Origin of the sequence: Roseobacter sp. TSBP12 (assembly GCF_009129705.1) — a bacterium.
Classification (GTDB): domain Bacteria; phylum Pseudomonadota; class Alphaproteobacteria; order Rhodobacterales; family Rhodobacteraceae; genus Celeribacter; species Celeribacter baekdonensis_A.
The window spans coordinates 56,324-100,867 of the sequence record NZ_PYIB01000061.1; the positions used below are offsets into that span (position 1 = coordinate 56,324).

The 44,544-nt window shown below is 58.2% G+C and carries 46 protein-coding genes and 2 pseudogenes (1 of these 48 running past the window's edge); 25 read left to right on the plus strand and 23 right to left on the minus strand.

The genetic code is table 11. The features are described from left to right. From C8029_RS18150 to C8029_RS18160, 3 genes are all read left to right on the plus strand, one after another. A protein-coding gene (locus C8029_RS18150) for a penicillin acylase family protein (RefSeq protein WP_193217688.1) crosses the window boundary here: on the plus strand, positions 1 to 1,420 show its 3' portion. It extends 1,052 nt beyond the left edge of the window; the window shows 1,420 of its 2,472 coding nt (coding positions 1,053-2,472); its start codon lies beyond the left edge, outside the window; it ends in the stop codon at positions 1,418 to 1,420. A gap of 152 nt (positions 1,421 to 1,572) precedes the next feature. After that, the gene (locus C8029_RS18155; RefSeq protein ID WP_009571234.1) at positions 1,573 to 1,887 is read left to right on the plus strand and encodes a DMT family transporter; all 315 of its coding nucleotides are present in this window, start codon (positions 1,573 to 1,575) and stop codon (positions 1,885 to 1,887) included. 38 nt (positions 1,888 to 1,925) lie between these two features. Next, positions 1,926 to 2,486, plus strand: a complete 561-nt coding sequence (locus tag C8029_RS18160; protein WP_009571235.1) for a sugar O-acetyltransferase — start codon at positions 1,926 to 1,928, stop codon at positions 2,484 to 2,486. Between the two features lie 120 nt (positions 2,487 to 2,606). Here C8029_RS18160 and C8029_RS18165 read toward each other — a convergent pair whose 3' ends face one another. The 10 genes and pseudogenes from C8029_RS18165 to dusB all read right to left on the minus strand — a co-directional run bounded on the left by C8029_RS18165 (position 2,607) and on the right by dusB (position 15,169). Continuing rightward, a complete protein-coding gene (locus C8029_RS18165) occupies positions 2,607 to 2,933 on the minus strand; it encodes a hypothetical protein (protein WP_009571236.1) in 327 nt (108 codons plus the stop codon). Position 2,934: 1 nt separating this feature from the next. Further along, positions 2,935 to 4,233 (minus strand): GTPase HflX, encoded by a 1,299-nt coding sequence (gene hflX / locus C8029_RS18170; RefSeq protein ID WP_009571237.1) that lies wholly within the window; start codon positions 4,231 to 4,233, stop codon positions 2,935 to 2,937. Positions 4,234 to 4,451: 218 nt separating this feature from the next. After that, a complete protein-coding gene (hfq, locus tag C8029_RS18175) occupies positions 4,452 to 4,685 on the minus strand; it encodes an RNA chaperone Hfq (RefSeq protein WP_009571238.1) in 234 nt (77 codons plus the stop codon). 159 nt (positions 4,686 to 4,844) lie between these two features. Next, on the minus strand, positions 4,845 to 6,392 hold the full coding sequence (locus tag C8029_RS18180; RefSeq protein WP_009571239.1) for a TrkH family potassium uptake protein: 1,548 nt from the start codon (positions 6,390 to 6,392) through the stop codon (positions 4,845 to 4,847). Beyond that, entirely contained in the window at positions 6,392 to 7,768 is a 1,377-nt protein-coding gene (gene trkA, locus C8029_RS18185) for a Trk system potassium transporter TrkA (RefSeq protein WP_009571240.1), read from the minus strand. Before trkA ends, C8029_RS18180 begins: the two co-directional genes overlap by 1 nt. A gap of 87 nt (positions 7,769 to 7,855) precedes the next feature. After that, on the minus strand, positions 7,856 to 9,259 hold the full coding sequence (gene ntrX, locus C8029_RS18190; RefSeq protein ID WP_152003448.1) for a nitrogen assimilation response regulator NtrX: 1,404 nt from the start codon (positions 9,257 to 9,259) through the stop codon (positions 7,856 to 7,858). A gap of 23 nt (positions 9,260 to 9,282) precedes the next feature. After that, complete coding sequence (locus C8029_RS18195; protein WP_009571242.1) at positions 9,283 to 11,505, minus strand: sensor histidine kinase NtrY-like; 2,223 nt, start codon at positions 11,503 to 11,505, stop codon at positions 9,283 to 9,285. A 177-nt stretch (positions 11,506 to 11,682) separates the two neighbouring features. Further along, a complete protein-coding gene (locus tag C8029_RS18200) occupies positions 11,683 to 13,059 on the minus strand; it encodes a response regulator (RefSeq protein ID WP_009571243.1) in 1,377 nt (458 codons plus the stop codon). A gap of 105 nt (positions 13,060 to 13,164) precedes the next feature. After that, positions 13,165 to 14,247 (minus strand): two-component system sensor histidine kinase NtrB, encoded by a 1,083-nt coding sequence (locus C8029_RS18205; RefSeq protein WP_009571244.1) that lies wholly within the window; start codon positions 14,245 to 14,247, stop codon positions 13,165 to 13,167. Then, positions 14,244 to 15,169, minus strand: a pseudogene (gene dusB, locus C8029_RS18210) (tRNA dihydrouridine synthase DusB). Before dusB ends, C8029_RS18205 begins: the two are co-directional and overlap by 4 nt. Positions 15,170 to 15,390: 221 nt before the next feature. Here dusB and C8029_RS18215 point away from each other — a divergent pair. The 4 genes from C8029_RS18215 (at position 15,391) to C8029_RS18230 (ending at position 18,939) form a co-directional block, all read left to right on the plus strand. Continuing rightward, entirely contained in the window at positions 15,391 to 16,584 is a 1,194-nt protein-coding gene (locus C8029_RS18215; RefSeq protein WP_152003449.1) for a bifunctional 2-C-methyl-D-erythritol 4-phosphate cytidylyltransferase/2-C-methyl-D-erythritol 2,4-cyclodiphosphate synthase, read from the plus strand. Positions 16,585 to 16,599: 15 nt separating this feature from the next. Then, a complete protein-coding gene (locus C8029_RS18220; protein ID WP_009571247.1) occupies positions 16,600 to 17,097 on the plus strand; it encodes a phosphatidylglycerophosphatase A family protein in 498 nt (165 codons plus the stop codon). Next, entirely contained in the window at positions 17,097 to 17,630 is a 534-nt protein-coding gene (locus C8029_RS18225; protein WP_152003450.1) for a CinA family protein, read from the plus strand. Before C8029_RS18220 ends, C8029_RS18225 begins: the two co-directional genes overlap by 1 nt. A 130-nt stretch (positions 17,631 to 17,760) precedes the next feature. After that, positions 17,761 to 18,939, plus strand: a complete 1,179-nt coding sequence (locus C8029_RS18230) for an ammonium transporter (protein WP_152003451.1) — start codon at positions 17,761 to 17,763, stop codon at positions 18,937 to 18,939. A gap of 67 nt (positions 18,940 to 19,006) precedes the next feature. Here C8029_RS18230 and C8029_RS18235 read toward each other — a convergent pair whose 3' ends face one another. After that, complete coding sequence (locus C8029_RS18235) at positions 19,007 to 19,453, minus strand: type II toxin-antitoxin system RatA family toxin (protein ID WP_152003452.1); 447 nt, start codon at positions 19,451 to 19,453, stop codon at positions 19,007 to 19,009. 67 nt (positions 19,454 to 19,520) lie between these two features. Here C8029_RS18235 and hpt point away from each other — a divergent pair, with 67 nt between their 5' ends. Further along, positions 19,521 to 20,084 carry a hypoxanthine phosphoribosyltransferase gene (gene hpt, locus C8029_RS18240; RefSeq protein WP_009571251.1) on the plus strand — a complete coding sequence of 188 codons (564 nt, stop codon included), beginning with the start codon at positions 19,521 to 19,523 and terminating at the stop codon, positions 20,082 to 20,084. Further along, positions 20,081 to 20,272: a hypothetical protein gene (locus C8029_RS18245; RefSeq protein WP_009571252.1), complete on the plus strand. Its 192-nt coding sequence runs from the start codon at positions 20,081 to 20,083 to the stop codon at positions 20,270 to 20,272. The genes hpt and C8029_RS18245 overlap by 4 nt, the downstream gene beginning before the upstream one ends. Positions 20,273 to 20,309: 37 nt before the next feature. Here C8029_RS18245 and C8029_RS18250 read toward each other — a convergent pair whose 3' ends face one another. The 3 genes from C8029_RS18250 to lipA all read right to left on the minus strand — a co-directional run bounded on the left by C8029_RS18250 (position 20,310) and on the right by lipA (position 23,533). Next, positions 20,310 to 21,185, minus strand: a complete 876-nt coding sequence (locus C8029_RS18250; RefSeq protein ID WP_193217684.1) for a LysR family transcriptional regulator — start codon at positions 21,183 to 21,185, stop codon at positions 20,310 to 20,312. Positions 21,186 to 21,336: 151 nt separating this feature from the next. Next, positions 21,337 to 22,539 carry a THUMP domain-containing class I SAM-dependent RNA methyltransferase gene (locus tag C8029_RS18255; protein ID WP_152003454.1) on the minus strand — a complete coding sequence of 401 codons (1,203 nt, stop codon included), beginning with the start codon at positions 22,537 to 22,539 and terminating at the stop codon, positions 21,337 to 21,339. Further along, a complete protein-coding gene (gene lipA, locus C8029_RS18260; RefSeq protein WP_152003455.1) occupies positions 22,478 to 23,533 on the minus strand; it encodes a lipoyl synthase in 1,056 nt (351 codons plus the stop codon). The genes C8029_RS18255 and lipA overlap by 62 nt, the downstream gene beginning before the upstream one ends. Before the next feature lie 86 nt (positions 23,534 to 23,619). Between lipA and C8029_RS18265 the strand changes: the two genes are divergently transcribed. Further along, entirely contained in the window at positions 23,620 to 24,168 is a 549-nt protein-coding gene (locus C8029_RS18265; protein ID WP_009571256.1) for a peroxiredoxin, read from the plus strand. 214 nt (positions 24,169 to 24,382) lie between these two features. Continuing rightward, a complete protein-coding gene (locus tag C8029_RS18270) occupies positions 24,383 to 24,967 on the plus strand; it encodes a DUF4453 domain-containing protein (protein WP_009571257.1) in 585 nt (194 codons plus the stop codon). Here C8029_RS18270 and C8029_RS18275 read toward each other — a convergent pair. Both C8029_RS18275 and C8029_RS23035 read right to left on the minus strand, forming a co-directional pair. Next, positions 24,964 to 25,602, minus strand: a complete 639-nt coding sequence (locus C8029_RS18275) for a hydrogen peroxide-inducible genes activator (RefSeq protein WP_353617616.1) — start codon at positions 25,600 to 25,602, stop codon at positions 24,964 to 24,966. The genes C8029_RS18270 and C8029_RS18275 overlap by 4 nt on opposite strands. Then, positions 25,599 to 25,889, minus strand: a complete 291-nt coding sequence (locus C8029_RS23035) for a LysR family transcriptional regulator (protein ID WP_353617617.1) — start codon at positions 25,887 to 25,889, stop codon at positions 25,599 to 25,601. The genes C8029_RS18275 and C8029_RS23035 overlap by 4 nt, the downstream gene beginning before the upstream one ends. 118 nt (positions 25,890 to 26,007) lie before the next feature. Between C8029_RS23035 and C8029_RS18280 the strand changes: the two genes are divergently transcribed. Next, positions 26,008 to 27,459, plus strand: a complete 1,452-nt coding sequence (locus tag C8029_RS18280) for a catalase (RefSeq protein WP_152003456.1) — start codon at positions 26,008 to 26,010, stop codon at positions 27,457 to 27,459. A 185-nt stretch (positions 27,460 to 27,644) separates the two neighbouring features. Next, a pseudogene (locus C8029_RS18285) lies at positions 27,645 to 27,968 on the plus strand (SpoIIAA family protein); the annotation flags it as partial. A gap of 93 nt (positions 27,969 to 28,061) precedes the next feature. On the opposite strand, the gene C8029_RS18290 reads toward C8029_RS18285, so the two are convergent. Further along, on the minus strand, positions 28,062 to 29,225 hold the full coding sequence (locus tag C8029_RS18290; RefSeq protein ID WP_009571261.1) for a DUF6456 domain-containing protein: 1,164 nt from the start codon (positions 29,223 to 29,225) through the stop codon (positions 28,062 to 28,064). Positions 29,226 to 29,580: 355 nt separating this feature from the next. Between C8029_RS18290 and C8029_RS18295 the strand changes: the two genes are divergently transcribed. From C8029_RS18295 to C8029_RS18350, 12 genes are all read left to right on the plus strand, one after another. Next, a complete protein-coding gene (locus tag C8029_RS18295; RefSeq protein WP_040402041.1) occupies positions 29,581 to 29,874 on the plus strand; it encodes a DUF6477 family protein in 294 nt (97 codons plus the stop codon). Positions 29,875 to 30,097: 223 nt separating this feature from the next. Then, on the plus strand, positions 30,098 to 31,669 hold the full coding sequence (guaA, locus tag C8029_RS18300; RefSeq protein WP_009571263.1) for a glutamine-hydrolyzing GMP synthase: 1,572 nt from the start codon (positions 30,098 to 30,100) through the stop codon (positions 31,667 to 31,669). Between the two features lie 113 nt (positions 31,670 to 31,782). Further along, the gene (locus tag C8029_RS18305; protein ID WP_040402042.1) at positions 31,783 to 32,061 is read left to right on the plus strand and encodes a putative quinol monooxygenase; all 279 of its coding nucleotides are present in this window, start codon (positions 31,783 to 31,785) and stop codon (positions 32,059 to 32,061) included. After that, positions 32,058 to 32,954 (plus strand): DMT family transporter, encoded by an 897-nt coding sequence (locus C8029_RS18310; RefSeq protein WP_009571265.1) that lies wholly within the window; start codon positions 32,058 to 32,060, stop codon positions 32,952 to 32,954. The genes C8029_RS18305 and C8029_RS18310 overlap by 4 nt, the downstream gene beginning before the upstream one ends. Positions 32,955 to 33,194: 240 nt before the next feature. After that, positions 33,195 to 34,319, plus strand: coding sequence for an OmpP1/FadL family transporter (locus tag C8029_RS18315; protein ID WP_009571266.1), 1,125 nt, complete (start codon positions 33,195 to 33,197; stop codon positions 34,317 to 34,319). 200 nt (positions 34,320 to 34,519) lie between these two features. After that, complete coding sequence (locus tag C8029_RS18320) at positions 34,520 to 35,443, plus strand: DMT family transporter (RefSeq protein WP_009571267.1); 924 nt, start codon at positions 34,520 to 34,522, stop codon at positions 35,441 to 35,443. A gap of 75 nt (positions 35,444 to 35,518) precedes the next feature. Then, on the plus strand, positions 35,519 to 36,385 hold the full coding sequence (locus C8029_RS18325) for a hypothetical protein (RefSeq protein ID WP_009571268.1): 867 nt from the start codon (positions 35,519 to 35,521) through the stop codon (positions 36,383 to 36,385). Positions 36,386 to 36,421: 36 nt separating this feature from the next. Further along, the gene (locus C8029_RS18330; RefSeq protein WP_009571269.1) at positions 36,422 to 37,345 is read left to right on the plus strand and encodes a homoserine O-succinyltransferase; all 924 of its coding nucleotides are present in this window, start codon (positions 36,422 to 36,424) and stop codon (positions 37,343 to 37,345) included. A gap of 78 nt (positions 37,346 to 37,423) precedes the next feature. Then, the gene (locus C8029_RS18335) at positions 37,424 to 38,041 is read left to right on the plus strand and encodes an alpha/beta fold hydrolase (RefSeq protein WP_152003458.1); all 618 of its coding nucleotides are present in this window, start codon (positions 37,424 to 37,426) and stop codon (positions 38,039 to 38,041) included. 23 nt (positions 38,042 to 38,064) lie between these two features. Further along, positions 38,065 to 38,286, plus strand: coding sequence for an alpha/beta fold hydrolase (locus tag C8029_RS18340; protein ID WP_152003459.1), 222 nt, complete (start codon positions 38,065 to 38,067; stop codon positions 38,284 to 38,286). 72 nt (positions 38,287 to 38,358) lie between these two features. Then, the gene (gene ppk2 / locus C8029_RS18345) at positions 38,359 to 39,246 is read left to right on the plus strand and encodes a polyphosphate kinase 2 (RefSeq protein WP_152003460.1); all 888 of its coding nucleotides are present in this window, start codon (positions 38,359 to 38,361) and stop codon (positions 39,244 to 39,246) included. Positions 39,247 to 39,256: 10 nt separating this feature from the next. Next, complete coding sequence (locus C8029_RS18350) at positions 39,257 to 39,877, plus strand: TetR/AcrR family transcriptional regulator (RefSeq protein ID WP_009571272.1); 621 nt, start codon at positions 39,257 to 39,259, stop codon at positions 39,875 to 39,877. A gap of 119 nt (positions 39,878 to 39,996) precedes the next feature. On the opposite strand, the gene C8029_RS18355 is transcribed toward C8029_RS18350, so the two are convergent. From C8029_RS18355 to rplM, 6 genes are all read right to left on the minus strand, one after another. Next, positions 39,997 to 41,103 (minus strand): ABC transporter ATP-binding protein, encoded by a 1,107-nt coding sequence (locus tag C8029_RS18355; protein WP_009571273.1) that lies wholly within the window; start codon positions 41,101 to 41,103, stop codon positions 39,997 to 39,999. Further along, on the minus strand, positions 41,103 to 41,903 hold the full coding sequence (locus tag C8029_RS18360) for an ABC transporter permease (RefSeq protein WP_009571274.1): 801 nt from the start codon (positions 41,901 to 41,903) through the stop codon (positions 41,103 to 41,105). Before C8029_RS18360 ends, C8029_RS18355 begins: the two co-directional genes overlap by 1 nt. Further along, positions 41,903 to 42,808 carry an ABC transporter permease gene (locus tag C8029_RS18365; RefSeq protein ID WP_009571275.1) on the minus strand — a complete coding sequence of 302 codons (906 nt, stop codon included), beginning with the start codon at positions 42,806 to 42,808 and terminating at the stop codon, positions 41,903 to 41,905. The genes C8029_RS18360 and C8029_RS18365 overlap by 1 nt, the downstream gene beginning before the upstream one ends. A 67-nt stretch (positions 42,809 to 42,875) precedes the next feature. Further along, positions 42,876 to 43,022 (minus strand): hypothetical protein, encoded by a 147-nt coding sequence (locus tag C8029_RS22120; RefSeq protein ID WP_193217685.1) that lies wholly within the window; start codon positions 43,020 to 43,022, stop codon positions 42,876 to 42,878. Between the two features lie 149 nt (positions 43,023 to 43,171). Then, a complete protein-coding gene (gene rpsI / locus C8029_RS18370; protein WP_009571277.1) occupies positions 43,172 to 43,651 on the minus strand; it encodes a 30S ribosomal protein S9 in 480 nt (159 codons plus the stop codon). A 2-nt stretch (positions 43,652 to 43,653) separates the two neighbouring features. Next, on the minus strand, positions 43,654 to 44,118 hold the full coding sequence (rplM, locus tag C8029_RS18375) for a 50S ribosomal protein L13 (protein ID WP_009571278.1): 465 nt from the start codon (positions 44,116 to 44,118) through the stop codon (positions 43,654 to 43,656). Positions 44,119 to 44,544 lie beyond the last annotated feature (426 nt).

Below are 44,544 nucleotides of genomic sequence, written 5' to 3' on the forward strand. Positions count from 1 at the left end.
CCCGGCTGGGTTCAAACCGCTGCGCACACGGGCCTCGATCATTCAGATCAAAGATGCGGCCCCGGTGACCTTGACGCTGCAATGGTCCGAAAACGGGCCGATCTTGCCAAAAAGCGCCTTTGACGTCGGCACGATCACGCCGCCGGGTCATGTCATGTCGGTGGCCTGGACCGCGCTGGTGTCCGATGATCGCTCAATGTCGGCGGTGGTGGCGCTGAACCACGCCCATACGATGACCTCCGCTTTGGCGGCCGGGCGCGATTTTGCCGCCCCCGCGCTCAATCTGGCGCTCAGTGACCCGGATCGGGTGGCGATGAAAGTCATAGGGCGCGCACCTTTGCGGGACGCCGCGCATCAATCCATGGGCCGCATTCCCTCCCCCGGCTGGATCGCAACCAACCGTTGGCAGGGCTGGCGCAGCTATGACGATCTGCCAGAGTTCGACGCGGGGCCGGATGAGATCATCGGCAACACCAACAACAAAACCGTCGATGCGCCCTTCCCCGATCACCTGTCATATCACTGGGGGGACAGTCAACGCATTCAGCGGTGGCAACGGCTGATGCAATCGCGTGAGGTCCACACCCGCGAGAGCTTTATCGAGGTGCAAAACGATGTGGTGTCGCCCTCTGCGCGGGCTTTGTTACCGCTCGTTGGTGCCGATCTTTGGTTCACCGGCGAGGCCGCCCCTGAGGGCACGGTTGAGCGTCAACGCCAACGTGCGCTTGCCCTTTTGGCGGAATGGAACGGCGAGATGAACGAACATCTGCCCGAACCTTTGATCTATTACGCCTGGATGCGGGCGCTGCAAGATCGCCTGATCCGCGACGAAATCGGCCCCTTGTCGCATGAGTTCACCCATGTCGAGCCGCTGTTTATCGAACGGGTCTACCGCAACATCGGCGGGGCCTCCGTGTGGTGTGACGTATTGCAATCCGCCCCGGTCGAGACCTGTACCGACATTGCCCGGCTTGCCTTGGACGATGCACTTTTATGGATTGGCGAGCAATATTCGACCAATCTCGAAAGCCTGCGCTGGGGGGATGCGCATATAGCCCAGCACAACCACCCGGTTTTGGGCAATGTCCCGTTCCTCAAATGGGTGGTGAACATCCGGCAATCGACTTCGGGCGGCGACAATACCTTGATGCGTGGCGTGACCTCTGGCGAGGGTGATGATCCCTTTGCCAACGTGCACGGCGCGGCCTATCGCGGCGTCTATGACTTTGCCGATCCCGACAGTTCGGTGTTTATCACCGCCACCGGGCAATCAGGTCATCCGCTGTCACGTCATTACGATGATCTGGGTGAGCTGTGGCGGCGCGGTGAATATGTGCCAATGAGTTTGGACCCCGATCTGGCGCGCGCGGCAGGTGTGGGCGTGACGCATTTGACCCCGGCGGATGCGCAAGATCAGTGAGAGCTGCAAAGAGGATCAGCCCGACACCTGGGCTGATCCAGTGGCGTAGTCCGCATTTATTTCTCAACCGGAAATATTTTTAACCAACACCTTGCCAGAGGCGCCGCGCTGCCGCATCCTTGCCGAAACACACGCGCACAAAGGATCATCATATGGCTTGGGTCTATCTGACCATCGCTGGGCTGCTCGAAGTGGCCTGGGCCTTCACCATGAAACAATCCGACGGCTTCACCCGCCCGTTGGACACCGCGCTGACGGCCGTCTTTGCGCTCAGTTCCTTTGCCCTTTTGGCCATGGCGATGCGCAGCCTGCCTTTGGGCACGGCCTATATGATCTGGACCGGGATCGGCGCAGTCGGGGCGTTTATTGTGGGCATTGTGGTGCTGGGCGAGGCCGCCACCCTGCCGCGTTTGATCGCGGCGGGCTTGATTTTGGCCGGGATTGTGACCATGAAACTCTCACATTGAGCCGCGCAGCCCGCGGTGATTTCATCCGGTGAGTGGCAATGGACGAGTTTGAAAAGATGCAGGCCGGGGAGTGGTATTGTTGCCTTGATCCGGCGCTGGATACACGGCGATTGCGGGTCTTTGACGCGGTCCACGCCCATAACGCCACGCGTCCCAGCGCGCGCGGCAACATCGCGCCTGAGCTGCGCGCGGTTTTAGGCACAGCCCCGGACACGGCCCGGATCGAAGGCCAGTTTCGTTGCGTCTATGGCGTCAACATCCATCTGGGCGATGCGGCGTTTTTGAACGTCGGATGCGTGATTTTGGACAGTGGCCGAGTGGAGATTGGCGCGCGGTCGATGTTGGGTCCGCATGTGCAAATCTACTGTGCCGATCATCACCGCGACCCAAAGCTGCGGAGTGAATTGATCGAACGCGCCCTGCCCGTCCGCATTGGACAAGATGTCTGGATCGGTGGCGGCGCGATCATTTTGCCCGGCGTGACGATTGGCGATGGCGCGATTGTCGGCGCGGGCAGCGTGGTGACCAAAGATGTGGCCCCCGGCGTGACCGTGGTCGGCAATCCGGCGCGGGTGGTGACGCCGTCCAGAGAAAGCTGACTTAAAGCGTTTCGGGATTAACTTGAATAACGAGTTTGTCCCGAAACGCCCGCATCCTAAGTTAGGCTCCGCGCGTTCGGATTTAAGTCGTATCTCACCTTAAATCCGAAACGCTTTAGGTCAGGCGTCCATCTTGCCCGGCTTGACCTTGCCCGCAAAGACGATGAACGCCGCACCATTTTTCAGCGCCTTCTCAGCCGCAGCCTTTTGATCGGGGTCTTTCAGCAAGGCGGGGTTGGCGGAGACGGCTTTGCAATTTTTGACATGCACTTTGTCCCAACCTTGCGCACGCAGGTTGAACACGGCGTGTTCCAAAGCGACGCCATGCGCCGGGGCGACAACAAAGCCGATGATCGGTCTGCGCAGGCCGGGGCGTTTGGCGATCTTCGGTCCTGCCGTCGCTTCCAGCAACAGCATATAGAGTTTTGCCGTCCGTTTTTCCGCCATCTTACATCTCCCGAAATTGCTTTTCTTGCCGCGGGGTCCAGAGCACCGTCATCTGATACCCCTCCTCGGTCGCCGTTTCCTGTTCCACCACACCCTCGGCGAACAACCAAGCGCGTTGTTTGCCCTGTGCATAGGGCAACAGGAGGTCGCGACTGATTTTTTCCTCTTCGAAATATTTCGAAATGGCGGCCAAAAGATCGGCCACGCCTTCGCCGGTCACTGCGGAAATGGCGAATTTATCATCCTCAGATTGCGCGCGCTCAAGCCGGGCCTGACGCGCCTCATCATCCAACAAATCAATTTTGTTCCAGACCTCAAACATCGGCGCATCTTCTTTGATGCCCAGATCAGAGAGGATTTTACGCACATCCGCCGCTTGTTCGTCGCTTTTCTCATGGGAAATATCGCGCACATGCAAAATCAGATCGGCGTCCAGCACCTCCTCCAACGTCGCGCGGAAGGCGGCGACAAGTTGGGTCGGCAGGCTGGAGATAAAACCCACCGTATCCGAGAGAATGATCTCGCGGTCGGTGCCACCCTGCGGCGCTTCCAAGACCACGGAGCGCATGGTCGGATCGAGCGTGGCGAACAACATGTCTTTGACGAACACATCGGCACCGGTCACCTTGTTGAAAAACGTCGATTTCCCGGCGTTGGTGTAGCCCACCAGCGCCACGATTGGGAACGGCACCTTGGCGCGCGCGGCGCGGTGCAATTCGCGGGTTTTGACGACTTTCTCAAGCTGGCGTTTGAGCCGCAACAGGTGGTCGTCAATGGCGCGACGGTCGGCCTCGATCTGGGTCTCGCCGGGACCGCCGACAAAGCCCAAACCACCGCGTTGCCGCTCAAGGTGGGTCCAGGCCCGCACCAGGCGGGTGCGTTGATAGGTGAGGGCTGCCATTTCGACCTGCAACACCCCCTCGCGGGTGCGGGCGCGATCGGAAAAAATCTCTAAAATAAGCCCCGTGCGGTCGAGAAGTTTGACCTTCCACTCTTTCTCAAGATTGCGCTGTTGCACCGGGCTGACACGCCCGTCGATCAACACCAAATCGACCTCGGCCGCGTTCAACCGCTCTTTGAGTTCGGCGATTTTGCCCGAGCCAAACAGTTGCCCCGGCTGCATTTTCGGCAGGCGCACGATCTCTGAGCCAACCACCTCAAGTTCGGGCAAAGCATCGGCCAAGGCCACGGCCTCTTCAAGCCCCGCGACCGGATCGCGGCGGTTGCGATCTGATGTAATATCCGGGTGGATGACCCATGCGCGGGTCTTCAACACCTCATGTTCGTGCAGTTCGGACAATCGTATTCCTTAGGGTTGCGGGTGATCTCAGGCGATTTTCGCCGCTGATTTCACCCAATCTCTACTCTGCCGCAGGTAGCGATTTGCACGCCAATTTACAAGGGCACGCAAAAAGGCACAGAGCCAAACGACCCGTGCCAAAGCCGAGATGTCATCGGCTCATTGCGCCTTCACAAGACAGGACAGGGGCGAGACGCAGGGCCGCACCCCCGTGCCGCTTACTCTTCGCCGTCGTAGAGATTGATCGGTTGCGCCGGCATTATGGTCGAGATCGCATGTTTATACACAAGCTGGCTTTGACCATCGCGACGCAGAAGGACGCAGAAATTGTCAAACCATGTGATCACGCCCTGAAGCTTGACGCCGTTGATCAAAAAAATCGTTACGGGAACTTTGGTTTTGCGGACATGATTGAGAAATGCGTCCTGGAGATTCTGTTTGTCACCGGCCATGATACTTTGCCTTTATTCTTGCGCTTATGATGCGAGCTGTCCCTCGGGCGACAGCACTTGGCGACACGTTCGCAGGAGTTCTTAAGGAATGTCAAGATAACGGCATGATTTTTGGCCAGATGCCGGGAAAGGCGGCACAATTTTGCGTCACTGCGGCCACTAACGCCGCCAGAATTCCGGGTTCAACAGGGCAATAATCGCCAACATCTCAAGCCGTCCCAAAACCATGGTTCCGGCCAGGATCACCTTTTGCGGGTCTGACAATGAGGCGTAGCTCATCGAGGCTTCGCCTGCGACCTTGATCAAAGGTCCGGTGGTGGTCAGCGCCGAAATGGTAAACACCGCCGCCTCTTCGAATTCCACGCCAAACAGCGCCAGCAACATCATCACGAAGGCGATGGTAAAGGCGAAAACCATGAAATAGACCCATGCGACATAGGCACCTTCGCGGCGGATGCGCCGCGCATTGGCCCCCGCGCCGCCGACCGAATGCGGCGAGATCAGTTTTTCGATCTCGCGTTCGCCGTGGCGCACCAAAGCGTAAAGCCGGATCAGCTTCACCCCGCCCGCCGTGGTCGCCACGCCGCCGCCAAAGATCGCCAACCCCATCAACAACACGCCCGGCGCTTGCAAGCCGGACCACAGCCGTGCCTCGGCCCAGCCCGAGCTTTCGAATCCTGCGGTTGAGAGAAAGGACAGCACCATGAACAAGCTGCCCCAGAGCGAGGACAGAGCGCGCCAGAACGTCCAATCGCCGGACACCTCCAAAACGCTGACCCAATGGCGCAGAAACAGGAAAATCGGCACGGTGATCATCAGGGCCAGTGCGATTTTCATTTCCGGGTCGCGCCACAGCGGCGGCGCATCGGGGCGCGGATGATCGGCGGTGAAGGTTTTGCGCGACAGCGCCAAAAACAAGAAGGCAAAGACCAAAAGCTCGCCCATAAACCCGGCGCCGCCACTCTCCAACCCGCCCACGGGCGAGATACCAGAGGTGGCCATGACCGACATCGCATGGCAGAGCGCGACATAGGCCGAGGAGCCGACCATCGAGAGTGCGAACCACAGCGCCAAGGTCAGGCCCAGATAGATCGGGAACAATTTGGCGGTGAAGCGCGCCAGGCGTTCGGGGGCGGCGGCGATGCGGGTGATTTGTGAGGCGCGGGTCTCGCTTTGGCCCGGTTCGCGCGAAGAAATCACCTCGAACCCGCCCAGATTCAGCGGTGCCAACACGGCCACGGCCGTCACCCACGCAAACAAACCGCCCAGCCAACCGACCAACGCCGTCCACAGATGCACCGGGCGGGACAACCGCGTCGGATCGTCAAACAGCGTCGCTCCCGTGGTGGTCAGCGCCGAGACCATTTCGAAATACGAGTTGAAATAAGTGGTGGTTTTGGTCGCCTCGTCAAAGGGCACGGCGAGGATCAGCGGCAGCAGCGTATAGGTCGCCAAAAGCGTCAAAAGTTGATTGCGCCCCTCACGGTCACGGTCGCCCGCGCTGTCGCGGTCTTCGGTGCGCTCGGGACGAAACCGGGCAATGGCAATGAACATCGCCAGCGAGGAAAACAACACCGCCGCATAGACGAAAGCCCGGGCATCGTCCCATTCGCGCAGACCAATGGCATAGGCCGCAGGGATCATCATCGCCGTCCCCGAGACCAGCATCAGCTGGACAAAAAATGGCATGCGCGCAAAGCGGTTCATTAGAAAAAGTCGATCGACACTTGCAACAGGCGTTCGACCTCAGGCACGTCGGCGGCGAGCGAGAAGATGGTGATCACATCGCCCTCATCAACGCGGGTGTCGCCCGTGGGTTTGACGTATTTATCGCCTTTGACAATCGCCCCGATCAAGACGCCTTCGGGGAAGGCGATGTCTTTGATGCGCTTGCCGGAAATTGGTGAGGTGGAAAGCACTTGCGCCTCGATCACCTCGGCCTCGCCATCACCGACCGAATAGACATTGCGCACCCGACCATGACGGATGTGGCGCAGGATCGAGGACACGGTGGTGGCGCGCGGGTTGATATAGGCGTCGATGTCGAGCGCGGTGAGGATCGGCACCAAGGTCGGGTCATTGACCAGACAGATCGCCATCGAACAGCCCGCCTGTTTGGCCCGCACGGCGGAAAGCATATTGACCTTATCGTCGTCGGTGACGCACAGCACGGCGTCGGTGCGGCTGATGCCCGCCTCAGAGAGCAGTTCCTGATCCAACGCATCGCCATTCAACACAATGGTGCGCTCCAAACTGTCGGCGGCGCGTTCGGCGACCTTACGGTTTTTCTCGATGATCTTGGCCCGCACCCGGTCGGTGCGTGCCTCTAAAGCCTGTGCCACAGCCAATCCGACATTGCCGCCGCCAAGGATCACGACGCGGTCTTGCTTGCCTTGCTTTTTGCCAAAGATTTCAAGGGTTCGGGTGATGTCATCCGAGTGGGTGAACACATAAATCGCATCCCCCGCATAGAGTTGATCGTTGGGTTCGGGCGCAAACAAACGCCCGTCGCGGCGCACGCCGACAACAATGGCGCGCAGAGTGGAAAACAGATCGGACAATTCGCGCAGCGAGGTGTTGAGCACCGGGCAATCTTCGACCAAGGAGATGCCCATAAGATGCACACGACCCGCCAAAAACGCTTGGGTGTCAAAGGCGGCAGGTGCAGCCAGACGGCGCAGCGCGGCCTCGGCCACCTCTTTCTCCGGGCTGATCACCACGTCAATCGGCATGTGATCGCGACGGTAAAGATCGGAATAAATCGCGGTCAGATAGCTTTGCGCCCGCAGACGCGCGATTTTGCGCGGCACGGCAAAAACCGAATGCGCCACCTGACAGGTGACCATATTGACCTCATCGGAATAGGTCGCGGCGATGATCATATCGGCATCGCGTGCACCCGCTTTTTCCAACACATCCGGGTAGGAGGCAAAGCCTTCGATCCCCTGCACGTCCAACGTGTCGGTCGCGCGGCGCACCAGGGCGGGGTTGTTGTCGACGACGGTCACGTCGTTTTTTTCGCCCGAGAGTTGCTTGGCGATCTGCCAACCCACCTGCCCCGCGCCGCAAATGATGACTTTCATTGCATCATCCCTGACTGTTTTGACATCGTCGTTTCAGCTAAGAGGCTTGTCATGTCTGATCCCTTCGGTCAACTCGTCTCGCGGGCTTCACTCGGCATCTTCAGAGATATAGGCGACGCGCCCGCCCTGTTTGTTGCCGGTCATCACACCCAAGGATTTGAGTTTGCGGTGCAAAGCGGAGCGTTCCATGCCGACAAAGGTCGAGGTGCGGGAGATATTGCCGCCAAAGCGGTTGATTTGCGTCAAAAGATATTCACGCTCAAACAATTCGCGCGCTTCTCGCAGGGGCAAGGTTGCGATGGCGGGCGACAGAATGGCACGCGTGTCATCCTCGTTCGCCCCCTCCTGCGACGGCAATTCTTCGGCCTCGATGTCGCCTGATGCCTCGCCCAGGATCAACACCCGTTCGATCACGTTTTTCAACTGCCGCACATTGCCCGGCCACGTCATGGTTTGCAGCATCGCGGCGGCATCTTCGGAGAGCGCGCGCAGCGGCAGACCCTGGGTACGGTTGAGCATCTCAATGAAATGATTGGCCAGTTCCGGGATGTCCTCGCGGCGTTTTTCCAACGCGGGCACCTCAATCGGCACCACGTTCAGCCGGTGATAGAGCTCTTCGCGGAACGTCCCCGCCGCAATCTCAACCGCCAGATCGCGCGCAGTGGACGAAATCACCCGCAGATCGACAGACACTTTCGCCGTGCCGCCGACGCGGGTAAACCGCTGATCGACCAGCACGCGCAGGATTTTCGATTGGGTGCCAAGCGGCATATCCGCCACCTCGTCGAAATAGATCACCCCGCCATGAGCCTGTTCCAACAAGCCTTTCTCAATTCCACGTTCCGGGCTTTCGCGACCAAACAGCACCTCTTCCATCCGGTCGGGTTCGACCGTGGCCGAGGACACGGTCACAAAGGCTGCGTCCTTGCGGTCGGAATGGGTGTGAATGAACCGCGCCGCCACCTCTTTGCCGACACCCGCAGGCCCGGTCAACATCACCCGCCCGTTCGATTTGGTCACCTTGTCGAGGTTGAGTTTAAGCTGTTTGAACGCCGAGGACACGCCGATCATTTCAACCTCGGCACCCCCGGAGCGTTTGAGCGAGGCGTTTTCACGCCGCAGTCGCGAGGTCTCCATGGCGCGGCCGACAACGACCATCAACTGATCAATATTGAACGGCTTCTCGATGAAATCGTAAGCGCCCTGTTTGATCGCCGCCACGGCGATTTCGATATTGCCATGACCGGAAATGATGATGATCGGCACATCGGGATGTTCGCGTTTGACATGTTTGAGAATGTCGATCCCGTCCATGCCGCTGTCTTTTAGCCAAATGTCGAGCACCATCAGCGAGGGCACCTGATCATTGATCTCTTTGAGACAGTCCTCAGAGTTCGACGCCAAGCGCGTTTCATAGCCTTCGTCGCGCAGAATATCTCCGATCAACTCCCGGATATCGCGTTCGTCATCGACAATCAAAATGTCAGCCATGTGTCACACCCTTTACCTCAACGTTATACTGCAAGCTTTTGTTTTTCATCTACTTCCACCTCTTCAATCAAGGACAGGCGTAATGTCGCCTGCGCCCCGATCTGCCCCGAGGGATCAAGTGGCACACCGTCCGTCAATGTCAGGGTGCCGCCATGTTCCTCGATGATTTTTTTCACAATCGGCAAGCCCAACCCGGTACCCTTTTCGCGTGTCGTCACATAGGGTTCAAACAGGCGGGAGCGATCTTCGGGCAGGCCGATCCCATTGTCGGTGATGGTCACCACCGCCTCTGTGCCGTCGCGCGTCAAGGCCACATGGATATGCGGCGTGTGGCCCTCTGGTATGCCATTTTCGTAAAGACTTTCAATGGCTTCCCCGGCATTTTTAATTAGGTTTGTCAACGCTTGACCAATCATCGTCGCATCCACCTCGGCCCAAGCGGACCGGGGCGTGATCTCGGCGGTGATGGTCACATCAGGCTGGGCGTTTTGTTGCAACAACACGGCGCCTTTGACCAGTTCGACCAGATCATGATCGCGCCGCTCAGGCGTCGGCATCCGGGCGAATTTTGAAAACTCATCAACGATGCGACGCAAATCCCCGGTCTGGCGCACGATCACCGAGGTGTATTGCTCCAAATCGGCGCGGCCCTCTTCGGACAATCCCTTGCCAAATTTGCGCAAAATGCGTTCGGCCGACAATTGGATCGGCGTCAGCGGGTTTTTGATTTCATGCGCGATCCGGCGCGCCACATCGCCCCAAGCGGCCAAACGCTGTGCCGACACAAGATCGGTCACATCGTCAAACACCACCACATAGCCCTCCAGCAATCCGTTCACATCGCGCCGCGTGGCGATGCGCACCAACAGGCTCTCCTGTGCGCCGGAGCGGATCAACCGGATTTCCTCTTGCACCACTTCGCGGGCCTGACTGCGCAGCGCGTCAAACAGCGGGCCAAACTCCGGCACCACCACGGCAAGCGCCTCGCCCGTCACATCGCGCTCCCCCACGGACAAAAGTGCGTGCGCCGACCGGTTGGACAGGGTCACCCGCCCCTCGGCGTCCAGCCCCATCACCCCCGCCGTCACCGATGAGAGCACCGAGTCAAACAGGCGGCGGCGGCGGTCAATCTGTTCGTTGCGGTCCAAAAGTTCGTTGCGCTGGATGTTGAGCTGGCCGGTCATTTGGTTGAACACCTGACCCAGCGTGGCGATTTCATCATCGCCATCCTCGACCAGAACCCGCACCGACAAATCGCCCTCGCCGACCTGTTTCGCCGCCCCGGCCAGCCGTCCGATCGGGCGCGCCAGACGTTCGGCAAACCACAGGCCAAGCCAAGTGGCGGCCAAGATCAAAATGATCGCAAACCCCAGATATAAAAGGCCAAATTCAAACAAAAGCCGCCCGCGCTCGCTTTCCAACTGATTGTAGAGCGCGATGGAATCCTGGGTATCATCAAGCAGGTTGAGGATTTTGCCATCGACATCGCGGGTGACATAAAGATAGCGATCCGAAAAGCCCGCAAGGCGCTGCAAGGCGCGGCTTTCGTTGCGGTCCCAATCGTCAATAAGCACCAGTTCGCCGGTTTCAGCCCGGCGCAAATCCGCCTCTGAGGGCTGTTCATAATCAAACAGATAGGAGCGTTCGCCGCGCGCCCGGATGTCGCCCGCGCGATCAATCACATAGGCCTCACGCAAGCCGCGTTGGATCAGCCCCTGGCCCTGATTGAGCACCTGACGCAGCGCGCCATCGGGCAGGATTGTCATGGACCGACGGCGCTCGATGATGAAATTGGCCAGCGCCCGCGTGTCTTCGGCCAGGCCGTCGTGATGCTCTGCCTCATAGGCTTTGGCGGCCTCCAACGAGGAGCCGACCACATTGCGCACCCGATCCGAAAACCAGCCCTCAAGGCCGAAATTCACCGTCACCACGGCAAAAATCGCCACGGTGATGGTCGGGATCAGGGCAAGGAGAACAAAGACGCCAGAGAGGCGCAGGTGCAGCCGCGAGCCTTCGGAATGGGCGCGGCGTGCGGCAATGACCCGAGCGATGCGTTGGGCAACAAGCCCCGCCACCACAAGGACATAGACCACATCGGCCAAAAGCACGACGCGCAGCGACCCCGATGCGGGGCCGTGATCCAACGGGCCAAGCACCAAAAAGGTCGAGATTGCCAGGATCGGCCCCAACACAAACACCGCGACAGTCGCGGCGTTTTGCAACCGACGCAGGCGTCGCAGGCGCATGAGCCTGTTCCAGCTTTGCTTGCCGATTGTCTGTGCCAAAGCCCACCTCGTACTGGTCCACCGGAGCGCCTTGGCCCGGTGATCCGGTGCCGAAAACGCCCCCTCACACCGTGGCACCAAGGACGCAGCAGCGTGATATTCCTGTCACTGCGCCCAAATCACCACGGATGTGCCTATTTACATCAGTTTGCGGCGGCGTGTCACCTGAATATCGAGGTCGTTGATCTTTTTTCTCAAGGTATTGCGGTTGATGCCAAGCAAGTCGGCACATTTGGCCTGATTTCCGCCGACGGAATCGAGCGCAATTTCGATCAAAGGCCCTTCGACCTCCTTCAAAATGCGCTGATACAGACCCGGTGAGGGCAAAACCCCGCCATGCAGGTCGAAGTAGCGGCGCAAATGCTTGGCCACAGACGACGACAGCTTTTCGCCCTCGCCCCCGCCCTGCAATGGCTCCATCGCGGGCTGATTGCCCAGCACCAATTCGACTTCGGTGCGGGTGATTTCCTCTTCGGGGGCGGTCACGATCAGCCGCCGAATGGTGTTTTCCAACTGACGCACGTTGCCGGGCCAACTGTAGGCGCGCACAAGTTCGAGCGCCTCATTGGTAAAACGGCGCGCCGCCATGCCATCGCGCTCGGCCTTGCCCAAAAAGAAATCGGCCAAAAGCGGAATATCGTCGACCCGTTCGCGCAGCGAGGGCACCGAAATCGTCACCCCGCCCAAACGGTAAAACAGATCCTGACGGAAGGCGCCGTTTTCCATTTTCGCGCCCAGATCGGCCTGAGACGTGGCCATGATCCGCGGCGCATTGTCGGTGAAACTGTCGAGCATCCGCACGATCCGCGCTTGCGCGTCCTCGTCCAGATCGCCGACCTCATCAAACAGGATAGACCCGTTTTTGGCGCGCGAAATCACCGTCGCCGGGCCTTCCATCGTCGCCAGATCAGAGGCAGAGACCACCACAAACGGCAGGCTGCGACGATCGGAAAAATCATGAATGGCGCGTGCGATCAGGGATTTGCCCGTCCCGCTTTCGCCGGTGATCAGCACCGGAAGATCGGTATTCATCACCCGCGCGACCAAGCGATAGAGCGTCTGCATCGCGGGCGTGCGCCCCACCAACGGTAGGTCTTCCTGCACCGTTTCCGAAGGCGCTTTGGCGGTCGAGGGCGCCGGATTGGCGCGGCGTTTGACCTCCAACGCTTTTGCCGCCCGTTTCATCAAATCCGGCAAATCAAACGGTTTGGGCAGGTAATCAAAGGCCTCCGCTTCGGCGGCCTGAATTGCGGTCATGATGGTGTTTTGCGCCGAAATCACGATCACCGGCAGGCCGGGACGCAGTTCCGCGATGCGCGGCAGGGCCTCAAGCCCATTGCCATCGGGCATGATCACATCGGAAATCACCAGATCGCCTTTGCCCTCTTCCACCCAGCGCATCAGCGTCACCAATGATGAGGTCGCATGGACTTTACACCCGGCGCGGGTCAGCGCCTGGGTCAAAACCGTGCGGATTGTGCGGTCGTCATCCGCGACGAGGATCGTACCATCCATTATCGTTCTCCTTGTCCGTCTCGCGTTGGGATCAGGTCAGTAACGTCCCGATCCGCGCTCTGCCCCTTTTGAACGGGGATTTTCACACTTATATGACGTCCCTCCTTATCCATCGGCGCGTTCATCACGCGGCGCGACGGGGAGAGAAATCCGAAACACTGTTTTGCCGGGCACGGAGTCCACGGAAATCCAACCTTCATGGTCGGAAATAATCTTTGAGACCAATGCAAGGCCAAGCCCGGTGCCATTTTCACGTCCCGAGACGAAAGGTTCAAAAATATCGGCGGCAATCTCCGGCGGCAGGCCGGGGCCATCATCAATAATCTCGACCTGAAGCGGCAGGGCCGCCCCCGAGCCATCCTTGCGACGCAGCCGCAGCGACAGGTCATAGAAGGTGCGCAAACGGATCGTCCCACCGGATTTTCCCGCAGCTTCTGATGCATTTTTGAACAGATTCAGGAAAATCTGCAACAATTGATCGCCATCGACATAGGTCGGCGGCAGCGAGGGATCGAATTCCTCGACGAATTTCATCGAGGCGGCGTAGGACAGCTCGGCGGATTTACGGGCACGGTCCAACAGGTCATGGATGTTGATCGGACGCTTTTCGGGTGGGCGCAGATTGCCGAATTGTTCGACCTGCTCCAACAAGGCGACGATCCGACGGCTTTCGGCGACGATCAAATCGGTGAGTTCCAAATCTTCGGGGCTCAGGCTCATCGACAAAAGCTGGGCCGCGCCGGTGATCCCCGCCAACGGGTTCTTGATCTCATGCGCCAACATTTCCGCCATGCCAATGGCAGAGCGCGCCGAGGTTTTGACCTGATGCGATCGCCCCAGACGATCGGCGATCTGGCGCGGCTCCATCAACAGGATGAGCCAGTTCTCGACGCCTTGTAGTGGCGCGATTTGGATATTGCATTGCACCGGGGCGGCGTTGCCCCCCGAGACATCGACATTGTTGATGAACATCGGCGAGCTGTCGCGACGAACACGCGAAAAGGCTTCTTCCAGCGGCGCATCAATGGCCAATTTATCAAACACCGGCACGTTTTTGAGCGATTTGGCCGAGGCGTTGAGGAACAACTCGGCGCTCGAATTGATCTCAACAATCTGATCGGCCTCGTTGATCATCAGCGCCGGTACGGGCAGCGAGGGCCAGAGCGTGTCAAAACGCGCATCACTCATGCGGCAAGTCCTTCTGTGCAAAACGCGTCAGGCAAAAGGTCCAACACGGCCTTGGGCGCTTTTGCGGTCAAGATCCGCCGCCGCAACTTATCCATCGTGCCCGCCTCATCCATGTACCATCCCAAATGTTTGCGCATCACCCGGCCACCCAGCTCGGTGCCGTAAAGCCCAGACCCGCCTCGTAATGTCCCGCCACCAGATCGGCCAAATCACCGCCCGCAGGTGCGATGGGTGCGGGGGCGCCGGTCAGATTGGCGGCGACTTGCGCCAAAAGCCAAGGCCGCCCCTGCGCACCGCGTCCAATCATCACGCCGTCGGCCCCCGAGGCCACAAGCGCGCGACGCGCGGCGTCGGTGGAAATAATGTCGCCATTGGCGATCACCGGGATGCTGACCGCGTCTTTGACGGCGCGGATCGCGGCCCAATCGGCCTGACCTTTGTAGAGCTGACAGCGGGTGCGGCCATGGATGGTGATCATCGCGATCCCCGCCGCCTCGGCGCGGCGCGCCAGTTCGGGGGCGTTGCGCAGCGCGTCATCCCAACCCAGCCGGGTTTTCAACGTCACCGGGATCGACACGGCCGCCACGACCGCCTCGATCAAGCTCAGAGCATGGTCCAGATCGCGCATCAGGGCCGAGCCGGAATACCCCGAGACCACGCGTTTCGCCGGGCAGCCCATATTGATGTCGATGAGTCTCGCGCCGTTGGCTTCGACCATTTTGGCGGCCTCAGACATCCAATGCGCCTCACGCCCGGCCAATTGCACGGCGGTGTTGTCGACGCCAAAACCCAACTCGGCCTTTTCGCGCGACCCGGCGCGGGCGTTGACCATATCGTGAGAGGCCACCATTTCAGACACCACAAGCCCCGCCCCAAAGGAGGCGACAAGCGCGCGGAACGGCAGGTCGGTGATTCCGGCCATTGGGGCCAGAAACACCGGCGGATCGAGGGTGAGGTGCGCCAAACGAACGGGCAAGCGATTAATCCTTGTGCATTTCAAACAGGGGTAGCGCTCACTTATGCGAGTCGCAAAGGAATGAGGGCAAAAAAGGTGCGAAAACAGGCCGACGCACAAAATTTAATCGATCTGACGGTGAAAACAGCGCCATTGCAAGGCTGCGCGTCACCGATTATCCCATCCGCATGACAAAAGGACTTCCAAAACGCGCCGCTTTGATCGTCGCGGCCGGACGTGGCACCCGCGCGGGCGGAGCTTTGCCCAAACAATGGCAACCGCTCGGCCAAGTTCGGGTGATTGATCATGCCGTGGCGGCGTTTCGCGATCTGGTCGATGTGATCATGGTGGTGCATCACCCGGACGATCTGGTCCTGGCACAAACCCTTGAAAAGGTGGACCTTGTGCCGGGGGCCGCCCGCCGATCCGACTCGGTCAAGGCCGGGCTGACGGCGCTGAACGGTCAGGGCGTGGATCAGGTGTTGATCCATGACGCAGCGCGCGCGCTGGTGCCCCGTGAGGTGATCCAAGCGGTGATCGCGGCGCTCGACAGCGGATCGGGCGCGGCGCCGGCCTTGGCAGTCACCGACGCGCTTTGGCTCGGCGCAAAGAATGAGAGCGGCACGATTGTCGAAGGCACACAGGATCGCACCGGATTGTTTCGCGCCCAAACGCCGCAAGGCTTTGCCTTTGACGCCATCCTGCACGCGCATCAGGCGCACAGTGGCGAGGCCGCCGACGATGTCGAAGTGGCGCGCAAGGCCGGGATGGACGTGACGATCACGCAAGGCTCCGAAGACAATTTTAAAATCACCCATCCCGAAGATTTCGCCCGCGCAGAACGGCTTTTGGCCGCGCGCGAGGCGGCACATCGGGCGGGACAGAAGGAGACGCAGGGCATGGAATTTCGGCTTGGCAATGGCTATGATGTGCACAGGTTTGGCGAGGGCAACCATGTGTGGCTCTGCGGTGTGAAAGTGCCGCATGGTAGGAGCCTTCAGGGCCATTCGGACGCCGATGTGGGGATGCACGCCCTGACGGATGCGATTTACGGTGCATTGGCGGAGGGCGACATTGGTCAACATTTTCCGCCAACTGATCCGCAATGGAAAGGCGCCGAGAGCCATATTTTCCTGCGCCATGCAATCAAACTTGCGCGCGACAAGGGCTATGAGATGATGAATTGCGATGTCACTCTGGTCTGTGAACGCCCTAAGGTTGGGCCACATGCGCAAGCGATGCGGCGGGCCTTGGCCGAGATTATGGACATCGCGATGGATAAAGTGTCTGTCAAAGCCACCACGTCGGAGCGGCTCGGGTTCACCGGGCGCGAAGAAGGCATTGCCGCACTGGCAACAGCCGCATTGATGACACAGCGCTGATCAAGGATCGTTGAGATGAAACCCATTGCAGAACTGATCGCCACCCTCGCCCGTGTTGGGTATATGACCCCTGCCCCCGGAACTTGGGGTTCTGCCGCGGCTGTGCCACTGTTTTGGGCGCTGGATCTGGCGCTTGGCGTGCCCGGCGTGATCATCGGCATCGTCGTCGCCTTTGTCGCCGGGCTGTGGGCCACCGGCGTGATGACCAAGGGGGCGGAAAACCACGACCCCTCCGAAATCGTCATCGACGAGCTGGTCGGCCAATGGATTGCCCTGTTGCCAGTCGCGATTGGCTCGGCCATGGCAGGCGCGCCTTCAACCGCGCTTTGGCCCGCCTGGCCCACGGCGTTTTTGGCCTTTCGCCTGTTCGATATTTGGAAACCCTGGATCATTGGCAAGGCGGACCGCCGTGGCGATGCTTTGGGTGTGATGTTGGACGATGTGATCGCCGGCGTCTTTGCCGCGATTGTGGTTGTGGCCTTTGCTGGCGTCTATCACGGGATCATCATGTGATGACAGTCGAACTCGCGACAGAGGTCTTGGCTTTGGCGCGGGCGCAAGGTGTGACCATCGCCACCGCCGAAAGCTGCACCGGCGGGTTGATCATCGGCGCGCTGACCGAGATCGCCGGATCTTCCGACGTGGTGGACCGTGGGTTCATCACCTATTCCAACGCCGCCAAGATCGAAATGCTGGGCATCCTCCCCGCCACATTGGACGCCCATGGCGCGGTGTCCGAACAGATCGCGCGCGAGATGGCCGAGGGCGCTTTGACGCGTGGGGGCGTGGGGCTTGCGATCGCGGTGACGGGCATCGCCGGACCGGGCGGATCGGAGCACAAACCCGAGGGGCGGGTGTGCTTTGGACTGGCGCAAACGGGACAGGTGTGCCGCGTTGAGACGGTCGAATTTGGCGCTTTGGGGCGCTCGAATGTGCGCGCGGCGACCGTCGCACATGCGCTGAACCTGCTCAAAACGGCTTTGGCGCACCCCACCCTGGCTGATATTCCTTTTTCGATTATTTTTTATGCTCACACTTATTTTTAAGAATGTTTTTTAGACTTTTTGTATTTTGCTCTATTTTTAATCCCTAATAATCCACAATTGCCCTTTTTTAACCTCCGCCAAAGACGCTTTACGCGCCACTAAGCGTAAATTTTGACCTTAGGAGGGGAATATGGTCGGAGCGGATACAGCGTGGATTCTTGTCGCCACGGCACTTGTCTTATTCATGTCATTGCCGGGGTTGGCACTGTTCTACGGCGGGCTGGTGCGGGCGCGCAATGTGTTGAGCGTGTTCATGCATGTCTATGCCATCGCCTGTTTGATGAGCCTGCTCTGGCTCGCGGTCGGCTATTCCATCGCCTTTGGCGAGGGCAACGGCTACTGGGGCGGTTTGGGCAAAATCTTCCTCTTCGGCATTGACGCCAACACCGTAAAAGGCACCCTGCCCGAGGTGTTGTTTTTCGCCTTTCAAATGACCTTTGCCATCATCACCCCGGCGTTGATTGTCGGGGCTTATGTCGAACGGATTTCCTTTGGCTTCGTGCTGACCTTTTCCGGGCTTTGGATGCTGTTGTGCTACGCGCCAGTGGCCCATTGGATTTGGGGCGGTGGCTTCATGTCCGATGGCGGGATTTTCGGTGCCACGGGCACGCGCGATTTTGCCGGCGGGATCGTGGTGCATGAAACCGCGGGTTTGGCGGCGCTGATCATCGCGGTGATGCTGGGTCGTCGCAAGGTGGACAATAAGCCGCCGCACAACCCAGGATATGTGATGATCGGGGCGGCGATGCTTTGGGTCGGCTGGTTTGGCTTCAATGGTGGGTCGCAATTGGCCGCCGATGGCGGGGCTGCAATGGCGATCACCGTGACGCATATTTCAGCGGCCGCCGCGTCGATGACCTGGGCGTTTTGGGAGCGGATCAAATATGGCAAAGCCTCGCTTGTGGGCATCGTCACCGGCACCATCGCCGGACTGGCCTCGATCACCCCGGCCTCGGGCTATGTCACCCCGGTGGAGGCGCTGTTGATTGGCGCAATCGCGGGCATTCTCTGTCAGGAGATGGTCAATCTGATCCGCGGCAAATTGCGGATCGACGACACGCTGGATGTGTTCGCGGTCCATGGCGTTGGCGGGATTTTTGGCACGATCATGATCGCCGCTTTTGGTGCGGGCACCTGGATGGCGCAGCTTGGTGCCTTGGTGATTGTCGGCCTGTTCACCACTATTGTGACCGTGACATTGGTCTATGTCACCAAGGTTTTGGTTGGCTTTCGGGTCGATGCGGAGACGGAACACGCAGGGCTTGACCTCGCGCAACATGGGGAAAGCGCCTACGACCACAATTCGTGAGGGACACGGTATAAAACAGCAAAGGCGGGGTTTCTCCCGCCTTTTTCACCTCTCAAAGCTGAAAAACTTATTTATAGAGCTCTGCCGCACGGCGTTCAAAGGCCCGCACGATCCGTTGCATCGCATCATTGAACACCATGCCAATGATCCCCTGCAAAATCGCATTTTTGAACTCGAAATCGACGAAAAACTCGACGTCACAGCCGCCGTCTTCGGCATCCTGAAAGCTCCACCAGCTTTTCATGTACCGAAACGGCCCGTCGAGATATTCGGTGTCGATCTTTTTCTGAGCGGGGAACAGCGTGACCCGCGAGCCGAATTTCTCGCGGAACACTTTGAACGAAATCACCAGATCGGCCAGCATCACCTCGTGATCGCCCACGCTCGTGCGCGAACGGATGCGCGCGGCGGCGTTCCACGGCAAAAACTTTGGATAGCTCTCAACGTCTGCGACAAGCGCATACATTTGATCGGCGCTATAGGGGAGATGTTTTGTTTCTTGGTGCGTCGGCATGGTCACTGGTTTTCTGTGTCGTCCCTCGGTATGTCTATGCCTGAGGCACAAAATGCAAGGGGTTAGCATGTCGCAACGGCCATATCACATCGACGTCATGATTTCGGCCAAGGCCATTGCCGCGCGGATCGAAGAACTCGCCCGCCTCATTCGCGACGAGTATAAGGACACTGACAAATTGGTGGTTGTCGGCTTGTTGCGCGGCTCATTTGTGTTCATCGCCGATCTGGTGCGCGAATTGGAGATGAATGTGGAGGTCGATTTTCTCGAAGCCTCCTCCTATGGCAATGCGACCGAAAGTTCCCGCGAAGTCAAAATCTTAAAGGATTTGCGCGGGGCGATTGAAGGGCGTGACGTGTTGGTGGTTGAGGACATCGTCGACACCGGCCACACGCTGACGGCGGTGTTGGAGCTGTTGCGCTCGCGCCATCCGCGCAAGTTGGAAACCATTGCCCTTTTGGACAAACCGGCGCGGCGCGAAGTGCCGCTGAAAGCGACATGGACCGGGTTTGAAATCCCCGATGCCTTTGTCGTCGGCTACGGCATTGACTTCGCCCAAGCCAACCGTAACCTGCCCTATATCGGCACGGTTGTGTTTGACGATGAGGGCACTGCGGAGGCATCCGCGTGAGCCAATTGCGCTGGCTGCTGCGCGCCAAACGCTGGGCGCAGAACCCGCCGTCAAAGTCGCGGGTAAAGTTTGTGTTCGCGATCATCGCGGTCTGTGTTGCGCTTTACGGCGTTGAGAAACTGGTTGGACTGCCCGACTGGATGCAGGTCAATGGCGCGAGCAAGATCAAAGTCCGGCCCGTGCCCTGAGCCGCGCGCACCCAGATCCCCCCACCCTGAACATGGATCAACGGCCTCCCAAAAGCTGCTCCTGCTCGGCCTCAAGCGCTGTTGAAATCCGCGCACGGGCCAAGCGCAGCCGGGGCGCATCGGCCAGATCGGCGTGCGAGGCGACATAAATCGGCACTGGCGGCACCTCAAGCACCGGCTCCACCTGCACCAGACCCGCCGACCCATTGCCCAAAAACGCAGGCAACATCACCCGCCCCAATCCGGCCTCAGCCAAAGATTGCAGCGACAGGAAACTGTCGGCGGCGGCGGTAAAGGTGGTTTTGCGCCGCTCCAACGCCTCGCGCAGCTTTTGCGCGACGGGCGAACGTCCGATGGCCCCGGTCAACCCCAACCAGTGATCGGCAGGCACATCGGGTGAGGCGGCATAAAAGCCAAAGGCCATTTGCGCGGCCATATCGCCAACCAGATCGTCAGGCAATTTATAGGTCGGGCGCACGGTGACATCGGCATGAAGCCGCGACAGATCAAGGTGGGCGTTGTTCGACAAAAGCTCAAAGGACAAATCCCTTTCGCGCTGCGACAGACGTGCCAAAAGCGGCGGCAGGATTTTGTAGCAAAACGAGTCGGTCGAGGTGACGCGGATCACCCCCGCCAAAGGCGCTTCTCCCGCACGCGCCAACCGTTCGACCGCGTTGACCGCAGTTTCGACCTCGCGCGCGGCTTCAATCAGGCGCAGATTTTCCGGCGAGATGTCATATCCGCGCACGGATTTTTCAAACAATTCAACACCAAGACGCGCTTCAATCGCGGCCACCCGGCGCAACACTGTGGCGTGATTGACACCTAAATGCCGCGCCGCGCCTGAAACGGAGCCAGTGCGCGCGACGGCCAAAACAAAGCGAAAATCATCCCAATTTGGCCTTTGCATCATCTGACACCTTCTCTCCCTGTGATGCTTTATTTTAACATGGGTGCGTGCAGGGGTGCTTTGAGGGAAATCACATAACGCACATTTTGCACAAGGCAAACGCCCCATACCCTGATCTCGTGCCCTGATCTCGTGCCCTGATCTCGCGTCCAGATCACCCCAATGCGGCGCTTTGATACAACCGGACTTTGAGACCACCATGGGCGATGGGGGCTTGGGGCGGCAACCAAGGGAGCGTGGTGGCCTGTGCCAATTGATCATCAGAGGTGATCATGCCGACGCGCCAGCCGGAAAACCGGTCCTTCATCACCTCGCCAAAGGCAGAATAGAGCGCGAACAGGTCCTTTTTCTTGCCGATCCGCGCGCCGTAGGGCGGGTTGACGATGACAAGGCCCGGCGCGCCCTCGGGGCGGGTGATCTCGGACACAGGCACAGGCTGAAAGGTACACATATCGGCCACGCCCGCGCGCTCGGCATTCTCGTTCGCCATGCGCACAACATTCACATTGCGATCAGAACCGTAAAACTGCAAAGCGCTCTCATGATTTTGCCAATCCGCTTTGATGTTTTGCACCCGCGCCGGATCATAGGTGGCGAGGTGTTCAAAGGCAAAGTGGCGGGCGCGTCCGGCCATCACGTGCCGCGCGATTTCCGCCGCCTCAATCACAAAAGTGCCGGACCCACACATCGGGTCAAGCACCGGCTCCGTGCCATCATAGCCACAGGCGCGCAAACACAGCGCCGCCATGGTTTCGCGCATTGGCGCTTTGCCCATGGCCTGTTTGTGACCGCGTTTGTGCAGACCCTCGCCGGAGGTATCAACGGAAAGCTGAATATTGTTGTCGTCGAACCGGGCTTTGATCACCAGATCGGCATCGTCCAAGCCTTCGGCAATCTTGACGCCAAATTCCTCGGCAATGGCGCGTTCAAACCGCTCGACCGCCGCCCCGGCGTGATAGATTTTGGACTTTTTGTTGGTGGTGACTTCGACCTTGAGGGAGAGGCCCCCGGTCAACACGCCCTGCCCCAAAATCTCGTCCCACGGGAATTTGCGCGCACGTTTGTCGAGTTGCGCCAAATGAAAGGCGCGAAATTCGCCAAACCGCGCCAAGACTTTCGACGCACCACGCAGGGTCAGGTTGGCCCGCCAGACATCGTGCCATGTGCCCTGAATCGTCACCCCGCCCGGCGAGAGCACGGGCGCGCAAAACCCCGCCTGCTGCACCTCAGCCATAAGCATCGGCTCCAGCCCCGGCGGGGCGGTGAGGAAAATCTCAAATGTCGGGTCGGTCACGTCAGGCCCGGCCGAGCTTTTGCAAACGGTTGTCGCGCAGGCGGGCAAAATCGTCGCCCGCATGATAGGACGAGCGCGTCAGCGGCGTGGCCGAAACCATCAAGAACCCTTTGCCATAAGCGGTCTTTTCATAGGCTTTGAATTCGTCCGGGGTGACAAACCGATCGACGGCATGGTGTTTTGGCGTCGGCTGAAGGTATTGGCCGATGGTCAAAAAGTCGATGTCGGCGGCGCGCATGTCGTCCATCACCTGATGCACCGATTGGCGGTCCTCGCCCAGACCCACCATGATGCCGGATTTGGTGAACATCGTCGGATCGAGCTCTTTGACCCGCTGAAGCAGGCGCAGCGAGTGGAAATAGCGCGCGCCCGGACGCACGGTTGGGTAGAGGCCCGGCACCGTCTCAAGATTGTGGTTGAACACGTCGGGCTTGGCGGCCACGACGGTTTCCAACACCGCATCGGAACATTTCAAAAAGTCCGGCGTGAGAATTTCGATCGTAGTGTCAGGCGCACGGTGACGGATGGCGCGGATGGTTTGGGCGAAATGCTCTGCCCCGCCGTCTTCCAAATCATCGCGGTCCACCGAGGTGATCACCACATGTTTGAGGCCGAGTTTTTGTACCGCATCGGCGACACGGCCCGGTTCAAACACATCAAGCGCGTCCGGGCGGCCCGTGGCGACGTTACAAAAGGTACAGCCGCGGGTGCAAATTTCGCCCATGATCATCATCGTGGCGTGGCCTTGCGACCAGCATTCGCCAGCGTTCGGACAGCCCGCCTCTTCGCAGACCGTCACCAGCTTATGCTCGCGCATGATGCGATGCGTTTCTTTATAGCCCGCCGAGGTCGGTGCCTTGACCCGAATCCAATCCGGCTTTTTCGGCTGGGCATTGTCAGCCCGATGCGCCTTTTCAGGGTGGCGTTGGTCGGGAATCTTGAGATCACGCATGGCAGGGCCTTTCTCCGTTTGGACCATGATATAGGCAGTCTGCCCGCAAATGTCTCGCGAAAACCACGCCATTTGCTTGTGCAGCATTTTTCGCCGCACCCGCATTGAAGCGTGCTTTAGAATCGCTCTAAAAGGGCTGCGATAGAAGACTGCGTCCCGCTTTCACGGGACACCCAAACAGGAGTTGACCGATGAAAGCCGGATATAAACTGCCCGAAGTAACCTTTCACACCCGCGTGCGCGACGACAGCATTGGTGGCGACAACCCGTTCAAATGGGAAGACAAAACCACCGCCGATTACTTTGCGGGCAAACGCGTTGTGTTGTTCTCCCTGCCGGGCGCCTTCACCCCGACCTGCTCGACCTACCAGTTGCCGGGGTTCGAGAATGGCTTTGCCGATTTCCAGGCCGAAGGCATCGACGCGATCTACTGCATGTCCGTCAATGACAGCTTTGTCATGAACAAATGGGCGCAATCTCAAGAGCTTAAAAATGTCAAAGTCATCCCCGATGGCTCCGGCGAATTCACCCGCCGCATGGGCATGTTGGTGCGCAAAGACAACTTGGGCTTTGGCCTGCGCTCCTGGCGCTATGCCGCTGTCGTCAACGACGGCGTCATCGAAGCCTGGTTCGAAGAGCCCGGCCTGTGCGACAACCACGGCGAAGACCCCTACGGCGTCTCCTCTCCAGAAACCGTGCTGTCCTACCTCAAAGAAGCGAAAGCCGAAGCCGTCGCATAAGACCGTCGAACACGTCTTGGAAAGGCCCGTGGGACAGCCTCCCGCGGGCCTTTTGCATGTGCGGCATAACGACAGATGGCGAAACATTTGCATAGCGGGACTTCGCGAGACGCATGGCGAATATCGGGTTTTGGGCTTTGATCACGACTTGTTTAGAAAAAGCCTCTAAACTGCCGACATCTGATGATTTAAGACCTCCCATTGAAGGCTCCCCATGCGCGCCCTTTTGCTTTTCTGTCTCACATTTCTCCCCTTCGCCCTGCCCTCTGGCCCCGCCCATGCCGGGACCTGTGAGGATTTGTGGTATAGTCGAAATTGGATCATGGACCGGGCGGGCTATTGCTTTGGTACGCCACTGGGCCAGACCTATTTTGACAATTCCGATTGCACTGGCAAAAACGTGTCGCTGACATCTCGGGACGCAGAGCGCGTGGCGGAACTGCGGGAAATCGAACAATATCAAGGCTGTACACTCAACACGCAAAGCACCTATCTCGCCCTTGATGACATCCAATTCCGCAGGCTTTTGGTCGAGCAACCGACGCTCTTTCCAGAGGGCGAAGGCTTCCTTTGCATGGGCTATACTGGCTATGGGGTGTCGCTTTTGGCCGGACCAGAGTCGAACAGTGGTGTCATAAGCGCGCTTGAACCCGGCGATTGGTATCGCACCCGGCACGATGACATCGGCGCCTGGACCTATATCATCGTCACAGCCCCGCACTCTGAGCGCGTCAAAGCGGCGGGCTGGGCAATGTTTGCACCAGACAGCTACATGCAATGTCTGGCGGCAGCCGGTTAACCGCGCCGCCGCGCCTCCTCCATCAACTCGCTGCCCGCCTCAGACAAAAGGGCGGCCAGATCCGTGAACCATGTTTTGGCCTCCGTCGAATGCCGCCGCACCAAAGCGATGGTGCGTTGAGGTTGCGGTTCGGGAAAGCGCAAGACCGTCATGTCGGGGCTGGCCGCCTGTTCGGAACACAGGGCGATTTCAGGCACGAAGGTCAGGCCGAACCCCTGCGCCACCAATCCGCACAGCGTCGACAAAGAAGACGCGCCCAAATCAACGGTTTGGCGCGCACGCGTCAGGCCGCAGACATCCAAGGCCTGATCCGCCAAACAATGGCCCTCGTCCAACAGCAAAAGCGCATCCGGCGGCAGATCGGTTGGGCGCGGCGGGGCAATCGGCGCGCTGAGCGCGTCAATCCGCGACTTTGACCCCGCCAAAAGGAAATAATCGGTAAACAGCGGCTCCGCCATCACCCCCGCCACATCATAGGGCAACGCGATCACCGCCGCATCCAACTGGCCGTTGATCACCGCCGTCAAAAGATCGGCAGTCTGGGCCTCGCGCACCCGCAGATCGAGATCAAGCGCGGCGGCTTTGATCCGGGTCAGCGCGCGCGGCAAAAGATAGGGCGCAATCGTCGGGATCACCCCAAGCTCAACCGCCCGTTCAGCCCTTTGGATTGGCGAATCTCGGCTTCCAGATCGCGGGTCATCGCCAAAATCTTCTGTGCCCGCTCCAACACCACCTGTCCCGCCCGCGTCAAACGAATGTCGCGTGGCAGCCGCTCGACCAACTGCGCACCCAGATTCAGCTCCATCTCTTTGATTTGCTGGGACAAGGCCGGTTGCGTGACATGCACGCGCTCGGCCGCGGCGGAAAAGCTGCGGGTGTCGGCCAAGGCAACGAAATAGGTCATTTGTCTGAGCGTCAGCATGGCAAGCCTTTCTATAATTTAAACTAATACTCAATCATAAAAAGTACAATTTCATTTAATTCATATCTCGTGACACACTCGCCGCAAGAGACAGACCCACATGAAGGAAAAGACAAGCATGACCACCCGTTTGACCACCTCCGCCGGCGCGCCGGTGTCGCATAATGACACGTCCAAAACCGCGGGTCCGCGCGGGCCCGTGATGCTTGACGATTACCAATTGATCGAAAAACTGGCGCATCAAAACCGCGAACGCATCCCCGAGCGCGTGGTTCATGCCAAGGGCTGGGGCGCGCAGGGCACTTTCACCGTCACCCATGACATCACGCAATATACCTGCGCCGACATCTTTTCCAAGGTTGGCAACAGCTGTGACATCCTTTCGCGCTGGTCCACCGTGGCGGGCGAATTGGGCGCGGCGGATGCCGAACGCGATGTGCGCGGGTTCTCGGTGAAATTCTACACGGATGAGGGCAATTGGGACGTCGTTGGCAACAACACTCCGGTGTTTTTCATCCGCGACGGGTTCAAATTCCCCGACTTCATCCGCACCCAAAAACGCCACCCGAAAACCAACCTGCGTTCTCCCGAGGCGATGTTTGATTTCTGGGCCGCGCAGCCCGAGTCGGTGCACCAAGTCACCATCCTGATGTCCGATCGCGGCATCCCGGTGAACCCGATGCACATGCACGGCTACGGCTCGCACACCTATTCAATGTGGAATAAAAATGGCGAGCGGGTCTGGGTCAAATTCCATTTCCGTACCCAGCAAGGGATCAAAAACCACAGCTCTGAAGCGGCCGAAACCCTGATCGGCAAGACCCGCGAGAGCTATCAGGAGGATTTGTTTGCCGCAATTGAGGCCCGAAATTTCCCGAAATGGGAACTCAACATTCAGGTCATGCCCGAAGCAAAGGCCGAAACGGTGGAGTTCAACCCGTTCGATCTGACCAAAGTCTGGCCGCATGATCAATTCCCGTTGATCCCCGTGGGCATGTTGGAGTTCAACAAGAACCCCGACAACTATTTCCAAATGGTTGAAAACGCGGCCTATTCTCCGTCCAACAAGGTTCCGGGCATCGGTTTTAGCCCCGACAAAATGTTGCAAGCGCGCGTTTTTGCCTATGCCGACGCGCACCGCTATCGCCTTGGCACCCATTACGAGGCCCTGCCCGCCAATGCGCCGAAATGCCCGGTGCATCACTATCACAAAGACGGTGCGATGAATTTCATGGGGCCAAGCACCGGGCATGTTGATGCCTATTACGAGCCGAACCAATACGCCGAGAGTGCCAAGCCGGATGTGAGCGTGGCCGAACCGCCGCTGAAAATCTCAGGCGATGCGGATAAATATGTGCAAGAGGATGCGGATGCCGATTACGTCCAGCCCCGCGCCCTTTATGCCGATGTGATGCAGGCGGATGAGCGCGCTCGGTTGCACGCCAATATGGCGGGCGCGATGGCGCCTTGCTCAATGCCTGTGCGCGAGCGGTGGCTGGCGGTTTTGGGCCGGGTTCACCCGGAGTATGAGGCAGGCGTTCGGGCGGAATTGGCCAGGCTCGACGCCTGAACCGCCGCACAGGCCTGACATGAAGCTTGAAAGGGTCGGACAGAGTCCGGCCCTTTATTTTTGCGAAAAGATGCCCATCTAAAAGGAATGAACAGGACAGACTGACCAGAAAAGGACAGTACCATGATCCGCATAGACACGCTGAACGACACTGCCCTCGCTGTGACCCTTGAGGGCAACATCACCAGGACGATATCAAGGTCGTCGAGACCGCGCTTGAACCCATGTTGCAACGGCCTGCGCCCTATGGGTTGATGGTGGATTTGACGGGATTTTCCGATTTCACGGCGGGCGCTTTATTTGAAGATTTTCGCTATGAGATGTCCTTGATCCGTCGCTGGAACGAGTTTCATCATATGTCCATCGTCACCGACCGCAACTGGGTTGGCACTTGGGTCGGGATGATACAGCCGCTGTTTCCCAAAATCGAAATCAAGCTTTTTGGCCCCGACCAACGCGCCGAAGCGCGGGCTTTTGCCGCCAGTGTGACCTCTGCGCCTGTCACCTAAAACATTGGGCATCAAAAGAAACGCGCCATTGGCGCGTTTCTGTGTTTTCGCGTGATTGGCTAAATCGCTCCACTGGAGCGATTTTAACGCCAATCACCCAATCAGATTTGAATAGCCCGCATCGTCATAGTGCTTTTTGAGCCGCTGAAGTGCGATACGCAGCACGATTTTGCCCGAACGCGCCGACCAGCCCATGCGCTTTTCGGCCTGCTCCATCCCTTCCAGATAACAACAACAACGTAGCGCAACATCGCCAAGCCCCGGCCCAAGATCGGCCAAAGCTGCGGCCACGCGAGCCTTGGCGGACTCGGGGCCAAAGCCCTTGGAATCGCCGGAAAATTCTCCGCGCCCGCCCCCCGTAAGGAAGCGATCCCAATTCTGCGCCACACGCGGCCCCATTTGCGCAAGCTCAAAATCCTCGCGCAACCGCTCAGCGGCCGCCACCAGATCAGGCGGTAAAAACGCTTCGCCGCCCTTGTCGCGCCGCCGCGACAAGACCATCACCGGGCTTTCAGCCGCGTTATAGCGAATGCGTTTGGGCCTGTCGTCCGCGAGCGTCGGCTCATCGCGAAACGCCCAATCGCGGTGTTGATCGCCAAATTTCATCGGCGCTTCGGCAAAACCGGCCCGCGCGCTTTCGTCTTCGGCCAAAAACCGGCGCAACGCGGCGCGGCCCGCGGCGGTGATCGTGTAGCGGGTGATTTTACCCTTGGCCTGCGCCGTGATCCAATCCTTGAGCGCCATTGCCTGAGCAATCGGTCGATCCAGGACCGCGGTGCGTGTGGTGCGCCCATCCGGCAGGTCGCGCACCACCACGGCCTTTTCCATATCTTTCGCCACAGCCAGACAAGCCCCCGGCTCGGACAAGCGCCGCAGGATGCGCCGCGCTTCGCGGGCAATGGTGGCGTCATCTGGCGGGGTCTGCCCGTCTGCGTGATCGAACGGCGTTTGGTCTGTCATCGTGTCCATGTCCTTCGCTGGGGGCTTAGGGCAACCTGCGCCATGAAACGGAACTGTGTCTTTCGGAGTGAGACGGCTGAGGGTGGTCAAGGCTTCATCGATCAACGGGTCGTCGCGTTTTTGTTCCACTTTGCGCACCTGACGCATCACGGTTGAGGGGGCACAGCCGCCCTTTCGGGCCAATTCACGAATGGTGTCGCCCGTCTCTGTATGCGCAAGATATCGTTGCGCCTCCTGAGGCACCCATTTCGGTAAGGGTCGCCCCTGTGCAGATGGATATTTCCCGTTGTCCAACATTGTTCCCCCAAGTTCACTCTTCAGCATTGTTTCTATTTTAGACACAGTCAGATTGGGAGCCTTCACCAATCCACAGGATATCCACTGGCTTTGCACAGATTATCCCACAAATTACCCCGAATCTGACCACAACCATGAGTTGCATTGGTTACCTAAACGTTAATTGTTTCCTGTTTTGATATTATCGTTTCCAACTCATAAACAACCGAGCAAAGGACCGTTCGCATTGCGGAAACAATGCGCAACACACGTTTAGGTTGTGCCAGAGTGAGGAAGAACCGTGATGCCGGGGCCGCATGTCCAACACAGACATCCCTCAAAAGCGCGGGCATTCATGCAACAGGAGACCATGATCATGAACGATGTCACAACCCTGCTCAACACGCTGCGCCGCCCTCGCCTTTTGATCCGCGCCGCCCGCTTTGGTCTCAATGATTACAACCGAAACCGCGACCTGAAACGGGTCATGCGCACCGCCAATGCCCCGTCGCCAGCGCGCGCCGTGTCCTCTTTGATCGAGGAAGAGGCCAAGATCGAAGAGACCCGCCGCTCGGGCGACGCCGCCTATAATGTGACACGCCATGTCGAAGTGTTGATCGCGCTCTTGGGCGAGGCCCGGCTTTTGCCGCGCGAACAAACCGCCGCCTGAACCTGATTTGAGCGCCCCGCCCGGGCGCCAATGCCCCCCGTTTCCGCCATCTCTGTTTTAAAATTCACAGGGGCCGAAACGGGGGGCTCTTTTGTGTAAAATGATCCGCGCACCACAGCAAAGTTCCGCAAGCTGCAAAATCCACACGCATTCCATGTCGATTGGGCACATATGGCGGGAATCCATCTTGCCACAGAGGCGGAGCTGCGGGTAAAGGCATGTCATGACTCAAGTGATCCATGACCGCCTCCTCATCATCGACTTTGGCTCTCAGGTGACGCAGCTCATTGCGCGTCGTCTGCGTGAGTTGAATGTCTTTTGCGAAATTCACCCCTATCAAAACGTCACCGAGGCGTTGCTGAAAGAGATTGCGCCGAAAGCGATCATCTTTTCCGGCGGCCCGGATTCGGTGATGCGCGAGGGCAGCCCGCGGCCGCCGAAAGCGGCCTATGATCTGGGTGTACCGATTTTGGGCATTTGCTATGGCCAGCAGGTGATGATGCATGACCTGGGCGGCCGGGTCGAAGCGGGCGAACATGCGACCGCCGAATTTGGCCGCGCCTATGTGACGCCGACCGAGACCCGCCCGGAGTTTTTGAACGGCTGGTTCATGGATGGCACGGGCAAAGAACAAGTCTGGATGTCGCATGGCGATCACGTCGCCGAAATAGCCCCCGGCTTTGAAGTCTTCGGCACCTCCCCCGGCGCGCCTTTTGCGATCACCGCCGATCTTGAGCGAAACTTCTACGCGGTGCAGTTCCATCCCGAAGTGCATCACACGCCGAATGGCGCGACGATTTATGAGAATTTCGTGCGGCTTGCGGGCTTTACCGGCGACTGGACCATGGGCGCCTACCGTGAGGAAATGATTGCGAAAATCCGTGAACAGGTGGGCGACAATCATGTGATTTGCGGTCTGTCCGGTGGTGTTGACAGTTCGGTCACCGCGATTCTGTTGCACGAAGCCATTGGCGAGCAACTGACCTGTGTATTCGTCGATCACGGGTTGCTACGCCTCAACGAGGCCGAGCAAGTCGTCAAAATGTTCCGCGACAATTACAATATCAAACTGATCCATGCCGATGAGTCTGACCTGTTCTTGGGCGAGCTGGAGGGCGTTTCCGACCCTGAAACCAAGCGCAAGATCATCGGCAAGCTGTTCATCGACGTGTTCCAAAAATACGCCAATGAGATCAAGGACGCGAAATTCTTGGCCCAGGGCACGCTTTACCCCGATGTGATCGAATCTGTGTCCTTCTCGGGCGGCCCCTCTGTGACGATCAAATCGCACCACAATGTCGGCGGTCTGCCGGAAAAAATGGGGCTGAAACTGGTCGAACCGCTGCGTGCCTTGTTCAAAGACGAGGTGCGCGCGCTGGGGCATGAGCTGGGCCTTCCGGCCTCCTTCATCGGTCGCCATCCCTTCCCCGGTCCGGGCCTTGCGATCCGCTGCCCCGGTGAAATCACCCGCGAAAAACTGGCAATTCTGCAAAAAGCCGATGCGGTTTACATCGACCAGATCCGCAAACACGGGCTCTATGACGAGATTTGGCAGGCTTTCGCCGCAATCTTGCCGATGCGCACCGTCGGCGTGATGGGCGACGGGCGGACCTATGATTTCGCGCTCGCCTTGCGCGCCGTGACCTCGGTCGATGGCATGACGGCGGATTACTATCCGTTCAGCCATGATTTCCTGGGCGAAACCTCGACCCGGATCATCAACGAAGTCAAAGGCATCAACCGCGTGTTTTATGACTGCACCTCGAAGCCGCCGGGCACGATCGAATTGGAATAAGCCCCCGCAGGCACGCGATAAAATCACAAAGGCGCTCTTTGGGGCGCCTTTTCTTTTGCCAAGCCGCCTCAAGGGCGGGTATTGCACTGGGGATCAACTGGGAGGGGACGATTTTGGCAAAAGTCATGCTGACAGGAACGATGCGCTGTAAGCCGCATGAGGTCGACAGTGTCGTGGCGCTTTTGCCCCGGCACCACCGTCTGAGCGAGGCCGAACCGGGGTGTTTGTCCTTTGAGCTTTGGCAGGACGAATTGGACCCGTGTTGTTTTCATGTCAGCGAAGTGTTTCGCAGCGAGGCCGATTTTGCCGCCCACCAAGACCGCACCCACAGCTCAGATTGGGGCCGCGTCACCCAACATATGACCCGAGATTTCAATAAGAGAGTGCTATGACCAACGCGCAAACGCACCCGATCCGCGCCGCCTTTTGGATGATGGGCGCGGTGTTCGGGTTTTCCTCCATGGCCGTGGCCGGGCGCATGGTGTCGGCCAACCTCGATACCTTTGAAATTCTGGGCTATCGCTCTCTGTTCGGCCTGATGATCGTACTGCCCGTCGCGATATTTCAGGGCCGCCTGTCCGAACTCAGACCGCGGTCTTTGCCGCTCCACATCGGTCGAAATCTGGGCCATTTTGCCGGTCAAAACCTTTGGCTCTTTGCCCTGACATTGATCCCATTGGCGCAGCTTTTCGCGCTGGAATTCTCCTATCCCATTCTCGTGGGCTTAGGTGCCACCGTGTTTTTGGGCGAAAAAATGACCCCGACCCGCGCCTTGGCAGCACTGATGGGCTTTGCCGGCATCCTGATCGTGGCCCGTCCATTTGGCGCGGACGGTCTGTCCATCGGCCTGTTCGCCGCCATGGCCTGTGCCCTTGGATTTGCCACCTCGGCCCTGTTCACCAAACAACTCACCCGCACCGCAAACGTGTCGATTCTTGCCATCATGTTCTGGATGGTGACGCTGCAACTTTTGTTTGGATTTGTCTGCGCCATGATGGACGGCTCCGCCGCTTGGCTCACGCTCACAGACCTGCCTTGGGTCATCTGGATCGCTCTGGCCGGGCTTGGCGCGCATTTTTGCCTGACCAAAGCGCTCAGCCTCGCCCCCGCCTCCATCGTCACGCCAATAGACTTTCTGCGCCTGCCTGTGATCGGCGTGGTCGGGATGCTGCTCTATGGGGAAAGCCTTGATATTTTTGTTTTTATCGGCGCAGGCATCATTTTTGTCGCCAATTACATCAACATCCTCTCCGAGTCCCGTCGCACAGCGACATGGCTCGCGTGATCACGCTGTTGCAGCGCCGCAAGGGGTCATTTTAAAACTATGACGCGGCGTCAGAATTGCTTGAAATTTCGCACAGGCTTAGGCTGAAATCACAACATGTGCGGCAAATCGCGCAACGACTTCACAAAACAGTGACAACACCACTGAACCACCACAGAACCACCAGATCGACAAAATAAAACCGTGTCGGCACCACTACATAAAGGAAACGCGCCCAGGGCTCGTTTAGGGATGGAGACTATGAAAAACACATCAATTTTGGCATTGGCCTGTGCGGTCACCGCGACAGGCGCATTTGCAGGCGGGATCGACAGGTCCGGTCAATCCATAGCGCCGATCTTTGAAGATGGCAGCTATTTGGAATTCTCGTTTGGGAGCGTGAGCCCAACGGTATCGGGCGTTCAGACCGGCACCTATAATGATGGCACGACGGTCGTTCCGGGCTTGGGTCAGTCCTCTGGCAACATGGTCGAGTCATACACATCCGTCGGTGCCGCCTATAAAACCGACCTAAATGACAAATTCAGCGTTGCGTTGATTTTTGACCAGCCTTTCGGAGCTGACGTCAATTATTCCTTCGCGGACTCCCCCGCGCCCTACGCCTATACTGGTTCCACAGCTTCGATCGATTCCAACAGCCTGACTGCAGTGCTGCGCTACAAAATCAACGACCGCATCTCGGTTCTTGGTGGTGTGCGTGAAGTGACCTCTAAGGGCAAAGTTGCGCTGTCCAACGGCTATACGATGAACACCACCACAGAAACCGATTGGGGCTATGTGATTGGTGCGGCCTACGAGATCCCCGACATCGCCCTGCGCGCGGCTCTGACCTATAACTCTGAAATCACCCATGATTTCACCACGACCGAGAACGGCGGTTTTGACAGCCCGATGGAAACCCGCCTGCCGCAGTCGGTCAATCTCGATTTTCAAACCGGGATTGCCGCAGATACGCTGTTGATGGCCTCTGTGCGTTGGGCCGAATGGACCGCGTTCGACATTTCGCCAACCGGCTATGTCGCCAGTGCGGGCGATGCGCTTGTCGATTACGACGATGACACGATCTCCTACAGCTTGGGTGTCGGGCGCCGGTTCAATGACAAACTGAGCGGTTCCATCATGGTCGGCTATGAAAAATCCACCGGCGGCTATTCTGGCAACCTCGGCCCAACCGATGGCTACGCCTCGCTGGGTCTTGGCCTGAAATATCAGATCACCGAGCAAACCGCGATTTCGGGGGGCGTGCGCTACGTTTGGATCGGCGATGCCGAAACCGAAAACCCAACGGCACCGGGCACCACATTTGGTGAGTTCACAGGCAATGACGCCACCGCGTTTGGCATCAAAATTTCGCACTCGTTCTAATCTGCAGGTCAAACAACCTGTAAAGATGGATGTTTCAAAGGCCCCGCCCCTCCGCGGGGCCTTTTCACATGTATCTAATGCTTCTGATCACATTTCGTGATCCTCTTTTACACAAATTCCGGTTTGCCTGCGCACCTGCCCTCCGCCATGGTCCGCACAGATCGACACCGTCCCGACGGGACATCCACAGGACACATCTCATGGCCCCGCAAAAAACCATTTCCGCCGCAGCATGGCTTGGCCTGGCCGCCATGGGTTTGCTCTGGGGCGGGTCTTTCCTGTCTGTCGCGCTGTTGATCCGCGAGTTGCCAATCTATTGGGTCGTCGCCGGACGCGTCACCATCGCAGCGCTGGTGTTATGGTCCTATGTGCTGATCAAAGGCCTGCCGGTCCCGCCAATGCGCCACTATCTATGGCGTTTCATCGTCGTCGGCTGCCTGACCTCCGCCCTGCCGTTTCTGTTGATCACCTGGGCGCAACACCGCATTCCCTCGGGACTTGCGGGAATTCTCAACGCCTCCACCGCGATTTTCGGCGTGCTCTTTGCAGCGCTGTTTTTTGCCGATGAAAAGCTCGGTCTGCGCAAAGGTGCGGGGGTGATTTTGGGCGTTTTGGGCATTGTCACCGTGATCGGCCCGGACGCGCTTCATGCCTTTGATCTGACCTCTCTGAGCCAATTGGCGATGATCGCGGCAACAATTTCCTATGGCCTATCCAATGTCATTGGCCGCAGGCTTTTGGCCGATCTCAAACCGCAAGTTGCCGCCGCCGGGATGCTGTCGGGTGCCGCCGTGTTTGCCCTGCCCGTGGCGATTGTCACCTCCGGTCCGCCGCCGATGTCGCTGATGCCGTCCACATGGGGCGCGCTTTTGTACCTCTCGGTGATGGCCACAGGTGTGACCTATTTGATCTACTACCGTGTGCTCAAATCGGCGGGTGCGGGCAACACCTCGCTGACCACGTTGATCGTCGCACCGGTGTCGATCGCGCTCGGTGCCGTGGTCTTGGGCGAAAGCCTCTCCCCCTCGGCCTATGCCGGGTTTGGCCTGATCGCGTTTGGGCTTTTGGTCATTGACGGTCGGATTTTGGCGCGGCTCAAGCGCATCAACCCGGTGCAAACATAACACAGCCCTGGCCAAAACCCCTTGCTCCAGCCGCGCCCACATGGCACCCAAGGGTGGATCAACAAAGGATGCGAGATGCGTTACACCTCGGGCAAAGACTGGCACGGCTGCGCCGCCAAAAGAGTTATTCTCTTTGGCATGTCAGGTCTTGGAAAAACTCATATTTCCAATATGTTGCGGGACACCAAAGCCTGGTATCATTACTCGGTCGATTACCGGATCGGCACGCGCTACCTGGGCGAGGCGATTGACGACAACCTCAAAAAGGTCGCCATGCGCGATCCGTTCTTGCGCGATCAATTCCTGTCTGACAGCATCTATATCAAATCCAACATCACCTTTAACAATCTGGCCCCGGTCTCCTATTTTCTCGGCAAACCCGGCGCGCCGGAGTTGGGCGGCATTCCGATGGTCGAATTTCAACGCCGTCAGGCACTGTTTCGCACCGCCGAAGAGGCCGCATTGATGGACACGGGCCATTTCATCAGCCGCGCCCAAGACCTCTACGGCTATCCGCATTTCGTCTGCGACACCGGCGGGTCGATCTGTGAATGGGTCGATGCCAAAGACCCAAGCGATCCGATCCTGAAAGCGCTCTCAAAAGACGCGCTTTTGGTCTGGATCAAGGGGTCGGAGGCCCATACCGAAGAGTTGATCCGCCGCTTTGACCGCGCGCCCAAACCGATGGCCTATCAGCCGGAATTTTTGGCAGCAATCTGGGACGAATATCTTAGCGAGAAGCGCGTCAGCGAAGCCGAGGTCAACCCTGACGATTTCATCCGCTACACCTATGCCCGCGCCCTCGCCCACCGTCAGCCGCGCTATGCCGCCATGGCCGAAAACTGGGGCGTGACCGTGAGCGCCGAAGACGTGGCGGCGGCCAAAACGCCCGAAGGCTTTGACACGCTGATCGGTGAGGCGCTTGATTTTCGAGCCTCGTAAACCTAAATGACTTTCCCACCACGAAGGACCTGACAGATGCCCATCACCTTGCCCGAAAACCTACCTGCCTATGACGTGCTCTCGGCTGAGGGGGTGATGGTCATGGGCGAAGGCCGGGCCGCGTCACAGGAAATCCGCCCCATCCGCATCGCGCTTTTGAACCTGATGCCGAAGAAAATTCAGACCGAAAATCAGTTTGCCCGTTTGATCGGCGCAACGCCGTTGCAGATTGATTTCAAACTGATCCGGATGAGCGAACATCAGACCAAAAACACCGCCGCCGAACATATGGAAGAGTTTTATCGCCCCTTTAACGAGGTCAAAGCCTCGGGCGAGAAATTCGACGGTCTGATCATCACCGGCGCGCCGATTGAACATTTACCGTTTGAAGAGGTGACCTATTGGGACGAGCTCAAAGAGGTGTTTGAGTGGACCCAAACCCATGTGCATTCGACCTTTGGCGTCTGTTGGGGCGGCATGGCGATGATCAATTATTTCCACGGGGTGAAAAAACACGTTTTGGAAGAAAAGGCCTTTGGTCTGTTCCGTCAAAACAACCTTGCCCCGGCCTCGCCCTACCTGCGCGGATTCTCGGACGAATGTTACATCCCTGTGAGCCGCTGGACCGAAATGCGCCAAGCGGAAATTGACGCGGTTCCGGCGCTGATCCCGTTGTTGGGCTCGGATGAAACCGGACCGTGTCTGGTACAAGACCCGGATCATCGCGCGCTCTATATCTTCAACCATTTCGAATATGACACCGGCACGTTGAACGAAGAATACCGCCGCGATGTCGATGCCGGAAAACCGATTGTGCCGCCGCTGCATTACTTTCAGAATGACAACCCGTCCTTGCGTCCGGTGAACCGCTGGCGCTCACATGCGCATTTGCTCTACGGCAACTGGATCAACGAGATTTATCAAACCACCCCCTACGACTTGGCAAAGATCGGTGAGTAAAGCCTGATCATTGTCGCCCTTTTCCTTACGCTGATTGCGGCAACGGTTTTAATCGCCCAAAAACGCGGTCAGGTTGCGATGCGAAAGGCACCGCAAACGGGTGAGATGGTCACCACTTTGAGTGGGCAAATCGTCCATGTCGAACGCTACGGCCCCGAGGATGCGCCGCCCATCGTGTTGATCCACGGCGCCTCCGGCTCAACCTATGACATGACATTCCGCCTCGCCCCGGCGCTTGCGGATCGCTACCGCGTCTATGTCGTGGATCGGCCCGGCTTTGGCTATTCGCCCGCTCTCAGTGACGAAAGCCTGGCGGCCCAGGTGCAAACCCTGCGCGATGCGATAGCCACGGTCGAGCCACGCAAAGTGATGGTTTTGGGTCACTCTTACGGCGGCGCGGCGGCCCTCGAATGGGCTTTGCAGGATCAGGATAATGTCCTCGGTCTGGTGCTGGTCTCCGCCGCGTCGCATGAATGGGAGGGGGACCCGTCGTTGTTTTACCGCACGCTCGCGACCCCGGTGATCGGCGACATCTTTGCCTGGATGCTCATGGCCTATGTGCCCTCCCCCGTCTTGACCTCTGAAATAGACGCGGTGTTTGCGCCGCAACATGCGCCTGAGGGCTATACCGCCTCGTTCCAACCGCGCCTGGCCCTGCGCCCCGCGACCCAGACCTTAACGCCCGGCAACGCGTGACGCTCAAGGCGCAACTGCGCGACATGATGCCCGACTACCCCTCCCTCACGCTGCCAATCGAATCTGTACATGGTACGGCGGATACCACCGTGGGCCTCGAGATTCATGCCGCACCTTTGGCGCGCGACGTCGCCTCCGATCATCTGGTGCGGCTTGAGGGGCTGGGCCATATGCCGCATCAGGTGGCAACACAGGATGTTGTGGCCGCCGTCGACCGACTGACCGCACGTCTTGCGGGCCGCTGACCCGCGCAGTTGCATTGCACTCGCATGCCAAAAGCCCCATATTGTTAAGAGTATTAACACGAAAGCCGTGACATGACCGACCTGCCCTTTGATGGCGCGATTTCTCGCTACTATTCAGACGAAGCCCCCAAAAGCATCCGCAAAGCCATCGCGGAAGGCAGTAAAAAGGACATCCTGTCCGACACTTACCCCTATTCATCTTGGATGAAAAAATCCGACTACCAAGACGAGATGGACGCGTTGCAGCGCGAATTGGCCAAGCTGCTGGCCGATATTCGTGCGACCGGAAAGCGGATTGTTATCGTGTTTGAGGGCCGTGATGCGGCGGGAAAAGGCGGGACGATCAAACGCTTTCGCGAAAACCTCAACCCGCGGTCAGCGCGCGTTGTCGCGCTCTCGAAACCGACCGAACGCGAAGCCGGGCAATGGTATTTCCAACGCTATGTCGATCACCTGCCAACCAAGGGTGAATTGGTGCTGTTTGACCGCTCGTGGTACAACCGCGCCGTGGTGGAAAAGGTGTTTGGGTTTTGCACCGATGATCAGCGTGACAAATTTTTTCACCAACTTCCCGAATTCGAGGACATGTTGATCTCGGAAGGCATTCAGCTTTTCAAAATCTGGCTCAATGTCGGGCGCGCCGAACAATTGCGCCGCTTTTTGGCTCGCGAAGGCGATCTGTTGAAACAGTGGAAACTGTCCTCAATTGATGTTGAGGGGCTCAAACGCTGGGATGAATATACTATGGCGATTGCCGAGACTATGGAACGCTGCCACAGTGAAACCGCGCCTTGGACGGTGATCCGGTCGGATGACAAATACCGCGCGCGCCTCAATGCGATCCGTGCTGTGCTCAGTCAGATTGAGTATAAAGGCAAAGACGAAAAAGGCTTGGGCGAGATCGACGATAAGATCGTCGATGGTCCGGCCCTGTTGATCACGGGTGACGTGGACGAATGAGCGGCATCGTATGACCAAAAAGCGCGGCTATCATCACGGCAATCTGCGTCAGGCCTTGGTTGACGCGGCTCTGAGCCTGATTGAGGAAAAAGGCCCGACCGGGTTTTCCTTGTCCGAGGCGGCCAAGACGGCGGGTGTGACCCCCGCCGCCGTCTATCGTCATTTCGAGGGCCGCGAGGACCTGATCGCCGAGATTGCCCGACAAGGCTACGAGGTCTTCGCCGATCTGTTGGATTACGCCTATGAGACCGGACAGCCCTCCGCCTTAGCGAGTTTCGAGGCCGTGGGCCGGGCCTATCTGGCCTTTGCGCGCAAATATCCGGGGCATTATGTGGCGATGTTCGAGAGCGGCATCTCGGTGCAACGCACGCCCGATCTGTATCAGGTCGCCACGCGCGCGTTGGGCGTGATGGAACAGGCCGCCGTCAACCTGTCCGAACATATCCCGGCCGAGAACCGCCCGCCGCCGCAAATGGTTTCGGCCCATATCTGGGCGATGTCGCATGGCGTGGTTGAGTTGTTTGCCCGTGGCTCCCCTGGCACCAAAAGCCCGTTTCCGCCCGAAGATCTGTTGGAAACCGGCATCGGGATTTACCTGCGGGGGCTAGGGCTGATCCCTCAGGACAAATAGGTAGATCTGTTCACTTTGAGACATAAAAACGTGAGACACAAAACGGGCTTTGGAGACACTGACCAAAGCCCGTTTTCTTGTTTGAGCTGAGCACGATCAAAGCGCTTGTTCGATGGGGTTTAGCCAAACACAACCAAAGCGCCGGGGGACCAGCTGATGCGGGCGCGGGTGCCGACCTCAAGCACGTCACGGCCAAACAAGTTGCGCATCGACAGGCGCACTGGCGTGTCCACCCCATCGAATTTCACGTCGTAATAGGTCATGTCACCGTAATAGACGACCTCTTCGATCATCGCGGGTGCTTCGCGGTGGGTCGGCGTTTGACCCTCATAAAGGATGGTCAGGGTTTCCGGGCGGAACCCGACCGTGGCCGCGCCTTCGGGGAAGCCTTCCGGGCATTGCTCCTCGGTGATTTCGGTCTCGCCCAGCCCGACGATATTGACGATTTTCTTACCGCCCTCGTGGCGACAGGTCGCGGGCAGAAAGTTCATCACGCCGATAAAATCCGCCACGCGCTTGGTTTTGGGGCGGCGGTAAAGCACTTCGGGATCATCGCATTGTGCAATCTCCCCCTCAAACATCACGGCGATCCGGTCGGACATGACCAGCGCCTCTTCTTGGTCATGGGTGACGAGGATAAAGGTGATGCCAACCTCACGTTGCAGCTTGATCAGCTCCACCTGCATTTGTTCGCGCATCTTGCGATCAAGGGCCGAAAGCGGCTCATCGAGCAACAGCACTTTCGGTTTGAGCACCAAGGCGCGCGCCAGGGCGACCCGTTGCCGTTGCCCCCCAGACAGCGCATGAGCGGCGCGGTTGCCATATCCTGAGAGCCCCACCATGTTGAGCGCAGCCTCTGCGGCTTCGGCCTTTTCCACCTTTGACAGTGGCGATTTGCGCAGACCGAAGGCGACGTTTTCGGCCACGGTCAGATGCGGGAAAATCGCGTAGGATTGGAACACCATATTGGTCGGGCGCTTGTTGGCCGGAACCCCCATCATATCCTTGCCCGCCAGCATGACAGAGCCGGAATCAATGTCTTCGAACCCTGCGATGGTGCGCAAAAGCGTGGTCTTGCCACAGCCCGACGGACCTAAAAGGGAAAAGAATTCGCCCTCGCCGATCTCAAGGTTGATCCCACGCAGCGCGTGATACTCACCATAGTGTTTTTGGATATTCTGAAGCGAAATAAGTGGTTTACGCTCAGGTTTTGCTTTGATCGTCATTAGAGGAAGCCCCCGGTGTCTTTGAGGCCTGCGCGCTTGGCGCCACGGCGACGGAAAATTTCAGCAATAGTGATGAGCAGGATCGAAAGAACCACAAGGATCGTCCCAAGCGCCATCACGGCGGGCAGCAGTTTTGGGAACCGCAGCATGGAGAAGAGATAGACCGGCAGCGTCGGATCGGCGCCGGTCAGAAAGAACGCGATGATGAATTCATCCATCGAAATGGTGAAAGAGATCAACAGCGCCGACACGATCCCCGGCATGACCAAAGGCAAGGTCACACGGCGAAAGGTCGAGGCGCGGGTTTCGCCCAGATCATAAGCGGCCTCTTCCAGTGACGGATCAAGGGCGGCAAAGGCGGAATTGAGAATGGCGATGGCGAAGGGCGTACAGATCAGCGTATGCCCGGCGATCACCGACCAGGAACCGGTGGACAGGCCCAGTTTCAGGATCACGACCAAAAGCGACACCGCGACGATGATTTCGGGCAGCACCAAGGGCAGCATGATAAAACCCATGATGCCCTTTTGGCCCGGGAAGTGATAGCGGGTCGAGGCCATGGCACCAAAGATGCCAAAAATCGTCGCCAACACGGCTGACGTCACTGCGATCTTGAGAGAGTTGAACAAAGCGCTGTGCATTTCCGTGATGTCCAACAGCGCCGTGAACCATTCGGTGGTGAACCCGGTCAGCGGAAAGGCGATGATCGTCGAGGTGTTGAACGCAAACAGCGGCAACAGAAAGATCGGCGCGTAAAGAAACACCAGATAGAGAATGGCATAGGTTTTGAGCGTTTTCATCAGCCGCGCCCTCCTTTTTTACCGCCGCCTGCGGCCCGGTAGCCTACGATCAGGAACACAATCGCGATCACGGCGACGATCAACATCGCCAAGACCGCCAAAGTGGCTCCCAAAGGGGCGTTGTTGAGGCGCAGGAATTGGGTTTGGATCATATTGGCAATCATGGTCCCGCCCGGACCGCCCACAAGTTTCGGGGTGACGTAATCCCCAATTGTGGGGATAAAGACGATCAGCACAGCGGCGACCACGCCCGGGGCGGCCAAAGGCAGGGTTACGCGCAGAAAGGTCATGGTGCGGCTTTCCCCCAGATCGCGCGAGGCCTCAAGATAAGAGCGGTCGATTTTTTCAAGCGCCACAAAGATCGGCAGGATCGCGAAAGGCGCATAGGCATGGGCCAATGTGATGATCACGGCGTTGACATTATATAGGATGAAAGTCAGCGGCTCGTCGATGATACCGACGAGTTTCAGCCCGGAATTCAACACGCCATTGTAGCCCAAGATCACTTTCCACAGGAACACGCGGATCAGGTAGGAGGTCCAAAACGGGATGGTGATGAGGAAAATCCACAGCGATTTTTGCTCTGGCTTGACCCCGAAAGAGACGAAATAGGCAATGGGAAAGGCCAAGAGAACGGTGACCACCGTCACCGACCCCGACACCATCAAAGAGCGCAGCATCAATTCACGATAGAGTGGATCTGACAGCGCCTCTTTGTAATTGACCAATGACAGGCCGGGAGCAAAATCTCGTACCCCTGTCTGGGTCAGGAACGAAATGACAACAATCGCAATCAAAGGCACCGCCAAAAGCAACAGCGCATAAAGTGCCGTGGGCGAGACGAGCAAAAGCCCGACTCCTTGATCCGTTCTGAAAAATCGTCGCAATTTTTCCCCAGCTGTCATCATATTTCCCCTTCGTGCGTGGTATTGCCCTTACGCTCCGCAAATTTGATCAAATTTGCAAGAAGTTTTATTTCAGGCCTGTTCCATGACCGACAATTTCAATGCATTTGCCACTTTGTCTAGCATCAAACAGGTATATTTGCGTTTGCATGACGCGCATCTTCTTTTTCATACTGCGGCACAAAGCATCATAAAACTGGCGGGTGCGCTTCATGATATAGGGCTCGATCGGCCATATGGCCCAGGCGTTTGGAGCGGCCAAGAGCAAGTGCCACAGTCCCAGAAAAGGGCACGATAAGACCATAAAAAAGGCCGCCAACAGAACCCTCTGCGGCGACCTTTTGCGATATATATCCAGCGAAATTAACGCTTGGAGAACTGGAAGCTCTTACGGGCTTTGGCTTTACCGAACTTCTTACGTTCCACAACGCGCGAGTCGCGGGTCAGGAAGCCTGCGGCTTTCAAAGCGGCGCGCAAGGAGGGATCGTAAAGCTGGAGGGCTTTGGAAATGCCGTGCTTCACAGCACCGGCCTGACCCGAAAGACCACCGCCTTTGACGGTTGCGACAACGTCGAACTCGCCTTCACGACCAGCAACAGTAAACGGCTGACGCAGGATCATCTGAAGCACGGGACGTGCGAAATAGACGTTCTGTTCTTTGCCGTTCACGGTGACCTTGCCGGAGCCCGGTTTGATCCAAACGCGAGCGACCGCGTCTTTACGTTTGCCGGTTGCATAGGCGCGACCCAAAGCGTCACGCATCGGTTCAACAGGAGCGGCAACAACAGCGGTTTCACCAACAGCAGCGTTCAGCGCGTCCAGGGATTTGATTTCTTCAACCATGATTATGCGCTCCGAGTGTTTTTCTTGTTCATGGACTTAACGTCCAGAACTTCGGGATTCTGAGCTTCGTGCGGGTGCTCTGCCCCTGCGTAAACGCGCAGGTTGGTCATTTGCTGACGAGACAGTTTGCCGCCCGGCAACATACGCTGAACCGCTTTGGTCACGACGCGCTCGGGGAATTTGCCCTCAAGGATCTGACCGATGGTGCGGGATTTGATGCCGCCCGGATGGCCCGTGTGCCAGTAGAAACGCTCGTCGGTGCGTTTTTTGCCGGTCAACTGGATTTTGTCAGCATTGATGATGATGACATTGTCACCCATGTCCATGGACGGGGTGAAGGTGGCTTTGTGTTTGCCACGAAGGCGCATAGCGACGATCGAAGCAAGACGGCCCAGAACAACGCCTTCAGCGTCGATCAGGATCCATTTCTTGTCGATGTCCGCCGGTGTTGCGGAAAAAGTTTTCATTTGTCTTGCCCTTTAGGGTGGGAATTCGGATGGGCGAGTTCTAACGGTTTCGCGCGCCACGTCAAGCGCCACAAATCTTATTTTATGCAGCAAATTCAGCACGTTAAAAAATAGGTATTATTTTACCCCACATTTTTCTGCTTTTGGAAGCCCAAAACGTCTCTTTGCCTGCATCCCTCGACCTTTCCATATGTTTTCCAGCACTGTCACTCAAATCCCCCCTCACCGAGGTATAGATCTCATTTTCGGTATACATTGGTATACCCCACTTCCCTTTTGCTGCCCAATGCGCTATGAAATCCGCGACTCCCCACCCTCCTCCGTTCCAAGGACATTCCTATGACCAAGATCAAGGTAGACAACCCCATCGTTGAGATGGACGGCGATGAAATGACCCGCATCATTTGGGACTTCATCAAGAAAAAA

Coding starts and splice junctions, on each gene's coding strand:
- C8029_RS18365 (WP_009571275.1), bottom strand. CDS start 42,808: ATGACAGCTGGGGAAAAATTGCGACGATTTTTCAGAACGGATCAAGGA.
- hpt (WP_009571251.1), top strand. CDS start 19,521: ATGTCGCAACGGCCATATCACATCGACGTCATGATTTCGGCCAAGGCC.
- C8029_RS18160 (WP_009571235.1), top strand. CDS start 1,926: ATGGACGAGTTTGAAAAGATGCAGGCCGGGGAGTGGTATTGTTGCCTT.
- ppk2 (WP_152003460.1), top strand. CDS start 38,359: ATGACCGACCTGCCCTTTGATGGCGCGATTTCTCGCTACTATTCAGAC.
- C8029_RS18180 (WP_009571239.1), bottom strand. CDS start 6,392: ATGAACCGCTTTGCGCGCATGCCATTTTTTGTCCAGCTGATGCTGGTC.
- trkA (WP_009571240.1), bottom strand. CDS start 7,768: ATGAAAGTCATCATTTGCGGCGCGGGGCAGGTGGGTTGGCAGATCGCC.
- C8029_RS18360 (WP_009571274.1), bottom strand. CDS start 41,903: ATGAAAACGCTCAAAACCTATGCCATTCTCTATCTGGTGTTTCTTTAC.
- C8029_RS18355 (WP_009571273.1), bottom strand. CDS start 41,103: ATGACGATCAAAGCAAAACCTGAGCGTAAACCACTTATTTCGCTTCAG.
- C8029_RS18310 (WP_009571265.1), top strand. CDS start 32,058: ATGACCAACGCGCAAACGCACCCGATCCGCGCCGCCTTTTGGATGATG.
- hfq (WP_009571238.1), bottom strand. CDS start 4,685: ATGGCCGGTGACAAACAGAATCTCCAGGACGCATTTCTCAATCATGTC.
- C8029_RS18250 (WP_193217684.1), bottom strand. CDS start 21,185: ATGATGCAAAGGCCAAATTGGGATGATTTTCGCTTTGTTTTGGCCGTC.
- C8029_RS18290 (WP_009571261.1), bottom strand. CDS start 29,225: ATGTTGGACAACGGGAAATATCCATCTGCACAGGGGCGACCCTTACCG.
- C8029_RS18340 (WP_152003459.1), top strand. CDS start 38,065: ATGATGCCCGACTACCCCTCCCTCACGCTGCCAATCGAATCTGTACAT.
- C8029_RS22120 (WP_193217685.1), bottom strand. CDS start 43,022: ATGAAGCGCACCCGCCAGTTTTATGATGCTTTGTGCCGCAGTATGAAA.
- C8029_RS18215 (WP_152003449.1), top strand. CDS start 15,391: ATGACAAAAGGACTTCCAAAACGCGCCGCTTTGATCGTCGCGGCCGGA.
- C8029_RS18230 (WP_152003451.1), top strand. CDS start 17,761: ATGGTCGGAGCGGATACAGCGTGGATTCTTGTCGCCACGGCACTTGTC.
- ntrX (WP_152003448.1), bottom strand. CDS start 9,259: ATGGCTGACATTTTGATTGTCGATGACGAACGCGATATCCGGGAGTTG.
- C8029_RS18165 (WP_009571236.1), bottom strand. CDS start 2,933: ATGGCGGAAAAACGGACGGCAAAACTCTATATGCTGTTGCTGGAAGCG.
- C8029_RS18315 (WP_009571266.1), top strand. CDS start 33,195: ATGAAAAACACATCAATTTTGGCATTGGCCTGTGCGGTCACCGCGACA.
- C8029_RS18200 (WP_009571243.1), bottom strand. CDS start 13,059: ATGGATGGTACGATCCTCGTCGCGGATGACGACCGCACAATCCGCACG.
- rplM (WP_009571278.1), bottom strand. CDS start 44,118: ATGAAAACTTTTTCCGCAACACCGGCGGACATCGACAAGAAATGGATC.
- C8029_RS18295 (WP_040402041.1), top strand. CDS start 29,581: ATGAACGATGTCACAACCCTGCTCAACACGCTGCGCCGCCCTCGCCTT.
- C8029_RS18270 (WP_009571257.1), top strand. CDS start 24,383: ATGCGCGCCCTTTTGCTTTTCTGTCTCACATTTCTCCCCTTCGCCCTG.
- C8029_RS18280 (WP_152003456.1), top strand. CDS start 26,008: ATGACCACCCGTTTGACCACCTCCGCCGGCGCGCCGGTGTCGCATAAT.
- C8029_RS18205 (WP_009571244.1), bottom strand. CDS start 14,247: ATGAGTGATGCGCGTTTTGACACGCTCTGGCCCTCGCTGCCCGTACCG.
- C8029_RS18155 (WP_009571234.1), top strand. CDS start 1,573: ATGGCTTGGGTCTATCTGACCATCGCTGGGCTGCTCGAAGTGGCCTGG.
- C8029_RS18220 (WP_009571247.1), top strand. CDS start 16,600: ATGAAACCCATTGCAGAACTGATCGCCACCCTCGCCCGTGTTGGGTAT.
- C8029_RS18265 (WP_009571256.1), top strand. CDS start 23,620: ATGAAAGCCGGATATAAACTGCCCGAAGTAACCTTTCACACCCGCGTG.
- C8029_RS18350 (WP_009571272.1), top strand. CDS start 39,257: ATGACCAAAAAGCGCGGCTATCATCACGGCAATCTGCGTCAGGCCTTG.
- C8029_RS18225 (WP_152003450.1), top strand. CDS start 17,097: ATGACAGTCGAACTCGCGACAGAGGTCTTGGCTTTGGCGCGGGCGCAA.
- C8029_RS18330 (WP_009571269.1), top strand. CDS start 36,422: ATGCCCATCACCTTGCCCGAAAACCTACCTGCCTATGACGTGCTCTCG.
- lipA (WP_152003455.1), bottom strand. CDS start 23,533: ATGCGGGTGCGGCGAAAAATGCTGCACAAGCAAATGGCGTGGTTTTCG.
- rpsI (WP_009571277.1), bottom strand. CDS start 43,651: ATGGTTGAAGAAATCAAATCCCTGGACGCGCTGAACGCTGCTGTTGGT.
- C8029_RS18325 (WP_009571268.1), top strand. CDS start 35,519: ATGCGTTACACCTCGGGCAAAGACTGGCACGGCTGCGCCGCCAAAAGA.
- C8029_RS18320 (WP_009571267.1), top strand. CDS start 34,520: ATGGCCCCGCAAAAAACCATTTCCGCCGCAGCATGGCTTGGCCTGGCC.
- C8029_RS18335 (WP_152003458.1), top strand. CDS start 37,424: ATGCGAAAGGCACCGCAAACGGGTGAGATGGTCACCACTTTGAGTGGG.
- C8029_RS23035 (WP_353617617.1), bottom strand. CDS start 25,889: ATGCTGACGCTCAGACAAATGACCTATTTCGTTGCCTTGGCCGACACC.
- C8029_RS18255 (WP_152003454.1), bottom strand. CDS start 22,539: ATGCGGGCGACGATTTTGCCCGCCTGCGCGACAACCGTTTGCAAAAGC.
- guaA (WP_009571263.1), top strand. CDS start 30,098: ATGACTCAAGTGATCCATGACCGCCTCCTCATCATCGACTTTGGCTCT.
- C8029_RS18235 (WP_152003452.1), bottom strand. CDS start 19,453: ATGCCGACGCACCAAGAAACAAAACATCTCCCCTATAGCGCCGATCAA.
- C8029_RS18195 (WP_009571242.1), bottom strand. CDS start 11,505: ATGCGCCTGCGACGCCTGCGTCGGTTGCAAAACGCCGCGACTGTCGCG.